This is a genomic window from Algoriphagus vanfongensis DSM 17529, from assembly GCF_000429465.1.
In the GTDB taxonomy this organism is placed as follows: Bacteria; Bacteroidota; Bacteroidia; order Cytophagales; family Cyclobacteriaceae; genus Algoriphagus; species Algoriphagus vanfongensis.
Window position 1 is genome coordinate 1 of record NZ_AUBX01000016.1, and the last position, 57,671, is coordinate 57,671.

General features: G+C 43.7%; 43 protein-coding genes (1 of these 43 running past the window's edge). 27 read left to right on the forward strand and 16 right to left on the reverse strand.

Annotation, left to right across the window (positions count from 1 at the left end; genetic code table 11):
* The 6 genes from G460_RS22710 to G460_RS0115435 form a co-directional block, all read left to right on the forward strand.
* The coding region (locus tag G460_RS22710) for a DUF7507 domain-containing protein (RefSeq protein WP_026956206.1) at positions 1-2,267 on the forward strand (2,267 nt) is incomplete at its 5' end.
* A 355-nt stretch (positions 2,268-2,622) separates the two neighbouring features.
* Positions 2,623-3,204 carry an RNA polymerase sigma factor gene (locus G460_RS0115415; protein ID WP_169817523.1) on the forward strand — a complete coding sequence of 194 codons (582 nt, stop codon included), beginning with the start codon at positions 2,623-2,625 and terminating at the stop codon, positions 3,202-3,204.
* Positions 3,205-3,311: 107 nt separating this feature from the next.
* Positions 3,312-4,322: a FecR family protein gene (locus tag G460_RS0115420; protein WP_026956208.1), complete on the forward strand. Its 1,011-nt coding sequence runs from the start codon at positions 3,312-3,314 to the stop codon at positions 4,320-4,322.
* 147 nt (positions 4,323-4,469) lie between these two features.
* Positions 4,470-8,009, forward strand: a complete 3,540-nt coding sequence (locus G460_RS21970; protein ID WP_084421380.1) for a SusC/RagA family TonB-linked outer membrane protein — start codon at positions 4,470-4,472, stop codon at positions 8,007-8,009.
* Positions 8,010-8,020: 11 nt separating this feature from the next.
* Positions 8,021-9,787 (forward strand): RagB/SusD family nutrient uptake outer membrane protein, encoded by a 1,767-nt coding sequence (locus G460_RS0115430; protein WP_026956209.1) that lies wholly within the window; start codon positions 8,021-8,023, stop codon positions 9,785-9,787.
* Between the two features lie 72 nt (positions 9,788-9,859).
* Positions 9,860-10,705 carry an endonuclease/exonuclease/phosphatase family protein gene (locus tag G460_RS0115435; protein ID WP_026956210.1) on the forward strand — a complete coding sequence of 282 codons (846 nt, stop codon included), beginning with the start codon at positions 9,860-9,862 and terminating at the stop codon, positions 10,703-10,705.
* Positions 10,706-10,896: 191 nt separating this feature from the next.
* On the opposite strand, the gene gldJ is transcribed toward G460_RS0115435, so the two are convergent.
* Both gldJ and mfd read right to left on the reverse strand, forming a co-directional pair.
* Positions 10,897-12,120: a gliding motility lipoprotein GldJ gene (gene gldJ, locus G460_RS0115440; RefSeq protein WP_026956211.1), complete on the reverse strand. Its 1,224-nt coding sequence runs from the start codon at positions 12,118-12,120 to the stop codon at positions 10,897-10,899.
* 177 nt (positions 12,121-12,297) lie between these two features.
* Positions 12,298-15,651 carry a transcription-repair coupling factor gene (gene mfd / locus G460_RS0115445; protein ID WP_026956212.1) on the reverse strand — a complete coding sequence of 1,118 codons (3,354 nt, stop codon included), beginning with the start codon at positions 15,649-15,651 and terminating at the stop codon, positions 12,298-12,300.
* Positions 15,652-15,813: 162 nt separating this feature from the next.
* Between mfd and G460_RS0115450 the strand changes: the two genes are divergently transcribed.
* Positions 15,814-16,254, forward strand: coding sequence for an SRPBCC family protein (locus G460_RS0115450; RefSeq protein ID WP_026956213.1), 441 nt, complete (start codon positions 15,814-15,816; stop codon positions 16,252-16,254).
* Here G460_RS0115450 and G460_RS0115455 read toward each other — a convergent pair.
* Positions 16,251-16,721 carry a Fur family transcriptional regulator gene (locus G460_RS0115455; protein WP_026956214.1) on the reverse strand — a complete coding sequence of 157 codons (471 nt, stop codon included), beginning with the start codon at positions 16,719-16,721 and terminating at the stop codon, positions 16,251-16,253. The two genes, G460_RS0115450 and G460_RS0115455, sit on opposite strands and share 4 nt — an antisense overlap.
* 205 nt (positions 16,722-16,926) lie before the next feature.
* On the opposite strand from G460_RS0115455, the gene G460_RS0115465 reads away from it, so the two are divergent.
* From G460_RS0115465 to moaA, 12 genes are all read left to right on the forward strand, one after another.
* A complete protein-coding gene (locus tag G460_RS0115465) occupies positions 16,927-18,183 on the forward strand; it encodes a retropepsin-like aspartic protease (protein ID WP_035464537.1) in 1,257 nt (418 codons plus the stop codon).
* Positions 18,184-18,284: 101 nt separating this feature from the next.
* A complete protein-coding gene (locus G460_RS0115475) occupies positions 18,285-18,875 on the forward strand; it encodes a LemA family protein (RefSeq protein ID WP_026956216.1) in 591 nt (196 codons plus the stop codon).
* A gap of 4 nt (positions 18,876-18,879) precedes the next feature.
* Positions 18,880-19,317 (forward strand): TPM domain-containing protein, encoded by a 438-nt coding sequence (locus tag G460_RS0115480; RefSeq protein WP_026956217.1) that lies wholly within the window; start codon positions 18,880-18,882, stop codon positions 19,315-19,317.
* Complete coding sequence (locus tag G460_RS0115485; RefSeq protein WP_026956218.1) at positions 19,295-20,104, forward strand: TPM domain-containing protein; 810 nt, start codon at positions 19,295-19,297, stop codon at positions 20,102-20,104. The genes G460_RS0115480 and G460_RS0115485 overlap by 23 nt, the downstream gene beginning before the upstream one ends.
* 202 nt (positions 20,105-20,306) lie before the next feature.
* Positions 20,307-21,479, forward strand: a complete 1,173-nt coding sequence (locus G460_RS0115490; RefSeq protein WP_026956219.1) for a molybdopterin molybdotransferase MoeA — start codon at positions 20,307-20,309, stop codon at positions 21,477-21,479.
* Positions 21,480-21,481: 2 nt separating this feature from the next.
* Positions 21,482-22,066, forward strand: a complete 585-nt coding sequence (locus tag G460_RS0115495) for a molybdenum cofactor guanylyltransferase (protein ID WP_026956220.1) — start codon at positions 21,482-21,484, stop codon at positions 22,064-22,066.
* A 2-nt stretch (positions 22,067-22,068) separates the two neighbouring features.
* Positions 22,069-22,881: a uroporphyrinogen-III C-methyltransferase gene (gene cobA, locus G460_RS0115500; protein WP_026956221.1), complete on the forward strand. Its 813-nt coding sequence runs from the start codon at positions 22,069-22,071 to the stop codon at positions 22,879-22,881.
* A 16-nt stretch (positions 22,882-22,897) separates the two neighbouring features.
* Positions 22,898-23,134 carry a MoaD/ThiS family protein gene (locus G460_RS0115505; protein ID WP_026956222.1) on the forward strand — a complete coding sequence of 79 codons (237 nt, stop codon included), beginning with the start codon at positions 22,898-22,900 and terminating at the stop codon, positions 23,132-23,134.
* On the forward strand, positions 23,135-24,166 hold the full coding sequence (locus tag G460_RS0115510) for a HesA/MoeB/ThiF family protein (RefSeq protein WP_026956223.1): 1,032 nt from the start codon (positions 23,135-23,137) through the stop codon (positions 24,164-24,166).
* Entirely contained in the window at positions 24,147-24,575 is a 429-nt protein-coding gene (locus tag G460_RS0115515) for a molybdenum cofactor biosynthesis protein MoaE (RefSeq protein WP_026956224.1), read from the forward strand. The genes G460_RS0115510 and G460_RS0115515 overlap by 20 nt, the downstream gene beginning before the upstream one ends.
* A 95-nt stretch (positions 24,576-24,670) precedes the next feature.
* Positions 24,671-25,588 carry a bifunctional molybdenum cofactor biosynthesis protein MoaC/MoaB gene (moaCB, locus tag G460_RS0115520; RefSeq protein WP_026956225.1) on the forward strand — a complete coding sequence of 306 codons (918 nt, stop codon included), beginning with the start codon at positions 24,671-24,673 and terminating at the stop codon, positions 25,586-25,588.
* Positions 25,572-26,588, forward strand: coding sequence for a GTP 3',8-cyclase MoaA (gene moaA, locus G460_RS0115525; RefSeq protein WP_026956226.1), 1,017 nt, complete (start codon positions 25,572-25,574; stop codon positions 26,586-26,588). Before moaCB ends, moaA begins: the two co-directional genes overlap by 17 nt.
* 548 nt (positions 26,589-27,136) lie before the next feature.
* Here the strand turns inward: moaA and G460_RS0115535 are convergent.
* The 3 genes from G460_RS0115535 to prmC all read right to left on the reverse strand — a co-directional run bounded on the left by G460_RS0115535 (position 27,137) and on the right by prmC (position 28,667).
* Positions 27,137-27,460, reverse strand: coding sequence for a type II toxin-antitoxin system PemK/MazF family toxin (locus G460_RS0115535; protein ID WP_026956228.1), 324 nt, complete (start codon positions 27,458-27,460; stop codon positions 27,137-27,139).
* Positions 27,451-27,696 carry an AbrB/MazE/SpoVT family DNA-binding domain-containing protein gene (locus tag G460_RS0115540; protein ID WP_026956229.1) on the reverse strand — a complete coding sequence of 82 codons (246 nt, stop codon included), beginning with the start codon at positions 27,694-27,696 and terminating at the stop codon, positions 27,451-27,453. Before G460_RS0115540 ends, G460_RS0115535 begins: the two co-directional genes overlap by 10 nt.
* Positions 27,697-27,812: 116 nt before the next feature.
* Complete coding sequence (gene prmC / locus G460_RS0115545; protein ID WP_035464541.1) at positions 27,813-28,667, reverse strand: peptide chain release factor N(5)-glutamine methyltransferase; 855 nt, start codon at positions 28,665-28,667, stop codon at positions 27,813-27,815.
* A 51-nt stretch (positions 28,668-28,718) separates the two neighbouring features.
* On the opposite strand from prmC, the gene G460_RS0115550 reads away from it, so the two are divergent.
* The 8 genes from G460_RS0115550 (at position 28,719) to G460_RS0115590 (ending at position 41,454) form a co-directional block, all read left to right on the forward strand.
* The gene (locus tag G460_RS0115550; protein ID WP_157366944.1) at positions 28,719-29,540 is read left to right on the forward strand and encodes a hypothetical protein; all 822 of its coding nucleotides are present in this window, start codon (positions 28,719-28,721) and stop codon (positions 29,538-29,540) included.
* 57 nt (positions 29,541-29,597) lie between these two features.
* Positions 29,598-30,788 carry an RsmB/NOP family class I SAM-dependent RNA methyltransferase gene (locus G460_RS0115555; RefSeq protein ID WP_026956232.1) on the forward strand — a complete coding sequence of 397 codons (1,191 nt, stop codon included), beginning with the start codon at positions 29,598-29,600 and terminating at the stop codon, positions 30,786-30,788.
* A 186-nt stretch (positions 30,789-30,974) separates the two neighbouring features.
* Positions 30,975-32,027, forward strand: a complete 1,053-nt coding sequence (locus G460_RS0115560; RefSeq protein ID WP_026956233.1) for a hypothetical protein — start codon at positions 30,975-30,977, stop codon at positions 32,025-32,027.
* A 234-nt stretch (positions 32,028-32,261) separates the two neighbouring features.
* Positions 32,262-35,636, forward strand: a complete 3,375-nt coding sequence (gene ileS / locus G460_RS0115565) for an isoleucine--tRNA ligase (RefSeq protein ID WP_026956234.1) — start codon at positions 32,262-32,264, stop codon at positions 35,634-35,636.
* Positions 35,637-35,653: 17 nt separating this feature from the next.
* Positions 35,654-36,277: a lipoprotein signal peptidase gene (locus tag G460_RS0115570; RefSeq protein WP_026956235.1), complete on the forward strand. Its 624-nt coding sequence runs from the start codon at positions 35,654-35,656 to the stop codon at positions 36,275-36,277.
* A gap of 190 nt (positions 36,278-36,467) precedes the next feature.
* Positions 36,468-39,410, forward strand: a complete 2,943-nt coding sequence (locus G460_RS0115575; protein ID WP_026956236.1) for a DEAD/DEAH box helicase — start codon at positions 36,468-36,470, stop codon at positions 39,408-39,410.
* Positions 39,411-39,603: 193 nt separating this feature from the next.
* Entirely contained in the window at positions 39,604-40,950 is a 1,347-nt protein-coding gene (locus G460_RS0115580; RefSeq protein WP_026956237.1) for a PhoH family protein, read from the forward strand.
* 276 nt (positions 40,951-41,226) lie between these two features.
* A complete protein-coding gene (locus G460_RS0115590; RefSeq protein WP_026956238.1) occupies positions 41,227-41,454 on the forward strand; it encodes a hypothetical protein in 228 nt (75 codons plus the stop codon).
* 116 nt (positions 41,455-41,570) lie between these two features.
* Here G460_RS0115590 and G460_RS0115595 read toward each other — a convergent pair whose 3' ends face one another.
* The 10 genes from G460_RS0115595 to dxs all read right to left on the reverse strand — a co-directional run.
* On the reverse strand, positions 41,571-44,372 hold the full coding sequence (locus G460_RS0115595; protein WP_026956239.1) for a bifunctional aconitate hydratase 2/2-methylisocitrate dehydratase: 2,802 nt from the start codon (positions 44,370-44,372) through the stop codon (positions 41,571-41,573).
* Positions 44,373-44,729: 357 nt separating this feature from the next.
* Positions 44,730-45,485 carry a LytR/AlgR family response regulator transcription factor gene (locus G460_RS0115600; RefSeq protein ID WP_026956240.1) on the reverse strand — a complete coding sequence of 252 codons (756 nt, stop codon included), beginning with the start codon at positions 45,483-45,485 and terminating at the stop codon, positions 44,730-44,732.
* A gap of 124 nt (positions 45,486-45,609) precedes the next feature.
* Positions 45,610-46,344: a LytR/AlgR family response regulator transcription factor gene (locus G460_RS0115605; RefSeq protein ID WP_026956241.1), complete on the reverse strand. Its 735-nt coding sequence runs from the start codon at positions 46,342-46,344 to the stop codon at positions 45,610-45,612.
* 11 nt (positions 46,345-46,355) lie between these two features.
* The gene (locus G460_RS0115610) at positions 46,356-47,414 is read right to left on the reverse strand and encodes a sensor histidine kinase (RefSeq protein WP_026956242.1); all 1,059 of its coding nucleotides are present in this window, start codon (positions 47,412-47,414) and stop codon (positions 46,356-46,358) included.
* An 80-nt stretch (positions 47,415-47,494) separates the two neighbouring features.
* Positions 47,495-50,326, reverse strand: coding sequence for an excinuclease ABC subunit UvrA (gene uvrA / locus G460_RS0115615; RefSeq protein WP_026956243.1), 2,832 nt, complete (start codon positions 50,324-50,326; stop codon positions 47,495-47,497).
* 117 nt (positions 50,327-50,443) lie between these two features.
* Positions 50,444-52,231, reverse strand: coding sequence for a M14 family metallopeptidase (locus G460_RS21975; RefSeq protein ID WP_051316074.1), 1,788 nt, complete (start codon positions 52,229-52,231; stop codon positions 50,444-50,446).
* 87 nt (positions 52,232-52,318) lie between these two features.
* Positions 52,319-53,977, reverse strand: coding sequence for an alpha-glucan family phosphorylase (glgP, locus tag G460_RS0115625; RefSeq protein WP_026956244.1), 1,659 nt, complete (start codon positions 53,975-53,977; stop codon positions 52,319-52,321).
* A gap of 188 nt (positions 53,978-54,165) precedes the next feature.
* Complete coding sequence (locus G460_RS0115630) at positions 54,166-56,697, reverse strand: M14 family metallopeptidase (RefSeq protein ID WP_026956245.1); 2,532 nt, start codon at positions 56,695-56,697, stop codon at positions 54,166-54,168.
* Positions 56,698-56,814: 117 nt separating this feature from the next.
* A complete protein-coding gene (locus G460_RS0115640; RefSeq protein WP_026956246.1) occupies positions 56,815-57,585 on the reverse strand; it encodes an alpha/beta fold hydrolase in 771 nt (256 codons plus the stop codon).
* A 5-nt stretch (positions 57,586-57,590) separates the two neighbouring features.
* Positions 57,591-57,671, reverse strand: partial view of a 1-deoxy-D-xylulose-5-phosphate synthase gene (gene dxs, locus G460_RS0115645; RefSeq protein WP_026956247.1) — the 3' end only. It continues 1,833 nt past the right edge of the window; only the last 81 of its 1,914 coding nucleotides appear in the window; its start codon lies off the right edge, out of view — the gene reads right to left on this strand; it ends in the stop codon at positions 57,591-57,593.

Consider the following 57,671-nt stretch of genomic DNA (forward strand, 5'->3'; position numbering starts at 1 on the left):
TCACCAACATTGCGACAGCGACAGGTACAGATCCAGACGGAGGCGAGACAGGAGGCACAGATACAGTGATCGTACCGGGCATAGATGCTCCGAGCATAGAGCTGATTAAAACAGCAGACGTCTCCACTTACGATCAAGTGGGTGATGTGATCACTTATACCGTTACTGTCACCAATACCGGAAACACAACTTTGACTAATGCATTGGTAACAGATCCACTTACAGGCTTGGTAGAAACATATCCTGTCATGACTCCTGGTGAATCAATCACCTTTACGACGACTTATTCTGTTGTAGAGACTGATATGGAAGCTGGAAGCATTACAAACACAGCTTCAGTGATTGCTCAGGATCCAATGGGCAATGATGTGGAAGACAGCGATTCCGCAGTCGTGGTGACAGATGCTCAACCGGATATCGAGATTGTAAAAACTGCCGATACGGAAATAGCTATAGCCAGTGGTCAGGTGATCACCTATAGCTTAACTGTCACGAATACTGGAAATGTGGATTTGGTAGATGTTCATGTGACAGATCCTTTGACAGGCTTGGATGAGACGATTACCAGCATTTCTCCTCAGGAATCAGTAGAACTGATTACTACCTATACAATCACAGAATCTGATGTAGCAGAGAAAGATTCCATCGTCAATATCGCTTATGTGTCTGCTCCAAATCCAGCGGGACCAGATCCATTGACGGATGAGGATGATGCGGTCACTTTGCTTGAATGTAATGGTGAAACAGTGGTAACGGGTCTGATCTATCACATACTTGGTCAAGAAGGTTTGGCACAAGTGCCAGTGATACTCCTTCCAGGCGAAAATACCCCTGGTGATACCTTGATCAGTGTGACAAATGGCTTTGGTAGATATCAATTCTTTGGAGTCGCGGCCGGAGATTATAGAATTAAGGTAATTGATGAAGGTCTTGAGCTCAACCAAGGGTTGAGAGCCATCGATGGCGATGAAGCCAATATCACCGTAGAGCCTTGTAATTACAATCCTGTTGACTTCAGATACGCCAGAACCGGTTCTGGTCCAGTAGCCAACAATCCTTTCTTGAGAGGTTTTGTCTGGTATGATATAAATGGGGATGGAATAGAAAATGAGTGGTACGATGCCAATGGAGATGGTGAAGTGACACAAAACTATTTGCTCTCAAATCAAGCAATCAGCGTTTACAGTTGGGAATGGCTGGATCTCAATGGAGATGGAAGCTATGAAGGTCCAGGGAACGAAGGAGAGTTGAACAGAGCAGGGTTTGGTAATCCTGCCGGGCAAAATATCTCGATCAAAGGGCCAGACGGCTATGAAGCAATGGCCACCGTAGGCCAGTTAGGTAACTGGAAACATGAATTGACTCAGTTGCTTCCATATGGTGAATATGAGGTGACTTTGGTGACAGATCCAGTATTTGATGCGAATGGGTTGAGGCTAGGCGCTTCTGGTCTCGTCAAAGTACTTCCAGAGGCAGCTGCCCGAATGAATGAGGCAGAAGCATTGGATAGATTGGTGTGTGAGGTGACTACTCCGATCACCCAAACTGGTTCAGTGACTCGAGAAGATCCTACAGCATTCAACTTTGATTATGGATTGAGATGTTTCCTAGTAGATGATGAAGTCAATCTGGCTGTAGTGAAAACCTCCCATGAGGTGGAAATCTACGAAGGCGATGAATTCAGCTACGATGTGACTTTGAGCAATATCGGAGGTACTGATGCGACAGAACTGGTGCTGACTGATGAGCTGCCGCAAAATGTCACGTATCTCAGCTACGAGGTAGTGAGCAATCCTACTGATGCGACAGTAGACGCCTCAGTGACAGGTAGCCGAATCACTTGGACGATACCTTTCTTTACCGCAGATGCCGAGCTTGCGATTCGCATCTTTGTGAAAGCTGGTGATCCGGGCATCATCACCAATGTCGTAGAAGTGTCAGCTAGTGAGACGGATACGGATGAGGATGACAATCAGGATACTGATGTCAATGAGATACTTCCGTTCCATATTCCGAATGTCATCACACCTACTAAAGTAGATGGAGATAATGATACCTTTGTGATTCAGGGTCTAGGTAAGTTTGTAAGCAATGATATCGTCATATTCAATAGATATGGGGATCATGTCTTTGAAACAGAGGACTACCAAAATGACTGGGATGCACCAGGCCAAGTAGCCGGCACATACTTCTATATCCTAAATACAGTCGACAAAGATGGAAACAAACATGAGTTCCAAGGCTGGATTCAGGTGATCAAAGATTGATGATCATTGCAAAGGCTTCCAAATTTGGGAGCCTTTGCTTTTTCTAGTCACTTCCGTTTCTCCAATTCAGCTAGCCAGAGGAAGTGAAGCTGCTATTTCATGGACCTTCATGACTCCTTTCTTAAATTTCTAGTCATCTGGTCTTTCACAGGAGAATTCTCAGCGCAGCACCACTCACTATATAATCTCCATTACTATTCCAAGCATCCGTCAAGGAAGTTTTCTTTAAGTTCCCTTTACCAATTTATTATAGTTGGAAAATCAGCTTTGAAGGGCAATTCCAAATATTTTACTTTGATATGCGCTAATTATTTCAGCTTTGGAAAATTTGGATTCTTTTTCTTTGCAAGAACTCGTGAAAGAAATTTCTCAAGGAAATGAAACCTCTTTTGAGGAGCTTTATCGACTTTTTTCTTCCAAGATTTACCATACATCCAGAAAGATGAAACTGAATCATGAAGAAGCGGAAGAGGTGGTGCAGGAAGTGTTTTTGAATATTTGGAAAAACAGGGCAAAGCTCGACCCTGGCCTTTCCATCAATGCATATATGATTGCGATTATCAGATCTTTAGTGATCAAGAAAAATCAAAAGGAAGCCCGATTTTTTGCTTTCCAACAATATCAAATTCCCTTGTCCGAATCTCTCGCTTCCCAGGCTCCGGATGAAGACCTCATTTACTCCGAATTTCATGAAATCTCCATGGAGATTATTTCTCAATTGCCGGCAGGTCAAAGACAGATTTTTAAGCTGAAGCATTTGGAAAATCGCAGTGTAGAGGAAATTTCAGGGAAGCTGAATCTCTCGGCAAGGACAGTCGAAAATCAAGTTTTTAGAGCTACCAAAACCTTCAAAGACCGCTTGTCTAAACTCGAAATAGTTTCTGTAAGTATTTGGTTTTTAGTGTCAAAATCCATCTTTTTATTCGATGTTATTTGATTGTTAAGAATCTGATTTTGGCTTAACAATTATTTTCCTCTTTTTTTCAAACTCTCCGTGAGTAGTTTTTTTCTCCTGAGGCTATATAAGTCTGTAAATAACCAGGAATGAATTACGATCGCAAAGTCAGAGAATTTTACGAGGGCAAGTTGAGTAAAGAGGAAGCTAGCGAGTTCTTAAAATTTCTCGAAAGTAAAGAGGCCGAAAAACATGTTTCGTCAGAATTGATACGGCTGTGGATATCTCAGCTCAAAGAAGACGAATATGCATGGAATAGGGAGGATCTCTGGCAAAAACTCGACCCAAAGAAACAAACAAAACCTATCACTACCGTCGGAAAGCAAAGATGGTTGCAGGGGTCTGCTTCTGCTTGGCTCAGGGCTGCGGTTGTGATTTTGGTAGTTGGCTTGGGTGCATTATTTGTTCTCGAGACTCAGAGAGCGCCAGACTTTCCTGCATCGGAAACGCTGCAGGAGAATTTCATAACCAAGTCAAATCCAAAAGGACAAAAAACAAAAATCGTATTGGATGATGGATCGGCAGTTTATTTGAACTCGCAAAGTAGCATCACTTTCCCGGCAGATTTTAAAACCAATAGGTCTATCCGACTACAAGGAGAAGCATTTTTTGAAGTAGTCAAAGATCCAAATCATCCTTTTGAAGTGGAGGCCAACGGCATCATCACGACAGCTCTGGGTACATCCTTTAATATTTCGACTTTCCAAAAGGATGAGCAAGTCGCGGTCACCCTAGTGACGGGTAAGGTCAAACTCAACCAACAGGGAAGAAATCAATTCATAGAACTCAATCCAGGAGAGGAATCCTTGCTTTCGCTTCAAGGCGATACGCTGGAGAAATATCAGGTAGCAGTGTCAGATAGGATACTCTGGACTGAGGGTGTTTTGAAATTTGAAGAGACGTCATTTGAAGATATGGTAGCGGTCTTGGAGCGCTGGTACGACGTGTCCATCATGGTATCTGGCAAGCCAAAGCCGCTACGTGCATCGGGTGTTTTTGACAGGCAGGAATCTCTTAGAAATGTCCTAAATGTCATGAGCAAAACCTTGGAATTTGAATTTGAAATAGAAGACCAATCTATCACCATTCACTTTAACTAACGCCTATGGAATAAGGAAGGAGCAAAAAAACAGGGATGTACTACCAATACATCCCTGCGAAATCAAAACTTAATTCTGCCCCTACATCCTCTCAGAATTGCGGTCCGGGAGTCGGGGAAAATGTTTCAATCATTCAATATCAAAATTATGCAAAAAATATTACCGTTAATAGTAATGTCTATCAAACTATTGGCCAGGGGAATTACAGTCTTATGTCTGACGGTGAGCCCTCTTTTCGCAAACTCTTCCAAAGCCCAGATCAAAGGGATAGATGAAGTAGTGGTAGTTCTGGACGGACAGCCGAAAACATTGCTCCAGTTTTTTAGAGCAATTGAGAAAAACTCAGAGTTCAAGTTTTTCTACACGGAAGAGGCATTGAAGTCCGCTGGTGAGATCGAGTTTCTCCACTCTGGAAATACCGTAGAGCAGCATCTATACAAAGTCGCTGAGCAAAGTAATCTTCGCTTTAAGCAGGTGAATAATACCATCAGTGTCATTATTCAAAAAGACGCCCAGCAGCAGCTGGTGACCAAGGAAATGGATTTTCAGAAGATATCCGGGGTAGTCCGAGATGAGTTGGGCGAGCCTATGCCAGGAGTCTCTATCTTGGTCAAAGGGACGACTACAGGTACTGTTACGAATTTGGACGGGTCATATACACTGGATGTGACACCGGGACAGGTCTTGCTTTTTTCTTTCATCGGATACGATAGACAAGAGCAGGTAGTCGGTGCAGCATCCACGATCAATGTCTCCATGTCTCCGGCTGAAAACAGTCTAGATGAAGTGGTGGTCGTGGGCTATGGACAGCAGAAAAAAGCCAACTTGACAGGTGCAGTCGATCAGGTGGAATCCGAGGCCTTCGAAAACCGACCGATATCCAATGTGTCTCAGGGACTCGTAGGAGTGATCCCAAACCTGAATATCAAAATGCTGGATGGAAAGCCGACTCAGTCTCCTTCTTTCAATGTAAGAGGTACCACTTCCATTGGACAGCAAGGCAGTGCATTGGTGCTGATAGATGGTGTAGAAGGCGATCCTAGAATGCTCAATCCTAATGATATTGCCAGCGTCACAGTCTTGAAAGATGCTGCGTCAGCTTCCATTTATGGAGCAAGAGCGGCTTTTGGAGTGGTGCTGATCACAACCAAAGCAGCTACAGAAGGCAAGACTTCCATTACGTATTCGGCTAATTTCTCTTCCAAATCTCCAACCGCTGTTCCGGATAATATTACCGAATCTTATCCTTGGGCAAAAGGATTCAGCGATGCCTGGTCCAACTGGAATGACAACGGTAACACCCCGACTTCCATCAATAAGACCATGGCTTTCTCTCCTGCATACTTGGAGGAAATCAAAAGAAGATGGGAAGACCCATCTCTTCCAAGAGTAGAAGTAGATCCATCCACTGGAGAATACCAATACTACTACAGCACCGACTGGTATCGGGAATTGTATAAGGACAGTTTCTTTGCTCAAGATCACAATCTGACTGTGACTGGCGGAGACCAAAAGACTTCCTACTACGTCAGTGGTAGATACAATGGTCAAGATGGACTTTTCCGATACAATACAGATACGTATTCTATGTATAATCTTCGGGCCAAAGGGACGATCCAGCTGACTCCGTGGCTACAGGTAGAAAACAACACCGACTACTCTCGTATGTCGTATCATCAGCCGCTCAACGTTGGGGAAGGGAGTGGTATCTGGAGAAACATGGCCGATGAGGGACACCCTCTTGCTCCATTGTTGAATCCTGATGGTTCACTTTCATTCCCGGCAGCTTATACGGTTGGGGATTATTACATCGGGAGAAATGCCGTGGACAATGTGCAACGTTTCTTGAAAAACCGTTTTGCAGCTAAAGCTGAATTTTTTGACAAGCAGCTGACCTTGAATGGAAACTTTACATTCCAGACTACTGACAATAGAGCTTTCCAAAAGAGAGTGCAAGTGCCGTATAGTAGATATGAAGGGGTGACTGGCTATACTGGTACCAATACCAACGACCTGCAAGACAGAAGAAACACGACAAACTACTATGCTACAAACCTGTATGCCAATTACTTGAAGTCGTTTAATAATTCTCATAATTTGGGCTTGTTGCTTGGGTTTAACTATGAATCCTCCGTCTATGAGAATCTAACTACAAGACGAAATGGGATAGTCTTCCCAGATGCAGAAGATCTCAATCTTGCTTTGGGACAAAGTATCGTCACGAATGGCGGCTACCAAAAATGGGCAATTGCAGGTACTTTTTTCCGAGTCAACTACGACTATCAGGGAAGATACCTACTCGAGATCAATGGTCGCTATGACGGATCTTCCAAGTTTCCAACGGATCAGCAGTGGGCATATTTTCCGTCTGCCTCAGTCGGTTGGGCAGTGTCGGAAGAGAATTTTTGGGATGTTAATCCGGGTCTCTTGACTAGTCTGAAAGTAAGGGCTTCTTACGGTTCCTTGGGAAATGGAAACATCAGTCCCTATTCCTTCACAGAGAATTTCTCCATTTCTCAAATGGGCAGAATCATAGACGGCCAAAGACCTCAGTCCACCAGCATGCCTGGAGTAGTGCCAGAAGGACTGACTTGGGAGACTTCTACTACCGCTGATATTGGCTTGGACTTCGCGACTCTGAGCAATAGATTGCAGTTCACTGGAGACTGGTATCGTCGCTGGACTACGGATATGTTTACAGTGGGACCGACTTTGCCGGCGATCTATGGGACTACGGTACCAAAAGGGAACTATGCAGATCTGGAAACTACCGGATGGGAAGCAACAATCACCTGGAATGATGATTTTATCATGGCAGATAAGCCTTTCAACTACAGCGTCAGATTGGCTATGTCAGATTACAAAGCTTACATCACCAAGTACAACAACCCGGATAAAAATCTATCAGACTACTACGAAGGTCAGCGAATCGGAGAAATCTGGGGCTATCAGGTAGAAGGGCTATTCCGCTCGGAGGAAGAGATCCTCAATTCCCCTTCCCAGTCCAATATCCCTAATACCAATACTCGAAAGAACTACGTGGGGGATTTGAAATTTAAAAATTTGGATGGAGATGATGTGATCTACCATGGCTCCAACAGGGTTGGTGATTCTGGTGACAAATCTGTCATCGGTAATTCCGAACCGAGATATACCTACGGAATCAACCTCAATGCCGAATGGAATGGATTCTTCATTGGAGCATTCTTCCAAGGAGTACTGAAGCAAGACTGGTACCCATCTGGCGAATCAAGATTCTGGGGACAATACAACCGTCCTTACAACCAGTATCCAAGCTGGCATGAAGACAATATGTTTAGAGAGGAGTTGCAAAACTTCGACGCCTATCTCCCTAGATTGGTTGGCTATGTTGCGTTGAGCAATAGAGTTCTAAGTACTCCGAACGACCGCTATCTTCAAAATGTAGCCTACATCCGCCTGAGAAATCTGCAGGTCGGCTACACACTTCCTCAGCACTTGACCGAAAAAATCAAAGCCAACGATGTGAAGATCTATCTCTCCGCAGAAAATCTTTGGACCTGGTCCTCTTTGTACAAATGGACAAAAGATACAGATGTGACCAGTATCTATGGTTCAGATCGGGACCTCAGCGGAGGCACAAGCGGAGATGGTTACAACTACCCGATGCTCAAGGCGATTTCTGCCGGTCTTACTGTTAACTTCTAATTCGACAAATCATGAAGCTATTTCATTATATATTATCACTCCTGATTCTGGCCGCAGTCACCTCCTGCAATCTGGATGAGTATCCAGTGGATACAGCCAGTAATCAAGCCATATTTGGTTCGGCCAGTGGGCTAGAACTTTACAGCAATTCATTCTATAATATCCTACCAGGTACCGACGTGGGTGTTTTCCAGGGCGATGATGCCTCCGATTTGGTGGCCAGAAATGGCGTGGATAGTTATCTGGCAGTCAATGCGCTCAGTCCGGTGACTAGTGGCGGTTGGTCTTGGTCTAGCTTGAGAAATATTAATTATTTCATCGAAAATGCTGAGACCAGCACCGTAGCCGAAAAGAATCACTACATAGGATTGGCAAGGTTCTTTAGGGCTTTATTTTACTTTGACAAGGTCAAGCGATTCGGAGATGTGCCTTGGATAGATAAAACCATCGAGGTCACTGATAGTGTAACTTTGTATGGACCTAGAGATGATCGTTTTATGGTCATGGAGAAAGTTTTGGAGGATTTGGACTTTGCCATCGAGAATATCACCTTGACTTCCGATGCATCTTCTACGCGAATCACCAAAAATGTAGCAAGGGCTTACAAAACCAGAATCGCGCTCTTTGAAGCTTCCTATAGAAAATATCATACGGAATATGGAATGCAGGATACTGCTAATGAGTGGTATCAGGAGGTAGTCACTACAGCCAATGATATCACTGGTTTTACGCTACACAGAGCAGGTCAGGAGGATAGGTCCTATCGAGAAATGTTTATTACCAAAACTCCCTATGCCGATGAGACGATCTTGGCAGTGGCATTGGATGCCAGCCTGCAGGTCTTCAGTTCTGCGAATAGACGATTTATCAGTCCGACCTATGGAAATAGACCAAGCCTGACAAGAAACTTCGTCAATACCTATCTAAACCTTGACGGAACTCCATTCACCAGCAATCCTGATTATCAGACTACTCCATTTGTGGAAGAAGTGAAAAACAGAGATTTGCGTCTCAAGCAAACTGTTCGCTTGGGAGACTATCACCGGACCGAAAATGGAATCTCAGTAGTAGCTCCTCCTAATTTCAATCAGACCTTTACAGGCTACCAGCCTATCAAATGGTGTTATGACGAGCGTTTCCCCTACGATGACGAAAGCCGAAATGACAATGCTCATATCATTATGCGATATGCAGAAGTATTGCTAAACAAAGCGGAAGCTTTGGCTGAACTGGGAACGATGTCTGCCGGTGATTGGTCAGAGACCATTGGTGCTCTTCGTGCCCGTGCCGGGATCACAGGACCTTCTTTATCTACCCTTCCTACAGAAGCGGATCCCTATTTGGCAAACTATTATCTTGGTAAATTCACCAACCCAGTCCTGCTGGAAGTCATGCGTGAGCGTGCCGTAGAGATGGTCTTTGAGGGGCTCAGACCGGATGATTTGAGAAGATGGCACATCGGAGAGCTATTCGAAGAAGCTCCAATGACAGGGATGTATGTTCCGGCATTGGGAGAGTATGATTTGAATAGCGATGGAGTCATGGATGTGTATTTCTATCAGGGAGAAAAACCAGAATCTTCCAATCCTGCTATCGCTTATGTGGATGTCAGCCCATCAGATGCAGCTGGTAGGATCCAGCTTTCCAACGGTACTTCGGGTGAAGTGATCTGGAATCCAGGTGTGAGAGAATGGTTGGATAAAAAATACCTCTATCCGATTCCGGAAGCTGATCTTATTCGAAATCCTGCTTTGGGACAAAACCCAGGATGGGAATAATCAAACTAAAAATCAACCAGCGTCAGAAGCCTTTCAATTGAGGGGCTTCTGATTGCTTTTTATCTATTTCATATGAAAAAATATCTCATCGTATTCCTCTCGGCTTTCCTTTCTTGGACTGCCTATGGACAGCAGCAAAACCCTAAAATCACAGTTTCCAGTTTCAATCTTCGGATGGATACTCCCAAAGATGGAGAAAATGCCTGGCCGAAACGTGCCGAAAATGTGAAGGCCTTGATCCAATATCATGACTTTGATATCGTCGGAACTCAGGAAGGATTTGTACACCAGTTGAATGATTTGCTTGAAATTCCAGGCTATGCCTATGTGGGGGCTGGTCGTGATGATGGAAAGTCAGCAGGTGAGCATTCGGCTATTTTGTATAAGACCGACTTATTTGAATTGATTGATTCCGGCAATTTCTGGCTGAGTGAAACGCCGGATAAGCCTGGTTTGGGTTGGGATGCTACTTGCTGTAACAGAATCGCTTCTTGGGCTCTGCTGAAGGATAAGCGATCTGCTAGAGAGTTTTATGTGTTCAATGCGCACTTTGACCATCAGGGGGTAGTAGCTCGTCGTGAATCAGGCAAACTGATGATCCAAAAAATGCAAGAAATCGCCAAAGGTAAACCTGTCATCTGTACCGGCGATTTTAATAGTACACCAGATACAGAACAGATACAGAACCTTTCAGAATTTTTAAATGATTCTTATTCGGTGACGAAAATGCCTCCTTACGGTCCAGTGGGAACGACCAATTCCTTTCAGTTTACTGCACCCATGGAAAAGCGGATCGATTATGTTTTTGTCAGCAAGGATTTTGAAGTTGAAAGCTATGCGGTGTTGACTGATGCCAAGTCTCAGCGTTATCCATCTGATCATTTGCCAGTGGTGGCTAAAGTGAAGTTTGCACACTAATCTTGGACACTCATAACAGTAATAAAGCCTGCTTCTGATGAGGCAGGCTTTTGTATATCAGGAAGTTTCGAATCTAGCTAATTTCAGGGAATATGCTCAAGTTTAAATACTCACTGCTGATTCCATTTTTAGCTATAAAAAAGCCCGACCAGTAATGGTCGGGCTTCCTTATAGTTTATTCTAATGCTTATTTATTTCCCCGGCTCTCCGATGGAGATCATTGCGCATCTGAAACCAATATGATTGGTAGCAGAGTCCTGATGCATAAATCTACGGGTACCAGGCGCTAGCCAATACGTGACATCTCTCCAGCTTCCGCCTTTGTAGACTCTCATTTCGTCAGTGATGATGGATACTTCGTAGTTTTCCATGTCATCTCCATAGCCATCTTTTCTGATAGGGTTCAAGTCGTCAGCATCCTGATAGGTCAATGGACGATACACATCATATACCCATTCGTTCATATTTCCAGCCATGTGATATAGTCCAAAATCATTTGGAGCCATGTCGTAAACGTTGGTAGGAAGGATTTCACCGTCATTTCTCTGACCACCGGAGATCCCTCCGTAGTCACCACGACCTCTTTTGAAGTTGGCCAAGAAATCACCCTGCTTTCCTTTTCTCTTCACATTGTAGGGATTTCTGACACCTCTACCATCCCAAGGATAGATTCGGCCATATTCCTGATTTTCGTCCAAGTACTGAGTTCCGATCATAGCTTTGGCAGCATACTCCCATTCAGCTTCACTAGGAAGTCGGTAGTCAGCTAGTGCTACACCTCTTTCGATCAATTGGGACTTGGAGAAAGATGAATCCAAACCTCTATCTTCTCTGATCAGCTCCTGTACATACTCAGTTCTCCATTTAGCATAAGTATTGGCTTGAGACCAAGACACACCTGCTACTGGATAAAAGTTGAACCCGGGGAATCTGAAATAGTAAGACTGATACATGTCATTGAAGGACAAAGCTCCTCCCCAAACGTCTTCAGATGGCTCCAGTTTCAAGAGTGAGTCTGCACTCACTTTCTTTTTCATGTCAAACAAAAACTCACGATAATCATTGTTGGTGATTTCTGTTTCGTCCATGTAGAAGTTCGCCAAGGTGACGGTTCTCTCCAAGTTGTCACGGAATGCCATCACATCTTCTTCCTGCGAACCCAATACCGCTCTACCACCTTGGATAAACTTCAAGTTAGGTCCGGGAATCTGTTCTGCATTTCGTGCTACGAAAAACTGGGTGGTATCATCTTCTTCAAAAGAAAACTCAGCACCAGTTGTGGCACTTTTCTTACCCGGTTTGTTGGCAGTCCTTCTACCATAGCCTGGAGTTTTGTTACAGGATGAGAGCACAGAGCCTCCGACGATCATCAGAGCTGCCACCCACATTCCACAAGATTTGTTACTGAAACGCATATATGCTAGGAGTTTAGATCTATTTGAGATGCTAATATAAAGTCATTCATAGCTACTTCCAATCAATATCAGCTTTGATATTTTTATCGAAAATGAGCTTTTGGGCCGAAATCTAAAGGATTCAGCAAAATTTTTGTGCAAAACTGCAATATTTATGCCAGTTAAATTTTTCAATTTTTAGCTTTCTAGCATGTCTTTCAGCCAGTTTTGAGCCTTCTGGATGCCCGGTACTTCAGTGACCGTAAGTATCAAACGGTTCTTGTGTTCTTTTATTTTGAACTGTCTGGAATTCAGCTGCGCAAATGTCATCAGCTGCTGGAATATCGGAGAGGAATAATAATCGTCTCGGCTCGAAGGCAAAAGGTAGCATTTCATCTGTCCGCTTTTCAAGACGAGTTTTTCGATTCCCAGCTTTTCGGCTTTCCATCTTAGTCTGACTGTCTCCATCAAATCGACTACGGATTCAGGCAAAGGACCAAATCTATCTTCCAGCATTTTGGCAAATTTCTGGAGCTCCTCTTCATCCTTGATCGAATCGAGTTTGGAATAGAGTCCCAACCTTTCCGAAATATTGCTCACATATTCCTCTGGGATCAGAAGTTCCAAATCCGTCTCAATCGTACAATCCTGGACGAGAACTTTGACTTTTTCCTTCAGATCTGTTTCAAAAAGAGCCGCAAATTCATTTTCCTTCAGCTCCTGCACGGCTTCATCCAGGATTTTGTGATACATCTCAAAACCCAAGTCGGTGATAAAACCACTTTGCTCCGCACCCAATAAATTACCGGCTCCACGGATATCCAAATCTTTCATGGCTACTTTGAAACCATCTCCCAAATCAGAGAATTCTTCCAAAGTCTGAAGCCTCTTGCGGGACTCTGGCGTCAGGCCTGACAGGGGCGGTGTTAGCAGATAGCAAAATGCCTTTTTGTTGCTTCTTCCTACTCGGCCACGCATTTGATGCAGATCGCTGAGACCAAACATGTGCGCCCGGTTGATGATAATGGTATTGGCATTGGGGATGTCTAGACCGGATTCAATGATATTGGTGGAGACGAGCACATCGTACTCATGATTGATAAAGTCCACCATGACCTGCTCCAGTTTCTTTCCATCCATCTGGCCATGAGCTCCGACTACCCGTGCATCCGGCACGAGTTTCATGATCAGATTGGCGATGCTGTCGATTTCACCGACACGGTTGTGAACAAAAAACGCCTGTCCCCCTCGTCTCAATTCATAGGCAACCGCATCCCGGATGACTTCTTCTTTGAAAGTCTGAACTTCCGTCGTCACGGGCTGTCTGTTAGGCGGCGGAGTGGCGATCACCGAGAGATCTCTGGCTCCCATCAGTGAAAAATGGAGAGTTCGTGGAATTGGAGTTGCTGTCAGGGTTAGCACATCCACATTGACTCGTAGATTTTTCAATTGATCCTTGACCTTCACGCCAAATTTCTGTTCCTCATCGATGATCAGCAGGCCAAGATCTTTGAACTGGACTTCCTTGTTCACGATTTTGTGAGTCCCGACGAGGATGTCAATTTCTCCCGATTTTACCTTTTCTACGATTTCCCGGACTTGCTTTGCGGTACGAAAACGATTGATGAAATCCACTGTCACAGGAAGATCCCCTAGCCTTTCTTTGAAAGTCTGATAATGCTGCATCGCCAAAATAGTAGTCGGTACCAATACCGCCACTTGCTTTCGGTCATTCACAGCTTTGAATGCTGCTCGGATTGCTACTTCTGTTTTTCCAAAACCCACATCGCCGCAGACCAAGCGATCCATCGGGTAGGATTTTTCCATATCAGATTTCACATCTGCTGTGGCCATTGCCTGATCCGGAGTGTCTTCGTAGATGAATGAACTCTCCAGCTCTACCTGCAAGACGGAGTCGCGCGCAAATGCAAATCCAGGGGCGCCTCTTCGTTTGGCATAAAGCTCGATGAGGTCCTTTGCGATGTCCTTGACTTGTTTTTTGGCTCGTTTTTTCTTGGTTTCCCACTCCGGCGATCCGAGTTTGGACATAGAAGGAGCCTGTCCTTCTTGGCCTGAGTATTTGGAGATTTTATGAAGGGAATGGATATTGACATAGAGGAGATCATCGTCTCGAAAAACCAATCGAACCGCCTCCTGCATCTTGCCGGCTACGTCCACTTTTTCCAATCCAGCGAATCTCCCTACTCCATAATCTATGTGTACGATATAGTCTCCCGGATGCAAAGCTTTGAGTTCTTTGATCGTGAGCGCTTTGGATTTACTCGCTTTATTTCTGGTCTTATAGCGATGGTAGCGCTCAAAAAGCTGATGATCCGTGTAGCAGGCGATTTTGGCTATGCGGTCCTCAAAACCTTCTCGCAGTCCCAAAAGCATGCTTTGGATCTGCATGGTCGGATCCAGCTCTTTGAAAATCCCCAGAAGCCGGTCGATTTGCTTGTCATTTTCTGCGGTGATGATATTGGTGAAGCCTTTCTTTTCATTTTCCGAAAAATTGGCAACCAGCAGGTCAAAATTCTTATTGAAAGACGGCTGGGGCTGAGAGCTCCATTCATGCACCGTAGAATTTTTGAGGTAAAAATGCCTTCCAAATTCTATCCGAGTAAAAGGCTCAGATTGCTGCTTGAAATCTACCCCGGACTCGAAGAGATCTTTCGGTTCCAAAACCGTCTTGGTTTGATTGGTCTTTTCCAAAATCTGCTGAAAAGCCTGCTCAGCTTTGTGAAAACACTCAGTCATCACGTCGGCTGTCAACTGAAAATCTTTGATCCAGATAAAAGCAGATTCAGGCAAAAAACCTAAAAATGACTGCCTGACCTCCTGCAAAAGCTTGGTCTGTGTGTTAGGAATCAGTGAAATCTGAGAAACCTCTGCGATCGATAGTTGACTTTCTGCATCAAAGGTTCGGATACTTTCGATCTCTTTGCCAAAGAGCTCTATCCGATAGGGATGCTCATTTGAGAATGAAAAGACATCCAAAATCCCACCTCGAATGGCAAATTGCCCTGGTTCGTAGACAAAGTCTGAGCGCTCAAAATCATAACTGGTCAAGAGTTCGCTCACAAACTCCATGTCCACTTTCTCCCCGACTTTGGCCACGAAGGTGTTTTCTTGAAGGGATCGCTTGTTGATGACTTTTTCGTAAAGAGCTTCCGGATAGGTGATGATGATGCGATCGTCACCTTTTGCATCCAGCACCTGATTGAGGATCTCAGATCTCAGCAAGACATTGGCATTGTCAACCTCCTCGTATTGGTATGCTTTCTTGAAACTGGAGGGGAAGATCATAAACTCCTCCGTCCGAAGCAGGTTTTGAAGGTCTGAATTGAGGTAGGCGGCTTCTTCTTTGTCCTGAGCGATGATCAGGTGAAAACCTCCTCTTTTTTGAAAATAACTGCTAAAAAGCACCATGTCCAGACTGCCCGAAAGTCCTTTGAGCTGATAGGATTTGCTTGTCTGCTGGCTCAAAGACTCAGATAAGGTCTGAAAAAATGGATCTGATTGGTAGATGGTAAGAAAGGCCTGACTGTCCAATGGAAGCTTGGTTTAGGTTTGTCGACGCAAGTTAGGATTTTTCTTTTTTTGGGATTAATCTGACGCCGAGCTTAGTCTGAAACATTTCCTCAAATCGATTGTTTTCATAGGCGTTGGATTAATCCACCACTTCACCCTTCCGGCTGATCTGCCGCTAATTCTATGAATCTAAAGCTAGAGACTCGCGTAAAAATGGATTTTTTGTCTGTCAAAAGTGGTTTCGATCGCCACCTTTTTGAGCAACTCAATCCTCCCTTTCCCAGAGTGAAATTGCTGCGATTTGATGGTTCAAGAACTGGAGACGTGGTCTCATTACACCTTGATTTTTTGTTTTTTAAGCAGAAATGGACCAGTCTCATCAGTGAGGATAGGACTGATGAAAGTGAGTTTTTCTTCGTTGATCAGGGCAAGGAACTTCCTTTTTTTCTAAAAGAGTGGAAGCACACACATCGCGTAATCCAGCGGGATCAGCAGAGTCTGATTGTGGATGACATCCAATTCAAAACTCCCTTTATCTGGATGGATTACCTACTATATCCTCTGATGTGGATGCAGTTTGCGGCTAGAAAGCCCGTTTACCAAAGGCTATTCGGCAAAGCTTAGATTATCGTCAGGTTTTCGCAGTTTTCGATTTGGCAGTCACCATAGAGCACCAAAGAATGAGAAGTTATAGAGGACTGGAAATTTTGTCCGATTAGATCCTTGATCTCGTTGATTTTTGGATCCGAAAACTCCCTGATTTTACGACATTGATTGCAGACATGATGGTCGTGATGCTTGTAGGTCAGGGCCTGCTCATAAAGTGCCACCTTGTCTTTGAACTGATGCTTGACGGCCAGACCACTCTCTACCAATAGGTCGAGAGTATTGTATATCGTCGCACGACTGATGGTGTAGCCCTTGTTTCTCATGCTAAGAAAAAGCCCCTCTACATCCATATGCTCATCCTCTGGGAGTGAGTAGAGCTCATCAATCACCGAAAAACGCTCAGGAGTCTTTCTGCTTCCCTGTTTGGAAAGGAAGTTTTCGAAAATCTTCTTTGCTTTTTCTATAAGAGCCTTGTCTGCCATTTTGGATTTTGTTCAAAAAATAAAGATGCTTCATTCTGTATTTTTTGTCAAACTAGATGTGGAAATCCAAGCTAATTTGATTTCAATCTAATTAAGTCAAACTCCAAATAAATTTCTGCTTTGCCTGTCAAAGCAAGCTTTGTGTGAAGTGAAAAGATTCTGAAAAAAACTGTATCTTAAAGAACTTCACCCGACCCTGTTGTGCATGTTGAAAAGACATTGGATCAGTATCTTTTTGCTTTTTTGGCTATCTCCGTATTTGGTGGAGGGGCAGGTTCCCGGCTTTTTTATGAAGGAAGAATCCAAAAAAGTGATTCTTCCATTTTATGCTTCTAATAGTCTGATCATCATTCCGGTTTCTATCAATGACAACTATCCGATCAATTTTTTGGTGGACACTGGAGTGCGTTCCAATATTCTTTTTAGCAAAGATCTGGGAGATGCTTTGGGACTGGAGTACACCCGCAAACTTAATCTGATGGGGGCGGATGGATCGGAGGAAATCATGGCTTCGGTCTCCCCTGTCAATCATCTTGATCTCGGCCCGATCGAGGGCATCAATCAAAGCTTGTTGGTATTGGAAGAGGATTTCTTGGAATTGGAGTCGGTAGTCGGAGTGCCTATTTATGGGATTTTGGGGTATGAGTTTTTCAAATTTAACCCTGTCAAAATCAACTACGATGAGGAACGAATCGAATTTTACAGACCTGATGCGTTGAAGTGGAGGCCTCCGTTTTACAAAAAACTCGAGATGACCATCGACCAAAACAAACCCTACATCCGGGCCAAAGTCAGGCAGAAGGATGGTTCCACGCTCGACTCCAAATTGCTCATCGACACGGGAGCCAATCATGGACTTCTGCTCAATCGTGAGACGAGTGAGGAGATCAAGATGCCTCCCCGATTTATAGAGGCCGAACTTGGGCAAAGTCTGGGAGGGATCCTTTATGGCTATATCGGTCGGGTCAAATGGATGAAAATTGGTGGATTGAAACTGGATGAAGTTCTCACATCCTATCCAGAAGAGACGGCATTTTCTTACATCATCAAGGAGTCCGGGCGTATGGGAAGCCTGGGTGCGGAGGTCTTGGGCAAAACCCGTTTGATTCTCGATTACCCCAGAGGTCGGGCGATGATCCGGAAGGGAGATGGCTTTTACACTCCTTTCGAATACGACATGAGCGGGCTGAATCTGCGGAAAATCCCAACCGAGGATAAGCGGTTTTATGTGGCTAGTATCCGCAAGGGTTCACCAGCTGCCTTTGTGGGCATCCAGCAGTACGATGAGGTCTTGAGTATCAACAAAATTCCTATTTTGATCTGGGAGCTTTCAGATATAGCCAAACTATTCCGTTCAGAAGAAGGTACAGTCGTCGAGCTGGAGGTGAGGAGGTATTTCGATGAGGAATTGACTCAATACGAAGACTTTACTTATCGGATTCTTCTCGAAAAGCAAATTTGACCGGGCTTCTTAAAAAATGCCTATTTTTGAATTTCAAATGTCCGGAAAACTATTTCAGTTGCCTTTCGTCCATTATCCTTTAGAAAACCAATTTTAATACAATGAAAAAATTCTTAATCCCGATTTTGATTTTAGCCGTAGTGGGTATTTTTATTTATACCAAAGCGGTCGGCACTTACAATACTTTTGTGCAGTCTGAAGAGCAAGTCAACGGGCAGTGGGCCGAGGTGGAAACCCAGTATCAGCGAAGAGCAGACTTGATCCCCAATTTGGTAAACACCGTGAAGGGATATGCCGATTTTGAGCAAGAGACTTTGACTGGGGTGATTGAGGCAAGATCCAAAGCTACTTCGATGAGCATTGATCCTACGAATTTGACACCGGAAAATATCGAGCAGTTTCAGCAGGCACAAGATCAATTGTCAGGAGCCTTGAGCCGACTTTTGGTGACTGTAGAGAGATATCCTGATCTCAAAGCCAACCAAAACTTCCTCGATCTTCAAGCTCAATTAGAAGGTACCGAAAACAGAATCGCTGTGGCAAGACGAAATTTCAATCAGGAGGTAGTAGCCTACAATACCCAATTGCGAACTTTCCCAAATAATCTGTTTGCAGGTTGGTATGGCTTCGAAACCAAAGGTACTTTCCAAGCTTCTGAAGGAGCTGAAAATGCCCCTTCAGTCCAATTCTAAAACTATGGCTGAGAAATTATTCACTTCGGCAGAAAAAGGTCAAATCGTCGATGCGATCAAGACTGCCGAAGTCACTACTTCTGGCGAAATCCAGGTACATATCGAAAATCACTGCAAAGGCGAGGTATTGGATCGAGCTGCAGAGGTTTTTGAAACTCTAAAAATGTACCAGACCAAAGACCGAAACGGAGTCTTGTTTTATCTGGCAGTCCAAGATCACAAGTTTGCCATTTTGGGAGATGCGGGGATCAATCGGGTGGTGCCTGAGGATTTCTGGGAAAAAATCAAAAACCACATGACTTCCCTTTTCAAAGAGGGAAAATTCACCCAAGGTCTGATTGATGGAATACATCAAGCCGGAGAGGCCCTTTCCACACATTTTCCCTATCAGGGAGAAGCAGACGAAAATGAGTTACCAGATGAAATTTCATTCGGATCATAAGATCCTTTCCTTAATTGTATTCCTTTTTCTAGTAAGCAGTCAGCTGCTTGCGCAGGATTTTCCGCCAGCACCCAATCCACCCCGATTGGTCAATGACTTTACACAGTCTCTAAGCAGTGATGAAGTAGCTAGGCTGGAGCAAAAATTGGTAGCCTACAATGATAGCACATCTACGCAAATCGCTGTGGTGCTGATCCGCTCCATCGGTCAATATGATATCTCTGACTATGCTTTTCGCCTAGGAGATCTTTGGGGTATCGGAGGCGGAGAGAATGACAACGGAATACTGATCCTAGCAGCGATGGAAGACCGGAAGGTATTTATCGCGACAGGCTATGGGATGGAAGGGGCAGTTCCGGATGCTCTGGCAAATCGGATCGTGGACAATTTGATCGTGCCCAGCTTCAAAATGGAAGCCTACTATCAAGGTCTGGATCAGGCGACTGATATGATCATCAAGCTGGCTTCTGGCGAATACAAGGCAGAAGATATCGAGTCCAAAGGAAACAGCGGAGGAGCTATCTTTATTTTCCTTTTGTTTATCTTCTTGTTTGTCATCTTGCCTTTGTTGAAAAACCGAAACGACAATGACAACCACATGGGAGGACGTGGTGGAGGTGTTGACCTTTTGACCACCATTATGCTGGCCAATTTGCTGGGAGGCGGTGGCCGAGGCAAGTTTGGCGACTTTTCCAGTGGAGGAGGATCCTTCGGAGGTGGCGGCGGAGGTTTCGGCGGCTTTGGAGGCGGTAGCTTCGGAGGCGGTGGAGCCGGAGGAAGTTGGTAAAAGTTAAATTCTGAAAGCTTAAGTATAAAAGCTGAAAATAGTGAAAGCCTGAATTCCGTAAGATTTCAGGTTTTTTTATGCTTAACTTTTGAGTCTGACTATACAATGCCCGATGGAAGTCAACTCAAAAATGAAAAAATACTTATTTAACTAAGTATAAATACTTAAAAATATCTAATTTAGAATTTCAATAAATCTTGATATGATTTCTGTTTTCGAAGCCCTTTCCATCATCGATCAGCACAGCGAACCACTGGGTTCAGTTCTGGTGCCTTTGCGGGAAAGTGTCGGAATGGTCCTCGCAGAAGACATTGAAGCGCCGATTTCCTTGCCTCCTTTTCGTCAGTCGGCAATGGATGGCTATGCTTTTCGTCATGGATTCGGGGAAAGCCTACATGTGATCGGAGAAAGTAAAGCAGGAGATAATGTAGATTTTCCTCTCAAAGAAACAGACGCTATCCGAATTTTCACCGGGTCCAGAGTACCTGACCAGGCGGATACGGTGATCATGCAGGAACATGTCGAGAGACAGGGAGATCAAATTAAATTAGTGAAAATACCCAATCCAGGCACGAATGTCCGACCAATCGGGGAGCAGATCAAGCAGGGAGACATGGTGCTACAGAAAGGTACCCTGATCAATGCCGCAGTGATTGGCTTTTTGGCTGGGCTTGGATTGGCAGAGGTTTTAGTCATTCGTAAACCCAAAATTGCCATTCTAGTTACCGGGAATGAGCTTCAGGAGCCCGGAACGCTTCTGAAGCCCGGTGCTGTGTATGAAAGCAACCGAAGTATGTTACAGGCTGCTTTGGGAAGTGAAAACGTAGCGTTGGTATTTGATGCCCATGTCAGAGATGACCGAGAATCTACCTTTGAGGCGATTAGAGAAGGGCTTCAATCAGATGTGTTGCTGATATCCGGCGGGATTTCCGTTGGGGATTACGACTTTGTCAAAGAATCCTTAGAAAAAAACGGCGTAGAAGAGAAGTTTTACAAAGTCAACCAGAAACCCGGAAAGCCACTTTGGTTTGGGAAAAAAGGGGAAACATTGGTCTTTGCTCTGCCGGGAAATCCGGCTTCTTCCTTGACCTGTTTTCTGATTTATGCTTTGGCAGCCATTCGTAAAATGAACGGCACTTCTCAAATAGAGATCGGTCTCAAAAAAGGAAAACTCAAGGGAGACTACAGCAATGTCTTTGAGAAATCCCTATTCCTTCAGTGCAAAGAATCAGGTGGTGTACTCGAAATTTATCCAAAGCAAGCCTCCAGCATGTTAGTGTCATTTACTATGAGCAATGCCTTCCTATTTGTGCCCAATGATGTGAAGGAGATACGAGATGGAGACGAGGTAATGTATATTCCTTTCAGTTTATAGAAATGAGACTCAAGTCCGAAATAGCGGCCTATATCCTCTGTGGAGGGAAAAGTTCCAGAATGGGACAGGAGAAAGGATTGGTTGCATGGAAAGGAAAAAGCTTTCTGACTTGGATTTTGGAAGCGATTGCACCGGTAACCGGGGAGATCTTTTTGGTCACCCAAAATGAAAAATATCAAAGCTTTCAGCTGCCGATGGTAGCGGATAGTTATGAGAATAAGGGACCGGTTTCCGGAATTTATTCAGCCTTGCATCATTCCAAAAGCGAATGGAATCTGATTTTAAGTTGTGATATTCCAGCTATTCAAAGCAGTTTTCTACTGGATCTGATAGCAGCTGCAAAAGAAAATGAAAGTCCCATTGTGCTTTATTCAGATGGGATTCATGATTATCCCTTGATAGCGATTTACCATAAAAGTCTGGAAACAGAATTTGAAAAAGCAGTTCTAAAAAATCGCTTGAAATTGTGCGATGTAGTGAATTCCTTTTTCCCAAAAAAACTGAGGATTGACCCCGAAAATCAAAACTATCTCGCCAATGTCAATTCATTAAAAGAATTGGAAAAACTGACCTTACAAACCTATTAGCCATGAAAACATTAAAAACAAAAAGCCCAAAGGTGACTTTGGTGGGGGCAGGTCCGGGAGATCCCGAATTGCTCACTCTGAAAGCTGTCAAAGCCATCCGAAGCGCAGATGTGATCTTGTATGATGCTTTGTCCAACGATACGATTTTGGACTACGCCCCACTTGCCGAGAAAATCTTTGTGGGCAAGCGAAAAGGAACGCATTATCTTTCTCAAGAGCAGATCAATGAGTTGATAGTATCTAAAGCATTCAAATCTGGCCATGTGGTACGTTTGAAAGGAGGAGATCCTTTTGTTTTTGGAAGAGGAAAAGAAGAACAGCAGTATATCGAAAGCTTCGGAATCGAAACAGAAGTAATTCCCGGAATCTCATCTAGCATTGCCGTTCCGGCTTCCATCGGTATCCCGGTCACTTCCAGAGGAGTTTCAGAGAGTTTTTGGGTGATCACGGGGACGACTTCAGCAGGCGAACTTTCCAATGATATTGCTTTGGCGGCTCAAAGCACTGCCACGGTAGTGATTTTGATGGGATTGGGGAAGATAGCTGAGATTACCAAAATTTACCGTGATCTGGGAAGAGAAGAATTGGCGATAGCAGTGATTCAGAATGGTACTTTGGAAACGCAGCAGGAAATCGTGGGAACTATAAGCAATATCGAGGAATTGATAAGAAAGAATGGAATTGGCGCTCCTGCCATCCTAGTGATAGGAGATGTAGTTCACTTGGCTTCCAAAAAAATCAGGGAAGGTTTGGACTTCAATTTGGAGGATGAGTTTATTTTCCAAAATCTCAATACTATTCCTTTCGTAAATTGAGTAAAAATCAGAAATCATGATTCAGGTTAAATATTTTGGAATGATTGCCGAAGCTACCTCCAAAGAGGCAGAGGAAGTAGCTTTGACCGAAAAGCCATTTTCAGAAATCTTGAGTGAAATTTCATCCAAATACAAGCTTGGGGACCTCTCCTATCAGATAGCTGTGAATAAAAAACTGGTTAGCAATCCTGCTGACCTACAATTGAAAGAAGGTGATGAGATTGCCTTTTTGCCACCTTTTTCCGGAGGATAAATGGAGCGATACCTACGACAAATCACCCTTCCGCAAGTTGGGAATGCGGGGCAGGAAAAGCTCCTAACAAGCAAAGTGCTGGTCATAGGTGCCGGTGGTTTGGGTTGTGCAGTTTTGCCTTATTTGGTGGCTGCGGGAATCGGTGAAGTCGGTATTGTCGATGGGGATTGGATTGAGGAGAGTAATCTGCATAGACAGGTTCTATATGCTTCAGACAAGATAGGAAATAGTAAGGCCAAAGAGTCGGCAGCCATCCTTCAACAAAACAATCCGAACATTAAAATCCAGGTTTTTGAGGAGTATTTGACTCAGAAAAATGCGTCTGAAATCATCTCAGGCTATGATTTGATCATCGACGCCACGGACAATTTCTTTGTACGCTATACCATCAATGATACCTGTGTGGCTCTGGACAAACCATTTATCTATGGTTCGATTTATCAGTTCCAAGGACAAGTTTCTGTTTTCAATTATCAAGGAGGTCCGACCTATCGGGATATTTTCCCGGAGAATGACCAAAAAGTCCCGAACTGTGAGGAAGCGGGAGTGATGGGTACGACTGTTGGTTTGATCGGGATGATTCAAGCTAATGAGGCCATCAAAATTTTGTTAGAAATAGGCGAAGTACTTTCTGGCAAACTGCTTTTGTATGATTTGCTTCGAAATGAGCAGCAAGTATTTGAATTTAGTAAGGTGGAAGCTCCCAAAAAGCCTGAAATTGAACCTGATTTTGAATTGCTGACTGCTGAGGAAGTGCTTCAAAGTCAGAAAATACTGCTAGATGTAAGAGAATTTGGAGAGGCGCCAGAAATCATACACGAAAACTATATTCAGATTCCTCTTTCAAAGCTAGACCAAAACTGGGAGAGCTTAGAGCCCGGACAATCCATCTTGGTTTTTTGTCAATCAGGAATGAGAGCCAGAAGAGCTGCAAAATTGCTTTTCGAAAAAGGTTTTCAGAACTTAAGCTTGATGAGTGGAGGAGCCAAGGATTTAGAATATTTACAAAATCATGAAGAAAATCTTTCTTGAAGGAGCGATTCCTTCTGAATTTATAGCTGATTCGATTGCCAAACATCAATCTAAGCATAGCATTGGAGCCCATAATATTTTCTTGGGCCAGGTGCGAGCGGATGAGGTCGATGGAAAAAAAGTTAGCGCGATAGAATTCACAGCTTATGAGGAAATGGCGCTTGAAAAAGCCCATGAAATCCGTGAAGCTGCTTTCGAAAAGTTTGATTTGACCTGTCTGCATATTTACCACAGCTTGGGAAATGTAGCAGTGGGTGGTGTTTGCATTTTTGTCTTCGTTTCTGCGCCCAGAAGGAAGCAAGTTTATGAGGCTACCGAGTGGCTTGTCAATCAGGTAAAAACTGAAGTTCCCATTTTTGGAAAGGAGATTTTCGAAAATGAAGAAAGTCAGTGGAAGGTAAATAGTTAACAGTGATCAGTCGCAGTGATCAGTGAGGAAATTAGAAGTATGAAGTGAGAAAGCTGAAAGAGGAGAGATTGGAGAAAAGGTGTTAAGAATTTGAAATGGTAGATATTACGCATAAAATAACGACTCTTCGAGTTGCAAAGGCAAAGGCAATTGTTCAGGTCAGTAAGCCTGAAACCATCACTGCTGTGGTCGAAAATCAGGTTCCCAAAGGGAATGTTTTCGAGATGGCAAAAGTGGCGGGGCTTTTTGCAGTGAAAAACACTCATATTACCATTCCGGATTGCCATCCACTTCCTATCGAATACACCGCTGTAGAATATGATATCCAAGGTTTGGAGATCCATATTTTCATTACGGTTAAGACTGTTTACAAAACTGGTGTCGAGGTAGAAGCCATGCATGGAGCATCCGTGATTGCTTTGACCATGTATGATATGCTTAAGCCGATTGATAAAGGAATTGTCATCCGTGAAGTGGGTTTGGTGGAGAAAAAAGGAGGAAAGAGCAGTTTCAAAAATCAAAACCCAAAAAGCATTCAAGCCGCTGTGGTGGTTTGCTCGGACTCTGTTTCCAAAGGAATCAAAGAAGATACAGCAGGGAAGGCGATTGTGGACAAGTTGAAATCCATGGATGTGGAGGTTTCTTCTTATGAGATTATTCCAGATGAATTGGATCTTATTCGCCAAAAGGCCTTGGGACTGATCGATTCCAATCAGCTGGTGATTTTCACTGGCGGGACGGGTCTATCTATGCGGGATGTGACTCCAGAGGCTTTGGAGCCTTTGCTGGAAAGAAGAATACCAGGAATCGAAGAAGCGATCCGAAGCTATGGTCAAAAAATCATGCCTTATGCCATGCTTTCAAGATCTGTCGCAGGCACTATCGGAGACAGCCTGATTTTGGCATTGCCAGGCTCAACGAACGGAGCCAAAGAATCCATGGATGCGGTATTCCCGAATTTGCTGCATGTATTTAGAATCTTAAAAGGAGCCCAGCATGAAGCAACAGACTGAAAATCATCAGGTGCTCAAAGATCAATTTGGGAGGAAACACGACTATCTCAGGATATCTCTGATTGAGAAATGCAATCTGCGTTGCCAGTATTGCATGCCGGAAGAGGGGATTCCCTTGACTCCTTCCAAGTTTTTGATGAGTGCGGATGAGATTGGAAGTTTGGCTCAGACCTTCGTGGATATGGGGGTAAAGAAAATCCGATTGACGGGAGGAGAACCACTATTACGAAAGGATTTTGAGGATATTTTAGCGAATCTTTCCGGCTTGGGTGTGGATTTGTCTATCACTACTAATGGGGTTTTGGCAGATCGATTCCTTCCGATTTTTCAAAAATATGGATTGAAGAAAGTCAATTTCAGCCTAGATACTTTGAAAGAAGAGCGATTTAAGGAAATTACTAGAAGATCAGGGTATCAGAAAACCATGGATAATCTGGATCTCTTTATCCAAGCTGGATTTGATGTCAAATTGAATATCGTCTTGATGAAAGGAGTCAACCATGATGAGATCGTGGATTTTGTTGACTTTACGAAGGATCTTCCTATTTCAGCTCGCTTTATTGAGTTTATGCCATTTGACGGGAACAGGTGGGATAGATCCAAGCTGGTTTCTGAGAAAGAGATCCTGGGAGCGGTGGGTTCAGAGTATGGCTCAGAGAACTTAATTTCCCTTCCGGATGAGGATAATCTGACTGCCCGCAAATTTAAAATCAAAGGCTTTCATGGAGACTTTGGGATTATTTCTTCCGTGACCAATCCCTTCTGTGGAACCTGTAATAGAATCCGCTTGACTGCCAATGGTCGAATCAAAAACTGTCTATTCTCCAATCAGGAAACAGATTTGTTGACTGCTTTAAGAGCAGGAGAAGATGTGGAAAAGCTGATTTTGGAATCTATTTTTAAGAAAAAGGCCGTTCGTGCCGGTATGGATAACTTGGAAAAACTTTCCGACCCCAATCTTCATTCCGATAATCGAAGTATGATTGCTATTGGGGGGTGAATAGGGGTAGCATTCAAGGCTCTTCGAGATTTGCAATCTCGAAGTTTGATCTTAAGATTTTTAGTTTACATTCCTAAGCCCGGAATTCAAATCCTGAATAGCTGAATTTTTAATCTCTAGTAATAAACAATCAAATTAAAAATCTTGAACAGCTAGTACAATCAATATCACTGAAAATATTAATACAAGTATTGAAAAGATTAAAAGTTCGGGTTTATGGAATTGGCTTTCGATGCCAATTTGTTTTGTGAATTTTCCATAAATAAGAACTCCAATAGAACACATAAATAATGTCAAACCAGTCAGTATTAAAGAATATTTCAGTAACAAAATACTGCCAATAATTATAAAACATATGGCCCCCACATATCCCTTAAATTTTGTGGTGTCTGAGGTGCTAGATTGTTGCTCCACAACAGATATGAACAAAATGGTTCCGATAGTTACAAAAATGAATGCTGAAATTGGGTGTTCTAACAATTAAAATTTTTTTATACCAAACGTGCTCTTAAGCTTGATTTAAAATGCATGCTAAAAGTTTGAAAATTTCAATCCACAAAAGTTTCCTTGATCACGGCTTTACAAGCATCGATTTGGGGGGGAGATAAGGTTTCAAAAATTTTAATGATTCTACTTTTGTCCACAGTCCTGATTTGATCCATAGCGACCATCCCTCTTTTCCCGTTGTGATTTACGGGAACTCTAGTTGGATATTTCCTTAGGTTAGTAGTCATGGGAGCGAGCACAATAGCATTCAGATATTTATTCATTTCATTGGGTGAAATGATTACACAAGGTCTGGTCTTTTTGATTTCACTTCCTATCGTGGGATCAAGGTTCACAAGGACAATGGAGTATTGTTTTAATTCCATTCTTCCAGATTTTCATCCTCAAACACATCATCTATCATCAATTGATCATCCCCTTTTTCATTCATTTTCTTAAACTCCTTTTCCCAATTTTGCCTTGGTTTAGTGATGGGTTTGAGAATGATTTGCTCCTCTTCGAGAATAAGTTCAATCTTGTCCTGAATGTTGTATTTCTCCAAAATGGTCTTGCTTAAACGAAGTCCCTTTGAATTTCCTATTTTAATGATAGTTGTTTCCATGATCTCTTAGAATGTAATTACAAAGTACGTACTTTTGACTTAGATTTCAAATTCGGAGATATAAGTTCAGGATTTCAAATCCTGAATACCTAAAGTCCCACATTTTCAATAAAAAATCATCTGCTCTTTGGTTCATTTTTTTGAACCCCTTTTACCATCCGATCTTTACCATTAAGGTCTTGGATTAGCTGAGTTTGGGAGTAGCCGAGTTGCTGAAGCAGGGCCAAAACTTGATGTCCATATTCTTCATGGATCTCAAAATAGATTTTTCCATTTTCCTTTAATGCTTGGAGGCCTTTTTGGGCGATCTCTCTATAAAATATAAGCGGGTCTTCATCCGGAACAAAAAGTGCCAATCCGGGCTCGAAATCCACAACATTGTGATGCATCAGAGCTTTGCCTTTTTCTGGAATGTACGGTGGATTGCTCACCAAAATATCCAAATCGAGGACCGGAATCGAATTAGTTAAGATATCACACTCGAGCCATTTCACCCGAGCTTGATGAATAGTTGCATTGTGCTGGGCGACTTCCAAAGCTTGGGTCGAGATGTCTATGCCATACACTTCCGCACGATCCATTTCCAGAAAAAGTGAAATTGGAATACATCCCGTACCTGTGCCGACATCGAGAATCCTTAGCTGGCTTTGAGAGTTTTCTTTGATGATCAAGTGTACTAGCTCCTCGGTTTCATTTCTTGGGATCAGCGTACTGGGATTGACCACAAATTCGCGACCGTAAAAAGGGCCTTTTCCCAATACATATTGGATAGGTTCACCCGTCTTAAGCTTCTCAAAATCTGAAAACAACTGTGGCGGAAGGTTCTGCTCATCCACGAGATTGATCCTTTCCATCGGTTTCAGTCCCAAATGATGTTCAAACAGCCATGAAACTATATGTTGAGCTTCTTGAAACTCATAGATTTTCAGCTCTGTAGCCCACTGCTGAAGCAAAGAATTGTAATTGATCATGTGTAGCGAAATGAGGGATAGGGACGTAAAAGTAAAACCAAAGCAAGCACTATGAAAAAATCACTTTTACTTTTGTTCTTTTTGACCCTGCCCTTGTTGCTTTTTTCTCAGGAAAAAGGGAAGCTCTGGATAGAGTTGGATGGAACCTACTGGGAAAAATCTCTTGACAATACTGGAAACCTTACTGCTGAAAAAGAAAGATTTGGAAGCATCAGGCCCTATTTGGGGCTAGGAATCGGAAAAGGATGGAGTCTAGGGCTGATGGGAAATTATCAATCTTATGACTTGCAGCAAGAGGAATTGATCGGCTTGAGAGCCATTTATTCCGACACTCCTGATGATTCGGGGTTTTACCCTGTAGTCGACTACACGCAGGTGCAGTATCCTATTGGCATGACGAATGAGTTTTTTGGATTTGGCGCTTTTGTGCAGAAAAGCCTGGCATTGGGCAAGAAAACGTCCTTAAATTTCAACTTTTACGGACTCAGGGAAAAGTCGGAGAATGGAAACTTTGAAGTTTATCCCAATTATTCTAGTTCCTGGTACTACCCCTGTCTGAATTGCCTTTCCTATTATCCCGGACCCTATCGCTTTGGCTTTGAGGAAAGCAATTGGCGATTTGGGCTTGATTTGGCTTTTGCCTATGAGTTGAAGTCTTGGATGAAGCTAGGAGTCAGAGCTAATTTTCTTGAGTTTAGAAAACAAAGCGTCCTTTTTGACGATGAGTACATCATGGGAGCTACTGATGCCTATCTCCCGTATCCAAACTATGAGTACATGGCTATCAGCAATTATTATGGAGATCGCTATGATTTTGGCTCGGCAGTCACGCGAGAAGGAGTCAGAATTTCCTTGCTTTTTCTACCCTTTTAGCCTTGCAAATCAAAAGACTCGGAAAGAAAAACTACCTTTGTGCAGAATTTCTTTCGGATGAAACTACACAACAATACCATACGGGGCGTACACGCTGCCTTGGAAGCGATCTTTCAGGAAGGTCAATATGCCGACAAAGTCATCGAGCGCACGCTCAAGTCCAATCCTAAATGGGGAGCACGAGATCGCTCTTTCATCGCTGAGACCACCTATGAAATGGTGCGCTGGTGGAGGCTGATCAATCATTTGAGCCCTTCGGAAAGCTACTGGGATTTGTTTGGTACCTATTGGCTGATGCAGGGAAATGTCTTGCCCCCTTGGGAGGAATTTTCAGGAATCAATCCGGAAAGGATCAAGGCCAAATACGAAAAACTGGATAATCCGGCCCTTTTGGAATCCATCCCCGACTGGCTGCATGAGATGGGCAAGAAGGAACTGGGAGACAAGTGGGAGCAAGAGATTCATAGCCTGAATGAGGAAGCTGAAGTTGTTTTGCGTGTCAATACATTGAAAACCACTCGGGAGCGATTACGCAATCAATTGGCTGAAGATGGAATCAAAACCTACATTGTTAAAGGTTATCCTGATGCATTGATCTTGGAAGAAAGACAAAATGTATTCAGAAACGCAGCCTTCAAAGAAGGGCTTTTTGAAGTGCAGGATGCATCCTCTCAATTGGTAGCGGCAGCTTTGGCAGTAGAGCCGGGGATGCGCGTGATCGATGCTTGTGCCGGAGCAGGAGGTAAATCTCTTCACTTGGCAGCATTGATGGAGAATAAAGGAAAGATTCTTTCCATGGATGTAGAGGAGTGGAAGCTTCAGCAGACTAAGTTGAGAGCCAGAAGAGACGGTGTCTCTATCATCGAGCGAAAAGTCATCGAAGGTTCCAAAACGATTAAAAGATTGAAAGAATCTGCGGATAGATTACTTCTGGACGTGCCTTGTTCCGGTTTGGGAGTTTTGAGAAGGAATCCCGATACGAAGTGGAAGCTAAGTCCTGAGTCTATCGCCGACGTGCAAAAAACACAGCAGGAAATCATCCAGTCCTACTCTTCTATGGTGAAAAAAGGAGGTCAGATGGTCTATGCTACTTGTAGTATTCTTCCTTCGGAGAATCAAAATCAAGTTGAGAAATTTTTGGCTTCCGAAGTAGGTCAAGATTTCGAGCTGATAGAAGATCAGAAAGTTCTGGCTCAAGAGAGCGGATTTGATGGGTTTTACATTGCAAGACTACAGCGGAAGCCTTGAAATAAAAAATAACGACGGCCGGAGAAGAAGACTCTCCGGCTTTTTTTTGGACTATTGCGTCAGTTTGTTTTGTAATCGGCTGTTTTGGTAAGCGATTTCCTGAGATTAGGATCAAAATACGACAAATGCCTCATTTTTTAGGAGTGGGATTCCCGCCAATTTTGGGAACCTAACCATTCTAAAATTATGAAAAGTCTACTGTTAATTTTCCTCCTTGTGTTTGTAGAGGTCATGCCAGGTACGGTTCTCACAGAAAAAGACATAAAGGTCACCAGCTACAACAAGAAAAATCAGCATTCCAAAGCTCCGAAGAAAGTTTTTGTAAAGAGTTTCAAAGCACTTTTTGAGGTTTATGAAGAAGCCTCTGCTTCAGTTTCCGGATCTAAAAAAGAAAGAGCCGATAGAACCACTTTCACCTCTGGTACTTCTACAAGTTTAGGAGTTCAAATTTCAGGCGTCGATGTAGATGATTTCCAAAAAATGATCAATGATGCTTATGCTGATTTTGTAAGCCAGCTGACCAGTCAGGGTTTTGAGATTATTACAGCGGGAGATGTACAAAAATTTGAGTATTTCTCTGATTGGACATTGGTAAATGGAGGAGCCTCATCCGATGCACAGGCACAGGGATTTGTAATGGTCACCCCGGAGGGCTTTGATTACTTGGTGAAAAAGGTCTCTAACAGTGGGAAAGAGAAGTTCGGATTTAACTTGACAGACCCTACTCCAAAAATGTCCAAAGCTATAGAGAATGTCTATGTTGCCGATGTCAATTTTGTGTTTCCTTTCGTCAATTTGGATGCGGACGCTTCCCAATGGACCAAAACCACTTCTGTAAAAGCTAAAATTGACTATAGAATTGATCCAATTGTAGATCCTAGTGAGAACAATAGATCCATTGGTGGTGGAGGAGCTAATTTGCTTTCTCAGGTAAGATTTGTTTCTGGATTGGATATCGGAAGTAATCCTTTGTTCCATGCTAAAGTTGAGCCAAAAAAGGCAGTTTCTTTTGAAGGCGTTTTTGCAGACAAAAAAATCAAAGAAGTGACACAAGCTCAGTCTGAAATGTTTTCCAAAACCGGCTATACGCAATTGGTAATGACATCAGGGGATCAGAAAAAAGTAGCTTCCCACTTTGCTGAATGTGATCATGATGCCTATGTCAATGCCGCTTCAGGATCTATGAAGGATTTGATTGATACCGGGATTAAGAATTTCGTAGAGATGACAAGTAAATAAGTTTGTCCAAGATTCCATTTTTTCACGGGGCTACTCTCTAGAGGGGTAGCCCTTTTTATTTTAGAAAAATCACGGCGACAAATTGGATGTCTGAGCCGGAATTTCGGATTAACCAGAAGGCATTTGTTTTTTCTTTCCCCCAAAGCGCATTTCTTCTATCTTTGTGGCTTGTTTTGAGCGGGATGGCATTTGGCCTTTCGCATTCTTCACCTTATCTCCACAAGAAAGGAAATTGTGAAAACGTATCAGGAATTTAAGCAGGTGGACTATCCTCACATCGGGGAGTCTATTCTTCAGTATTGGAAAGAAAATCAGATTTTCGAAAAGTCAATTGCAAACCGTGATGGTGCAGAGACCTTTACCTTTTTCGAGGGCCCTCCTTCGGCAAATGGTACTCCGGGTATCCACCACGTGATGGCTCGTACTCTGAAGGATATTTTTTGTCGATATAAGACTCTTAAAGGTTTCCAAGTGAAGCGAAAAGGAGGCTGGGATACTCATGGTCTTCCCGTTGAGCTTCAAGTGGAAAAAGAACTGGGAATCACCAAAGAGGATATCGGTACCAAAATCACCGTAGAAGAATACAACAAGAAGTGCCGCGAAACCGTCATGCGCTTCAAAAACGAATGGGATGACCTGACCGAGAAAATCGGTTATTGGGTGGATTTGGACGATCCTTACATCACCTTCGATAGCAAGTACATTGAAACCTTGTGGAATTTGCTGCAGAAGCTGTACGACAAGGACCTCCTTTATAAAGGCTACACGATCCAACCGTATTCTCCAGCTGCAGGTACTGGTTTGTCTTCTCACGAACTGAACCAACCAGGCACTTACAAGGATGTGAAGGATACTTCCATCACTGCTCAGTTCAAACTGAAAGGAGAAGACAACACTTACATCTTAGCCTGGACGACAACTCCTTGGACTTTGCCATCTAACTCCGCTTTGGCGATAGGTGAAAACTTGGACTATGTGAAAGTGAAAACTTTCAATCCATATACTCATGAGCCTGAATTCGTGATTTTGGCAAAAGCCAGAATGGCTGCCTATCTGAATCCAAAGGCGAAAGACCACAAGGTGGAAGATTACAAGGCGGGAGATAAGCTGATCCCTTACGAGGTGATTTCCGAATTCAAAGGGAAGGATATGCTTGGCTGGGAATACGAGCAATTGTTTCCGATTGATGCTTTAGCACTTCCTAATCCTGCTTTTACTGTCGTTTCTGGAGATTATGTGACTACAGAAGATGGTACTGGTATCGTTCACTTAGCGAAGGCTTTTGGTGCGGATGACTTTAGAACTTTGGTTCAAAACAACGTGCCAGGTGTATTTGTCAAAGATGATTTGGGTAATGATATTCCTGTTGTCGATAAGCAAGGTAGATTCTTACCTGTAGTCGGTGAGTATTTGGCTGCAAAAATGAAAGAACATGGAATCACAGCTCATAAAGAATATGGTGCTTCTGATTTCTATGTGAAAAATTATACCGAGGATGATGAGAATGCTCCGGATTACAAAAACACGGATGTGATCATTTCTATCATCTTGAAAAATGAAAATAAAGCCTTCAAAGTAGAGAAATACGAGCACAGTTATCCACACTGCTGGAGAACTGACAAGCCGGTACTTTACTATCCTTTGGAAAGCTGGTTTATCAAAACCACTGCTTACAAAGACAGATTGGTGGAATTGAACAAAACCATCAACTGGAAGCCAGAAGCAACCGGTACTGGTCGTTTCGGAAACTGGTTGGAAAACTTGGTGGACTGGAACTTGAGCCGTTCAAGATTCTGGGGAACCCCACTTCCTATCTGGAGAACAAGTGATGGAACTGAAGAGAAATGTATCGGTTCGATCGCTGAATTGAACGCTGAAATCGAAAAATCCATCGCTGCTGGATTTATGGAGAAATCTCCATACGAAGGCAAAGAGTTGGATTTGCATAGACCCTATGTGGATGACGTCGTTTTGATTTCCGACAAAGGAGAGAAGATGTTCCGTGAGCCAGACTTGATTGACGTTTGGTTTGATTCCGGTGCCATGCCGTACGCACAATGGCATTATCCATTCGAGAACGAAGATGTATTCAAGGCGAACTATCCTGCTGATTACATCGCTGAAGGGGTAGATCAGACACGTGGTTGGTTCTTTACTCTTCATGCTATCGCAGGGATGCTTTTTGATAGTGTAGCTTTCAAGAACGTGATCGCGAATGGCCTTGTTTTGGACAAAAACGGCAACAAAATGTCCAAGCGATTAGGCAATGCGGTGGATCCTTTCAAGACTTTGAAAGAATATGGTCCAGATGCCTTGAGATGGTACATGCTTAGCAATGCAAATCCTTGGGATAATTTGAAATTCAACCTGGATGGCGTGACAGAGGTGCAGAGACGCTTCTTTGGCACCCTTCAGAATACTTATAACTTCTTTGCGCTTTATGCAAATCTGGATGCTTTTGTCTATGACAAGTCTAAGGCAGTTCCAGTGGCGCAAAGAGCAGAATTGGATCAGTGGATCATCTCCAAACTTCAGTCTTTGATCTCTGAGGTGGAGGAAGCCATGGATAATTATGATGCGACTCGAGCTACTCGTGCCATCATGAACTTTACCGTGGATCAATTGTCCAATTGGTATGTGAGATTGGCCAGAAAGAGATTCTGGAGAGGTGATATGAACGCTGACAAGCAGGCCGCTTACGAGACTTTATATGAATGCTTGTTGACCCTGACACAATTGATGTCATCTTTTGCTCCATTCTATTCCGATTGGTTGTACAAAAACTTGACAGAGACCGGTGCTGGAGGAGAAGAGTCCGTTCACTTGACGGATTGGGTTGTTGCTGATCAAGCATTGATCAATAGCGATCTGGAAGCAAGTATGGATTTGGCACAGACGATTTCTTCTTTGGTTCACTCCTTGAGAAAGAAAGAAAAGTTGAAAGTTCGCCAGCCGCTTCAAAGAATCCTGATTCCTGTCTTGAGCAAGAAGGTTCAGGCTCAGATTGAGCATGTTGAGGACTTGATCAAGACCGAGGTGAATATCAAAGCCATCGAATATATCGATGATGCTTCTGGGATTTTGGTAAAAGATGTAAAACCTAATCTTCCTGTTTTGGGTAAAAAACTAGGACCGAAGATGAGATTTGTCGTAGCTGCTATCAAATCTTGGGGCCAGGATGAAATCGCCCAAATCGAAAGAGAAGGCAAATTCCCCGTGGATGTAGAGGGAGAAACGATTGAACTGCTACTAGAAGAGGTATTGATCTCTTCTCAGGACATTCCGGGTTGGTCAGTAGCTTCAGATGCAGGAGTGACTGTGGCCCTGGATGTGACTTTGACGGATGAGTTGAAGCAGGAAGGTGTGGCTCGTGATTTGGTCAATAGAATCCAGAACCTTAGAAAAGACATGGGGCTGGAAGTGCAGGATAAGATCAGGATCCAAGTAGCGGAAGGGAATGTATTGGTGACTAATGCGATCCAGTCTTTTGGAGACTATATTCAGTCTGAAACGCAGGCCCTGAGCTTGGAGCTTTCCGCAGATGCCGCCAGTGGGACAGTTCTGGACATGGATGATTTTGAGATTGCAGTCGTGGTGGACAAAGCCTGATTGCAGAATAGATAACAATGAATAAATACCTAAAATATTTCGGGATTGCGATATTGGTAATTGCAATTGACCAGGCAGTCAAAATGTTGGTTCACTTTCAGATGGACTTTGGGACGCCGGGTCAGATTCCGATTTTCGGTGATTGGTTTAAACTCCATTACACCACCAATCCCGGGATGGCTTTTGGGATGGAATTGGGCTCGGAATATGGGAAATTGATTCTGACTACCTTTCGCTTGGTGGCGATGGTAGGGATCGGTTATTATCTCTATTATATCATTCAAAAGAAAAATCATCCACTCTATGTAGTGTGTATTGCGATGATCCTGGGAGGGGCGATAGGCAATTTGATAGATTCTATATTTTATGGAGTCTGGCTGAACAATGCGCCTTATGATGCATCGACTCCATGGTTCCATGGCCAGGTCGTAGATATGTTCTATTTTGATATCTGGGAAGGTTATTTGCCGGAATGGCTTCCATTGTGGGGCGGTCAATACACTGCACTTTGGCCGATTTTTAATATTGCGGATGCAGCCATCTTCGTTGGCGTAGCGATCATCTTGATTTTTCAGGGAAGGTTTTTTCCTGAGAAATCAGAGGAACCTGAAATCAAGGAAAAGGTAGAATTAGAGAAGTGATATTTGACCCTGTATTTATCCTAAAATACAGGGTTTTTTATGTCATTTTTATAAAAAATGCGGGTTGTTCGCTGTCCCACTTGGTATTTTTCTTAATTTACGGGCTATATATTTATAAAAATCACAATTTCGTACCGGTTTTGCTTCCTCCAATCACCCTTTGGAAGAAGCAATTTGAGCATTTGGAAATATGATTGTAGACGCGGAAAAACCCTATCAGATTGTTTATTCGATTTTTAATCATGAGTATCTAGGTTTACTATTCGAGTCCTTCGTAGTACAGTTGGATGATAAAGGAAGGCTTTCGTATGCTTTCCAGAATATCAGTTCTGCCAATGCCAAGGAATTTGATGCAGGGCTGGATACAGGCGATTATCAATTGATCAAACTGATGGATGCGATGCAGCCAGAGGAGGTGATCAAATCATTTATACCTAAAAAGAAAAACATCCGTCCCAAGGATTTTCTTCAAAAGATCTTTGATCCGAAGACAGAGGATAAATCAATCCAAACGCTGCTCGAGGCGAGACTTGAAATTCAGCGTTCTAAGATTTTGCCCTTGCTTGTCGGCAAGCGGCTTTTTGAAATGGGAAGTGACGGCAATCCTACTTGGAGGGAGATCACTATCAATGCGACCAAAGCAACTGTTCTTTTCCATTTTCATAAAAACCCAGAAAACACCCACTATTGGCCTACTATAAAGTTTGAAGGGGAAAAACTGGAATGGCAATACAAAGGTGGCTACCTGATCTGTAAGGATCCTGCGTGGTTGATTGTCAATGAGCAATTATTTCATTTCGAAGGGGAATTGGACGGTAAAAAGCTGGTGCCATTCCTGAATAAGAAATTCATAGTCATCGATAAGAAAATGGAGCCGACTTACTTTAGGAAGTTTATGGCTCCACTGCTTACTCAATATGATGTGGATGCGAGAGGATTTGAAATCAGTGTGGACCGGGGAAGACCGGAAGTGCTACTCAAAATCCATGAGCTTCCAGGAAATCAAGGCAATGATTTATTTGGCAAGGAAGGCGAACAGCTGGAAGAGGATAAGATCGTTTTCGAGCTCAGGTTTCAGTATGGAGACTCAGATTTTCCGGTAGAAAAAGGCAATGATAGCTCTGCGGGCAATTCAGTGTCGCTGGTGGAGCGTGGAGGGGAATTTGTGTTCAAAAAAACCATTCGCAGCCTGCAAAAGGAAAAGTCGTTTGGGAAATTACTCAATGACTTGGGGCTAGCTGTCAGAGACGGCAAGGTAAGTCTTCCCAAAACGAGAGCATTTGAGTGGATCGGAGAAAATGAGGAGATCTTAGAGGAGAAGAAAATCAAGATCATCCAGCAAAAAAATACCGCAGGGAAACTGTATCATATAGGTCGTGCTCAGATCGAGATTGAGGTCAATGAAAATATTGACTGGTTTGATGTCAAAGCACAGATCAAATTTGGAATTTACCTAGTCCCATTTGCCAAGATCAGAAGAATGATCATGAAAGGGAAGACAGAATTCGAGCTTCCCAATGGAGAAATTGCGGTGATTCCAGCTTCATGGTTTGTCAATTATTCGGAGTTGTTTTCATTTATGGAAGAGGGGAGCACACAGGACTCCATCATCATGCGGAAGCATCATCTGGCTTTGGCAAAACAACTGGAAGAAGGCAATCTGGTGCAATTGACACTGAGCAGAAAGCTTGAAAAACTCCGGGATTTTGAATCGATTGATGATTACGAATTGCCGGAATATTTTGACGGCACTTTGAGACCGTACCAAAAAGCAGGTTACAACTGGCTTCGATTTCTCAATGAATTCAGATTTGGGGGCTGTCTGGCCGATGACATGGGTCTCGGTAAGACGGTGCAGACATTGGCTCTTTTGGCACATGAAAAGCAGGAAAATCCAGGTTTCTGCTCACTTCTCGTCATGCCTACTTCCCTCATTTACAATTGGGAACTCGAGGCGAGGAAATTTACCCCTGAGCTAAAAATCTTGGTCTATACAGGCACCCAACGGATCAAAGATCCATGGAAGTTCAGAGACTATGACTTGGTTTTGACTTCCTATGGGATCACTCGTCTGGATGTGAATATTTTGAAGGATTTTTATTTCAATTACATCATCCTAGATGAATCTCAGGCTATCAAAAACCCCGGCTCTAATATCGCCAGTGCAGTCAATAAATTAAAAAGTAAGCAAAAGCTGATCTTGACAGGTACTCCTGTGGAGAATGGAACGATGGATCTTTGGTCTCAGATGAACTTTGTCAATCCGGGGCTTCTGGGAGGTCAAAATTCGTTCAAATCGCAATTTCTTCAGCCGATCGAAAAACAGAATGACAAGGATAAAGCTGCAAAGCTGCATTCGATGATCAAGCCATTTATCCTACGTCGCCTCAAGTCGCAAGTGGCTACAGATCTCCCGGAAAAAATCACCAATGTGAAGTATTCTGCTATGACTCCAGAGCAGGAAAAGGTATACGAAGAAGTGAAGAGCTACTATCGGGAAAAGATTATTGGAGACAATCCTTTCGGTGGCAGAGGTTCCCAGCAGTTTACTTTGCTACGGGGCTTGACGCAACTCCGACAGATCGCCAATCACCCCAAGCTAGTCAAGGAAGATTATCAAGGAGAGTCTGGCAAACTCGAGGACATCACCTATATGTTGCAGTCCACGATTTCTGAGGGGCACAAGGTCTTGGTATTTAGTCAGTTTGTGCGGCATTTGGCTATTGTCAAAGAATACCTGGACAACCAGGACATTCCTTATTCCTATTTAGATGGAGCTACCAAAGATCGTCAGGGGCAAGTGGAAAAATTCCAGGAGCAGGACGATGTGAAAGTCTTTTTGATTTCCCTCAAAGCAGGCGGAGTAGGCCTCAATCTGACCAAGGCGGAATATGTATTCCTATTGGATCCTTGGTGGAATCCTGCTGTCGAAGCTCAGGCAATAGACCGGGCTCACCGAATCGGACAAGAGAATAAAGTCATCATTTATAAATTCATCAGCCGAGGCTCGGTGGAAGAAAAGATCATGGCTCTTCAAAATCGCAAGTTGGCTTTGGCGGGAGAATTGATCTCGACAGAAGAGAGCTTTATGAAGAGTCTGGATCAGCAGGATATAGCTGCTTTGCTTGATTAAAAGTTTGAAGATTGAAAGATTGGACAAATCACCAGTTCCGATTTTTCAATCTTAAAATTTAAAAAATTGAAAGTCAATGCTCTAGGGTTGGGTTTGCGTTTCTTAACCATAATTTTTTATTCATTCGTGATTTTCTGGAGGATATTTTTCTAACTTATATCCTAACCTATTACCACTAATATCCCTCCTGCACATGCCTAGAGCGAAAGCCGATAAAGATCGGAAAATCTTTGTGCTGGACACATCCGTGATCCTTTACGCACACAATTCCATTATGAATTTTGCCGAACACGATGTAGTCATTCCGATCACAGTGTTGGAAGAACTCGATCAGTTCAAAAAAGGCAATGACACCAAAAACTTCGAAGCCCGGGAATTTATCCGGCTCCTGGACAAGCTTTCCAAAGATCACATGATCCACGAGTGGACACCGCTCAATGGGAAGACCAAGGGGAATTTTCGGGTGCTGATGAACCCCGAAAATAAGCTGAATGCGAACGTGATTTTTGGGGAAGAGAAGAATGATCACAAAATCCTCAATGCGGCACTCTATCTCAAGGAGAATGAGAAGAACCGCAAGGTGATTCTGGTTTCCAAAGACATCAATTTGCGGCTGAAGGCCAAATCTCTGGATATTTTGGCAGAAGACTACGAAACCGGAAAGATCAAGAACATCACCGAGCTCGAAAATACGGGCAAATATGTGATGGAAGATGTGGACCCGGAAGCGATCAATAAGCTCTATGAGCAAGGGTATATTGAGGCAAAAGCTGTGTTGGGTACCCGAAAGCGCAAAGCGAACGCCTACTATATTCTCAAGAGTGATAAAAACTCTGTGCTCTCCTACTACAATCCTGAAGCAAACACGATGGAGCGGGTGGATAAAAGGCTGGCCTATAATATCAAGCCAAAGAATGCGGAGCAGACCTTTGCTCTCCATGCCATCACCAACCCGAATATCAGACTGGTATCTATCCAAGGCGTAGCAGGTACTGGTAAGACGCTTTTGGCTTTGGCTGGAGCTCTGGAGCAACGAAGGGACTACAAGCAGATCTTCCTGGCACGTCCGATTGTACCGCTGTCCAATAAGGACATCGGATACCTACCCGGAGATATCAAGTCCAAGCTCAATCCTTACATGGAGCCGCTTTGGGACAATTTGAAATTTATCCAAAACCAATACAAAGAAACAGACAAGGAATTTCAGAAGATCACCGAACTCGTCAATCAGGAAAAATTGGTGATTCAACCCTTGGCATATATCAGAGGTCGATCTCTTTCCAATATTTTCTTTATCGTGGATGAGGCTCAAAACCTCACTCCTCATGAGATCAAGACGATTATCTCGAGGGCTGGAGAAAATACCAAAATCGTATTTACCGGTGATGTGCATCAGATCGATACGCCTTATTTGGATTCTCAGTCAAATGGCCTGTCTTATTTGATCGATCGGGTCAAAGACCATCCACTTTATGCTCATATCAAGCTTGAAAAAGGAGAACGCTCAGAATTGGCCAATTTGGCAAATGAGCTTTTGTAAAAAACGCCGATAGGATTAAGAATAATTGAGGGGGATCTATGATTCCCCTTCTTTTTTGCCTTTTCCATTGGGAATGAAAATTTTTTCAGGCTTTCTGTAACCTTCACGCAACCAAATATTGTTCGGTTTTTTGTCCGCAGTTGGTTTAGAGGTGTACGATGACGTACAGTGAAAAATTGGCAAAAGCCTCAAAACGAACAGAAAAGGCACTTTTTCAAAATTGGGTCACTTTTGGCATATAGGTAAATACGAAAACAAACCAACTTCGTATTTGCCATGAACACTGCAATCTTCACACAAAAAAACATCTGTGCGGCACTGGGATTAGCCATGGCTTTCACCATTGTCCTCAAAGCTAAAGCTGAATCCAACTTGGTTCAGCAAACTGCCCGATTTGAAAATTCTAAACCAACTCCACAAATCGGAACGAATACTGATACAAATCCTGAGACTCTTCAGGTAAACATTTACAAAATTCAGGAGCAGGATTCTTCTGCCTCCTAAAGACAACTCGTAAGGGTTAATTTGGTTGATTGTTTGGTTAATAAAAAAGGTGGATTTTGTCCACCTTTTTTTTATTTCAGCCTGATTGGCTTACGATTCTATGAATTTACCAAACCTTAGTAGGAAAGTAAATGACCCGCTTTGGTGGTCATATTTCCGATTGGAGGTGCAAACTGTGTCAGCTTGATTCCTTTCACAGCGCTCTTGTATTCTTCTACCGTAGGAGTACGGCCAAGGATGGCAGATAGCACCACTACCGGAGTAGAAGCCAAGAGAGATTCTCCTTTTTTGCGATCAGAATCAGCTACTACTCGACCTTGGAATAGACGGGTGGAAGTAGCCATGACAGTGTCTCCTTTTTCCGCTTTTTCCTGGTTACCCATACAAAGGTTACAGCCTGGACGCTCTAGATAAAGGATGTTTTCGTATTGAGTTCTTGCGACCGTCTTAGGAGCTGCATCGTCAAATTCAAATCCGGAATACTTTTGCAAGATTTCCCAATCACCTTCTTCCTTGAGCTCTTCGATGATATTATAGGTAGGAGCTGCTACCACAAGAGGAGCTTTGAATTCCACTTCTCCATGAATCTCCTCCAGATTTTTGAGCATTTTCGCTACGATCTTGATATCTCCCTTGTGAACCATACAAGATCCCACAAAGCCTAGGTCAATTGCTTTATCACCACCGTAGTAGGAAAGTTCACGGATAGTGTCGTGCGTATAGCGCTTGGAAACGTCCTCATTGTTTACATCGGGATCAGCGATCATTGGAGCGTCAATGATGCTCAAGTCTACCTCAAATTCAGCGTAGTATTTAGCGTTTTCATCTGGAGCCAAAGGAGGTTTTTCGCCAGATTGAATCTCGGCAATTCTCTTATTGGCTTTGTCGATCAGGCTTTGAAGCACTTGCTTTTCATTGTCCATGCCTTTATCAATCATGATTTTGATTCGGCTTTTGGCAATCTCCAAAGATTGGATCAAGGTATCTGGCTGAGAAATACAGATAGAGGCTTTCGCTTTCATCTCTGCAGTCCAGTCGGTAAAGGTAAATGCCTGGTCGGCCAGTAGCGTCCCAATATGTACTTCGATAACTCGCCCTTGGAATACGTTTTCACCTTTGAAATGCTTCAGCATCTGAGCCTGAGTAGCATGAACTACATCACGGAAATCCATGTGGTCTGCCATCTTTCCTTTGAAAGTAACTTTAACAGACTCAGGAATCGCCATGGAAGCTTCACCGGTAGCCAAGGCAAGAGCCACAGTGCCTGAATCGGCACCGAAAGCAACTCCTTTGGACATTCTGGTATGAGAGTCACCTCCAATGATAATCGCCCAATCATCAATTGTGATGTCATTAAGGACTTTATGGATTACATCCGTCAGTGGATGATAGACATTTTTAGGATCTCTGCCGGTAATCAGACCAAATTCATTCATGAATTTCATCAACTTCGGCGTATTGGCTTGTGCTTTGGTATCCCAAACTGCAGCTGTGTGACAGCCAGATTGGTAAGCAGCATCAACGATAGGTGAAATCACCGTGGCAGCCATGGATTCCAGTTCCTGAGAGGTCATCAGACCAGTAGTATCTTGGGAACCGACAATATTTACATTAGCTCTCACATAAGAACCTGCGTGCAATACGGCTCCGGAAGTACCCACTGCATTTTTATTGAAGATCTTTTCAACAGCGGTCAGACCTTGACCTTTGTGAGAGATCTCTTTGGAAGCAGCATAAACAGGCGGTACCTCTACTCCTAGAGTTTCTGCAGCAAATGTTTGAAGTTTTTTACCAAAAACAACAGCGTAGGAGCCTTGAGCTCTGATAAACTCCATTTTTTGAGGAGTAAGGGCAGAAGAAATATCAATCAATTCCTTGCCTTCGCTATCGTAAAGTTTCTTGGTTTTGGTATTGATGGTCAGGACTGTTCCTGTTTTTACAGAATAAGCTTCCTTCAAAATTGGCTCGCCGTCTTGATCTACTATCAGATTTCCGTTCTCATCAAATTGCTTTACCCAATTTTTCAAATCCAAGCCAATCCCACCAGTCACTCCTACAGTCGTCAAGAAAATGGGTGAAATGCCATTGGTACCAGCTACGATAGGTGCAATGTTGATAAAAGGAACAAATGGGCTTGCTTGCTTCCCGATCCAAAGAGCCACGTTGTTGACCCCGGACATTCTAGAGGAGCCTACACCCATGGTGCCTTTCTCAGCCAAAAGCATCACTCTTTTGTCAGGGTGCGCCGCTTTCAACTCTCTCAAAGCATGTTGCTTTTCCATGTCAAACTCGAACATACACTGACCGTGCAATTCTCTGTCTGCTCTGGAGTGGGCTTCTTTACCCGGAGAAAGCAAATCCGTAGAGATATCGCCAACTCCTGCTACAAAAGTTACAATTTCAATTTCCTCCTCTACTTCTGGAAGTTGAGTGAAAAACTCAGCTTTGGCGTAGCTTTCCAAAATATCTTTAGCGATCGGGCTTCCTTTGGTATAGGCTTGCTCCAAGCGCTCCATATCTGCTTCATAGAGAAATACCTGCGTTTTTAGAGTCTTGGCAGCTTCCTGAGCGATCGCTTGATCATCTCCCAAGGCCAAATCCAAGAGCACTTCAATAGAAGGTCCACCTTTCATATGGGACAGTTGCTCGAATGCAAAAGCCGATGTGATTTCTTCTATTTTGGCAGTGCCGAGAATAATATCCTTCAAAAATTTCGCTTTGACTCCTGCAGCACTTGTGGTGCCAGGGAGGACATTGTAGATGAAGAAGTTGAGAGAATCCTTTCTGTGAATGTGATTCTCATCTTTGATTTGCTCAATGATCTCACTAAGCAGCTCTGCATTATCAATTGGAAGAGGGTGCAGGCCATGCATTTCTCTTTCACTGATTTGCTCTAAATATTCGGTATATAGACTCATGTTTTGAACGTATCTTTCAGTTGCGTTTTAGATAAAAATCTGAAGCAAAATTAAAAAAAACTCCCCTTAAGAAAAAATGAATGTGTAGACACAAAAAGGGGTTTGTAATTGCTTGTTTTACAGATTTTTAAAGGGTTGTACATCGGTTTTTAATTGTGTTTAGAAATTTCCGTTTGGAATTATTTCCACAAATCTCTCTGGGTCTTTCCAAACCAGTTTATCGTAAAAATTTCTAATGGGATAACCGTCCTTTCTGTGCAATCGTTCACACACTCACATTTTTCGAGTGCGAGCAAGCATAAAAAAATCCTGCACCGATGAGATGCAGGATTGAAATCTAGTGCTGGGAAAATGAGTTTAACTTTCTGTAATGGTATTGAGCTTGGCCAAAAAGCTATTGTAATACTGCCTACCTACCTGTACGACAGATCCTTGCTTGAGTGTGATCTCTTTAGTGTTGAAACTTTCGATTTGGCCGAGGGACAGGATATAGGATTTTTGAACCCTCAGGAAGAGATGAGATGGTAGAATCTCCTCTATTTCTTTCATGGATTTTCGGATACTATATTCCCGGTTTTTGGTGAAAATAGTTACCATGTTGCCATTGGCCTCCACATAATAGATATCTTCATAAGGGACTCTTTCGAAGGCATTGTCCGCTTTGATAAAGACAGAATCTGTCACCAAATAAGGACTTTCGCTGGAGACCTTCGCTGGAGCAGATTCGGTAGTTGGCTTGGATCGTTTGTTGTACAGCACGATCTCTACAATGGCATGAATATCATTGGTATTGAATGGCTTCACGATAAATCCCGCAGGAGCGATTCGCTTGGCCCGCTCAATGATAGTCGGATCTGAGTAAGAAGTGACAAATACCAGCGGCGCATCGACCATCTGCTTGACGATCTCACCCAGTTCGATTCCATCCTTGTCCCCTTTGAGTTTGATATCCATAAATATCAAATCTGGGCGGTACTTCTTGATGACTTTGATACATTGATTGGCCGAGTTGGCGATATCAATATTGACATATCCGAGGAGTTCGAGAATCTCCTGGATGTTTTCAGCTATACTTGGATCGTCCTCGACGATCAAAATCCGCTCTTCTTTCATGAGTTTGGCAGATAGTGCTATTAGGTGGATAGGAATGGTTGACAATCGGGTCAAAAACCCAATCTTTCACTAATTACAAAATTTTCTTTTGGAAATCAAATGCTTTTTTTTGTCTATGAAATATTTAAAGGCTCATCATTTCCTTGAATCTTGCTGCTTGTCTGCGACTTACCTCGATTCTGTCGCCTCCTCTGAGTGTCACCACTAAGCCGCCATTAAACCAAGGTTCGATCGCCTCTACCCAACCCAAGTTGATAATATGCTTGCGGCTGGCTCTGAAAAAAGATTTTTCGTCCAATCTCTCATCCAAGGCATTCAGGGATTTGTGGATCATAGGCTTGAAGTTGTCAAAGTACACTTTGATGTAGTTGCCGTCTGATTCGAAAAGTCGGACATTGGAAAGTCGGACAAACCAGCATCTGTCTCCGTCTTTGACAAACACCTGATCATCCAAGGTCAGTTTTTTATTGTTGTTGCTTACCGGTTCATCGTCCTGTTTGCTTTGGGTATCGATTTTACCAGAAAGTTTCTGAATGGCTTCTTCCAATCTTTTTGGCTCTATCGGCTTGAGCAGATAGTCAAGAGCATTGACCTGAAAAGCCTTGAGCGCATACTCATCATAGGCCGTCGTAAAGATGACATGGGGCACATTGTCCAACTCTTCCAATAGGTCGAAACCGGTTTTTTCAGGCATTTGGATGTCCAAGAAAATCACATCTGGGCTCAGCTGATCTATTTTTTCTTTGGCATCTTCTACATTGACTGCTTCTCCGACTACTTCGACAGATTCCAGCTGATTGAGTAGGGTGATCAGCTCTTTTCTGGCCAATCTTTCGTCATCAATTACTATGGCTCGCATTATATTTCGGTTTATGATTCGAATGTAACTTTTTGTTTCGGGATTTTTATCTCAGTGATTACGAACTGATTTCCGGAGTTGAATATACGGAAGCTGGCTCGATCTCCATAGATCAACTTGAGTCGCTGGACGGTATTGCTCAGGCCATGTCCGCCATCCGCTTTGGCTTTGAGACTGGGGGGTGTGTCCAGATGTCCGCTATTTTTGACCTGAATATACAAATCATCTTCCAGACCTTCCCGGCACTTGATCTCGATGATGCCTCCTTTGACCAGATTGGATATCCCATGCTTGATCGCATTTTCTACTATAGTCTGCAGCATCATGGGTGGGATTTTGTAATTGTAGGCTTCATCCTCAATGTTGTACTCGACCTGTAGTCTTTCCTCAAATCGGATGGATTCTAAAGTCAGATAATCCCTGACCGTGTTCAGTTCGTCTTCAAACTCGATTGTTTGCTTTTTGTCCATCATCAGGGAAAACCTCAAGATGTTGGATATTCTTGTAATAGCACTTTTGGCTTTATCAGGGTCTTCATCTACCAATGCCCTCACTGAGTTGAGCGCATTAAAGATAAAGTGAGGATTCAGTTGGCTTTTGAGATGATTGAGGCGGATTTGGTTGATTTTAGCTTCATATTTCAAGGTGGTGTTGTAATTGTCCAGAAAGTGGAAAACAAAGTAAAGCAAAAACCAGACAGCATAGAAAAGGAAGGCCATCAGAAGATTGGACAAAATGACCACTACCTTGAAGTCTTCCTCGGGATTTAATATTCCCAATGCATCATTGATCAGAAACTGAGCCACAATATTGGCAAAACTAAGTGCCAGCATAGCCAATACGGACTGAAACAAAAGCTGAGAAATACTCAGTTTAAACCAATCGTATCGCTTGAAAATATACCTCAGAAAATGAGTCGAGAGGAGATAGCAAAAGGCAATGATAATGAATCCCCACATCTGCACTGAGCTGATCTCATCGGCAGTGAGCGTGGCAAGAGAGATTTGTATAATAGCGATACTTCCCCAGCCGAGGATCTGAAGTAGCCAATATAAACTGATGCGATTCATAGGACCCCAAAGATAGGAATGCTGGAGAAAGGAAAATTTGGATTGTGATAAAAGGAATATAGCACTGATTTTCCCCTGTATCAGCTATTTAATTCCATTTTGAGAAATCTTCCCGTGTGACTTTTTGGGTGTACCGCAACTTCCTCCGGTGTGCCGCTGATCAGAATATTTCCTCCTTTATTGCCTCCCTCAGGTCCCAGATCTACGACATAGTCCGCTACTTTGATTACATCCAGGTTGTGTTCGATGATCAGAACTGTATTTCCCTTGTCGACAAGTTTTTGCAAAACAGACATCAAGAGGGCAATATCCTGAAAATGGAGACCCGTAGTAGGTTCATCTAAGATGTAGAATGTTTTTCCTGTATCTTTTTTCGAAAGCTCTGTGGCCAATTTGACCCGCTGGGCCTCTCCTCCAGAGAGTGTCGTGGCATGCTGACCTAAGGTGATATAGCCCAATCCTACGTCATGTAGAGTTTTGATCTTTCTGAGGATTTTAGGTTGGTTTTGGAAAAACTCTACTGCTTGCTCGACTGTCATATCCAGTACATCTGAGATGGATTTTCCCTTGAATCTCACTTCCAAAGTCTCCCGGTTGTAGCGCTTTCCTTTGCAGGTTTCGCATGGGATATGCACATCTGGAAGAAAATCCATCTCAATCAGTTTCATGCCTGCACCTTCGCAGTCCTCACATCTTCCACCCTTCACATTGAAAGAGAATCTTCCCGGTTTATATCCTCTGATTTTGGCCTCTGGAAGTTCTGTGAAAAGAGTTCGGATATCAGAGAATACCCCTGTGTAAGTAGCAGGATTAGATCTTGGGGTTCTGCCGATCGGAGACTGGTCCACCTCGATTACTTTATCCAGATAGTCCAAGCCTGTAAAGCTCTTGTATGGCATCGGGTCCTTCTTAGAATGATAAAAATGCTGCCGAAGGATAGGGTACAATGTCTCGTGGATAAGTGTACTTTTTCCACTTCCCGATACCCCGGTGATCAAAGTAAGAGTGCCTAGTGGGATCTCCAGATCCACATTTTTCAGATTATTGCCAGTGGCTCCCTGAAGGATCAAGCTATTGCCTTTGCCTTTTTTACGTTCTGTAGGAATTGGAAGGCCGATTTTCCCTTTGAGATAATCAGCGGTGACACCGCCTTGATTGAGAAATTCTTTGGGTGAGCCAGATGCCACCACATGTCCTCCATGTCGACCAGCTCCCGGCCCCATGTCCAAGATAAAGTCGGATTCCAGCATCATGTCTTTGTCATGCTCTACGACCAAGACAGAATTGCCCAAGTCCCGAAGGCTCTGAAGTGCCTGAATTAATTTGACATTGTCCCGCTGATGCAATCCAATGCTCGGTTCGTCGAGAATGTAGAGCACACCGACCAGCTGGGTACCGATCTGCGTGGCCAATCTGATTCGCTGGGCTTCTCCTCCTGATAGAGTTCGGATCGGTCGATTGAGAGTCAGGTAGTCCAAGCCAATATCGAGTAGAAACCCAATTCTTTTGCGGATTTCCTTAAGCACTTCCTGTGCTATGATCTGCTGTTTTTCGCTGAGTCGCTCTTCTACATTTTCAAACCATGCTCCGAGGTTTTGGATATCCATCACTGCCAGCTCACCGATATGATGCGCTGCTATCTTGAAATGCAGCGCTTCTTTTTTCAGGCGATAGCCGTGGCAGTCTGGGCAAGTCTGGGTGACTGTAAATTCTGACACCCACTCTTGAATCTTTTCAGAGCTTCCTTCTTGATATTTTTGGAGAAAATTGACAATTCCTTCGAATGTCGTATGCCATTTGGTGCCGGGATGCTTGACTGAGTCTACTGCCACTTCCACTTTGTCACCGTAAAGGAGCACGTCAATGACATTGGCAGGAAGCTTTTCGATCGGCGTACTCATGCTGCACTTGTAGTGCTTCAGGATGGCTTCTATTTTCTTAAAGATCCAAATATCCCGATACTCGCCTAGAGGAGCGATGCCTCCCCGCGTAATGCTCAATTTCGGGTCTGGGATGATGCTTTCTTTGGTAATTTCCTCAGTGATGCCCAGGCCATTGCAGGTGGGGCATGCGCCATAGGGACTATTGAAAGAAAAGGTGTTGGGGGCAGGTTCGTCGTAGGACAAGCCTGTCTCTGGATCCATCAGGTATTTCGAAAAATGGTGGATTTCACCAGATTCTTCTCGGGTCATCATGACGCCTTTGCCATGCTGTAAGGCAGACTTGAGTGATTGAGTGATTCTAAATCGATCTTCTTCATCAGCGATGATCCGATCTATCACAATCTCAATATCATGGATTTTGTAACGGTCCACTTGCATCTTGGGGACCATCTCCATGACTACTCCGTCTACACGGACTTTTGAAAAGCCCATTTTTCGGATTTGCTCAAAAAGCTCCCGATAGTGCCCTTTTCTACCTTTGACGACCGGTGCCAATAGGTATAGTTTTTTACCTGCAAATTTCGCAAAAAGCTGTTCGATGATCTGATCTTCGGTCTGCCGGATCATTTTTTTGCCTGTCTCATAAGAATAGGCCTCCCCAGCTCTGGCAAAGAGCAATCGCATGAAATCGTAGATTTCCGTCACTGTACCTACTGTGGAGCGGGGATTTTTGGATGTGGTTTTTTGCTCAATAGCGATGACTGGTGAGAGTCCATTGATCTTATCCACGTCAGGTCTTTCCATGCCTCCCAAAAAGGATCGCGCATAGGCAGAAAAGCTTTCCAAATACCTCCTCTGACCCTCCGAATAAATCGTGTCAAATGCAAGAGAGCTTTTGCCACTACCGCTAAGGCCCGTGACTACCACAAGTTGGTTGCGGGGAATCCGAATGTCCAGGTTTTTTAAGTTGTGCTCACGAGCACCAAAAATCTCAATAAATTCTTCCTGTGTAGCAGGGGATTGACTCATCATTGACGGGAAAGATTTAAACGGCGAAGGTACTGATAAATCAGGGGATCTACCAGACTAATTCCAATAACCCAGTGAGGGCGGTCTTGGTTTCTATTGGAGGTTCAATTTTTGATTTTACCACTCCCGACCCACTGGGATGACTTTCCAGTTTTGGTCGAAATAAGGAGTCTGCTCATAGAACCAGCGATAGATCCTTCTCGGATTGCTGGCAAATTCAGCATCTTTGGCCTTCTCAGCTTCCAGACTAGCCTTCAAAGCTGGGTTTTGCTCCAGCATCTGGATCATCATAGGCTCCATGATGTATGTTTCCATGTATTCTGTTTGGGAGAAAATACTGTTGAAAAAGCCCCATTGGAAAAAGCTGTCCACAGACTCAGGTTCTAGCAATATCACGATCAATTCTTTCAGCTTTTGCTGGGTAGGAATCCGTACGGAGCCTGGGAGAAATGATTGTTTGCGTGTGATAGTTTCTGTGGCGAAAGATTGGATACGCATTTGTCCCTCGTAAGGCTGAGTCCCCATTTTGTACTCGGTGACTTTGGAATAGTCCAGTTCGTGTTCCTGCATTTCATCCAAAAATTCCATTTCCACTCCATGTTTTTGGAGCTTTTCGATAAGATCGGTCCATTCAGAGGATATCCAATATGCGGTGGGAATTTGTACAGATTGCACGGGAACGTCCATCAAAAGACTGGGGACTTTTTGCTCAAGGGCTTTCCCCTCCCAGACGACATATTCAGCTCCAGTGAGGGTGGATTTTTCTTTGTGTGATGCGATGGCCTTGAAGTCCATTGTGTCTGCAGGGTTTTCGCGGAAAGCAAACTTTACAGGAAGGCTATTCTCTTTTTGATTTTGATCTTCAGCTATCGCTTCTTGGATGGTGGTATAGTGCGTAGCGATGCTTTTGATCGCTTGCTCCAGAAACACATAAGTCCCCAACACTCGCTGACGAAAAGGCTTCAATGAATGGTTTTCTATCAAAATGGATGGAATGTGGCGAATGTCTCCATATGTATGAGAAAATCTCGGGCTGAAGGAGAATGCGACATTTCCTTCTGAGAAGTCATCTCCATTTGCTGCGAAAAGCAAAGGCCCAGGAATATGTCCTGCCTCACTTAGGGCTTGATCGATTTCCGGCTGGAGATCTTCTGCCAAAAACTTGCTGATTGCAGGAGAGTAGCCTCCGGTTTTGACATAGCCGTAGGTGACATCATATTGATAATCGGCTCCATCTGTGACATGGACATCTACGTAGAGGTCGGGCTGATAGGTGGTGAGGACATCGATGACTGCATCGATCCCGGCAGTTTCTATTTTGGTGTAATCTCGATTGAGATTAAGATTACGGGCATTGGTTCGCCATCCCATTTCTCTGGGACCTCGCTGATTGACTCGCCCAAAGGCGCTTCTTCTCTCATGACCATCTACGTTGAGAATGGGGATGAAAAGAATGTTTGCCTGATCCAAAAGTGCTCCTTTGCTACCATGAGCTATGTCCCGAAAGAGCATCATGCCAGCATCTTTTCCGTCGATTTCACCGGCGTGAATTCCTCCATGAAAAAATAAGAGAGGTTTGTCTTCCGCTCCGATATTTTCTGAATCGACTTGTTGGTTTTTCGAGGCGATAAGCATCCAAATAGGTCTTCCCTGCTCGCTTTTTCCAATTGATTTAAGTGAAATATAAGGGCTGGAATCTGCTAATTTTTTGATCCATTGGTAGGTGTCTTCATAGGTTGGAGACTCTGTGAGGTCACTAAGTTCTCCGGGAGTCACCCAAGGATGGTCTTTAGCTACTATCAGGCTTTCTGAGCTGCCCGTCCAAGGCATGAGTGGAGGCATGACATCCTGTGCCAAGGTAGTGAGGCTGCTTAGAAGAAAAGCCAGTAGAAGTGATTTTTTCATAGGGTTCAATTTGGGCCTAAAATAAAAGCTCTCATCGAATATTCCGATGAGAGCTATGGTAAGTGACAGAGATCGTCTAAGAACGGACTATTCCTTATACATCAGCTCATAGTATTCTCTGGCCATGCGGTTGCTTTCAAAAAAACCGACAACGTCTTTCATTCCCTTTTGAACGATTTGTCTCCAGCGATTTTTGTCCTCATAGTAGGTGGGCAAGATTTCATTTTCCAAAATTTCATACAGTTTGTTGAGATCATATTCATCTTGCTCTTGTACATTCATGGATGCATAGTCGGGAGATGGAACGATAAAGCTGTTTTCACCATGTTGGGCAAACTCACAGATCCAACCATCATAGGTGGAAAAGTTGACGCTGCCGTTCATCGCCGCAGTCATACCAGAAGTGCCTGATGCCTCTCGTGGTACACGGGGATTATTCAGCCAGATGTCAGATGCTTGCTTGAGTTGCTTGCTAAGAGTGAGTTCGTACCCTACACAGACAGCCATATTCGGATAGTTTTTGCTGAGATGTACCAGTTGATTAAATACCGATACTGCTCCATAGTCTAGCGGGTAGGGCTTGCCGGCCCAAATGATCTGGATCGGCCGCTCCTTGTTTTTCATCAATTGATCAAACCTTTTCAAATCCCGTGTGATGAGTTCGGCACGCTTGTAGGCAGCAAAACGTCGTGCCCAGACGATAGTGAGAATGTCTGGATCAAGTAATTGCCCTGTCTGATCAGCGACGATTTCGAAGGCTCTTTTTTTCAAGAATCTTTTCCTGTCATCGAAGGCTTCCTGATCTGCTGTCTCCTCATGTCGGTAGAGCTGCTTGTCCGCCCAGTATTGATAGTTTTGGGAATTGGTGATGTGGGTGATTTCGGGGATGTCAGCTTGGTTTTTCCACATTTCCCTACTCACTTGACCATGGAGTCTAGAGACTCCGTTTGCCTTGCGAGCAAAACGCAGGGCTGCCAAGCTATGATTGAAATTGTCTCCATTCATGCCTGTCAGGCTTTTGACCTCCTCTATAGAATAGCCATTGAAAAAGCTCATTTTATTGAGCAAGTAATAGTCATGGTTTTCATTGCCTGCTTCTTCAGGTGTATGAGTGGTGAAAACCAGTCGCTTTTTGACTTCTTCCTTGGATCCGAATTTGCGAAGCAAATGAAAAACGGCACTCACTCCATGGGCTTCATTGAGATGATAGATATCAGGGTTGAAATTGAGTTCATCCAAGAGTTTGGCACCTCCCAGACCGAGCACCTGACATTGGGCGATTTTGGCGGCTGTATCTGCATCATACAGCTTGTGCGTAATCGTCTGGCTGAGGTAGTCGTTTTCTGGGACATCTGTACTGAGCAAAAATAGGGGCGCACTGTCAAATGTCTCTGGTGCAAGATAGTATGCTTTGATCCAAACGGGGACATCGTGAACGGTAATTTGGAATTTGAGGCCGGTGTCGATAAGAAAGCTATAAATTTTCTCATACCATTCGGGCTTGAGTGTCTGATCCTGATTGCGGCCTTGATCATAGTAGCCGTATTTCCAAAGGATGCCGATTCCGATTAGGTTTTGGCGGAGCTCATAGGCGCTCCTCAGGTGTGAGCCGGATAGGAAGCCTAATCCTCCTGAGTAGATCTTGAGAGGCTGATGGATGGCAAATTCCATTGAGAAATAGGCCGTTTTGCTGGAATATTCAGGAGCTACCTCATAGGGCACCTGAAAATTTTTGAAATCTGTCATGAATTGGAGTGGTTAGAGAGTTGGTAAAAACAGAAAAGTATCTTTCTCCAATGTATCGAAAAATGCCGGTTTAAAGAACTTCAGAAAATGAAGATTTCTTTAAGTGTCCAAGACAAATCTAGAGGCTTGACATAAAAAAACCGACTCCTGATTGCAGAAGTCGGTCTTGATCTAAAAAGGATGAGATTTTACTGCCCTACCATAAAGATGGCGTTGCTTAGTACTAGCTTACCGGATTCCCAGAAACCTCTGAAAATAGGATTGTCCACAAAGTAAACGATAGTTCCCCGACCTTGTCTTTCGGCACCGATAGCAAGAGATTCTCCCATTTTTGACTTGATTTTGTAACCAATGTAGCCTGTTCTGTAGGAGTCATTGGACAAGATCTTCCCTGCATTGACGCCATTGTCCATGTAGGCGTAGTGGTTTGAGTTATTTTTTAGCGTATAGTATTTGCCTCCAGTGCCATAGCCTAAAGGATGCGTCATATCCATATCCACCTGATAGATGGATCCTGCAGTTCCCCCCGAGATAGCGAGTCTCTCGCTTTCTAGGTAAGGCTCCAATCTTTCGCTTTTGGCGATCTCGCCAGATTCCTTTTCAGCAGCTTTCTTGGCATCGTCTGTATCAAAGGTTTTCAATGCAAATCCTTCTTTGTTGGCAAATAAATTGACTGCGCCATCGATGGCGATCAGCTTACCTCCAGCCTTGACCCAGTCCATCATTTTGTCCATGGCTGGCTTGGCCATTCCTCCTCCCCACATCGAAGGCAGGATGATCACATCATATTTGCTGAGATCATAGCGCGTCAAATTATCCATTTCCAGATTGGAAAGCGGGTAGTTCAATTCTTTTTCGAAGAAATGCCATACTTCTCCATATCCCAAAGAGGACGTTCCTTGTCCACCGATCAAGGCGACTTTTGGAGCTTCGATTTCGCGGATATTGGGCGAGCCAAAGTCTTTGCCTTCTTCCATATAGCCAGTCATGGTAGTGGCCAGCTCGATACCAAATTCATTGGCGGTGTCTGTCACTTTTTTGTCAAAATCAGCGACGTATTTGTTGTCTCCCTTTGTGATTAAGAGTGAGCCTGCAGAGAAGCTCTTGCCCTCTACGGTAAATGGGAATTCAGGGTATTTCACTCGGATTCCCTGATTGAAGAGGCTGGTCAAAAATGCTGCAGCTCGGGTACCTTGCCAATTGGCTATGTAGGCGACAGGTGTTTTTCCAGGGGTATTGGTGCTGAATTCTGGCTTTTCGTAAGCGGCGCTCGGATCCATACGGCTTTCCAAAGCGTAAGCTTCTAGGCCATAAGCATAGGGCATAGCCCAGCTGGTGATGTCATACGTGATGCTGTCGTTCAGTTGAGGGTTTGGTTCAAAGAAAACCTGAGCCAAAACAGATTTAGGCTGGTAGGCAGAGATCACAATATCCTCCTCAGACGTGGAGAAAGACTCAGATTTGCCTGTTTGATAAGCAAAGCCTTTCAGTCCTGATTTGCTTCCAGCTTTTCCGTATCTAATTCCATTTTTATCCAGTAATTCCAGCAGTTTAGCCAGCTGGGCAGGGTTGCTCTCCCCTTTGATGACAAAGCTTTTGTATTGTCCTTTTGGGTTGGATGAATTTTCTTCGTAGTAGTTGGCAAACTCCTCCAGCAACTTATCAGAGTGAGCACTGGTCATTTCTGCAGCAGACATAGCGGCAGTGTAGTGACCTTCGATCCGATAGCTCAAAGTCACAGTATCTCCGACGGCATTGAAGCCTCCGATACCGGCCTGGCCGCCGCCGCCCTGCTCAATAGTCATCCCAATCGCACCATTGTACATGGGGTAGGTGTCTCCATAAGAAGGGTACAGCAAGTCAAATCTTTCTTTGGTGAAATAAAAACGACCCATTTCATCAAAGTATTTGGCGGTGTTTTTACCAAAAATATCTTGGAACTCATGTTGCCATTCAGTCAATTGCTCGTGCAGAGGCTCCGCTGCTGGGGCCATGTAGAAGGGATTATTGATCCCCTGCTCGTGAAAGTCCAAGTGCAACTGCGGCATCCACTCTTGGTAGACCTTGAGTCTAGCCTGAGACTCCACCTGTACCTGCCAGGCCCAGTCTCTGTTGAGATCAAAAAGATAATGGTTGGCTCTACCTCCAGGCCAAGGCTCATTGTGCTCAACGGATTGGAGGTCCGGTTGCAGCGTCGTATTCATTTTTTGATTGTACCAGTTGGCATATCGATCTCTTCCGTCTGGGTTGATTGCCGGATCGATGATGATGATCTGATTTTTGAGCCATTCCTGAGAAGTAGCATTATTGGGGTCAGCAAGTGTGTGAAATGAAGAAATAGCTGCTTCCATTCCGACAGATTCATTGCCATGTACATTGAAAGACATCCAGTTGATAGGAATGGAAGTGCTGGGTGATCCGTCCATCAAGCCGGCTCTTTTCAAGTTGTCAGTACGGATTTGCTCCAGGTTTGCCATGTTTTCGGCACTGGAAAGGATGGCGATGATCAGTGGCCGCTTTTCATTCGTCTCGCCATATTGGATGAGTTTTACATTGGGGTTGTTGGCTGCGACATGCTCAAAATAATCCACCATGCGGTGATGGGGAGTGAATCGATCGCCGGGTTTGTAGCCGAGAAACTGCTCAGGTGTCTGGATTTGCGCTTGCGCAAAGCTGATTCCCAAGCAGAGTAAAAGGGAAAGGAGTAAGGTTTTTTTCATAGCTGTTGATTCGTTCGATGCCGAATTTAACTGGAAAATGGAAAGTGAGAAAACCAAAGGTGGAAAAGACACCCTCTTGGCAGTAATTCCTGAGAATAAGAGAGAAAGCAGGTGCTTTTAAAGCGAAGCTTTGAGGCAAAAGTCGCGGATCATCCAGAGCGTTTCAGCTTTTCGCTCATACATGCCCATGTGTCCCGTCTCTCCCAATTCAAAATAATCGGAAAAAGCATGTTTTTGTGCGCGGCTAGCCTCGATTTTGACAGAGCCATCCTGCGTACCTGCGATGAGAAGCTTTGGGCCAGCAAAATTTTTCAAAATATCCAGACGGTCTTTTCTGTCTCTCATTGCTTCGGTAAAAGCGATCAAACCATCCAAAGTAGATTCCTTGGCTTGTTCGACTGCTGTCTCCAGGGCTGTAGCCAATTCTTTTCTGCGATTTTCCGGGAAAAGCTGGGGTACGAAAGAAGTAGCGAATTTTTCAGCCCCGTTTTTTTTCAGAAAGGAAATTGCGCGATTGCGCATTTGTTTTTTGTCAGGGTCGTCGGCAAAGGCAGTACTATGAAAAAGGCCCACAGCTTTGATTTTGCTTTGCATCAGTTCTAGTAGTGCCAAGGCTACATAGCCGCCGAGGGAATGGCCGATGATGATGGGGTTTTCTATGTCATTTTCATCCATCCATTCTTCCAAGAGCACGGCTATTTCTTCCAGAGAAAAATGGTTTTGGAAAATGGGGCTTTGCCCAAAGCCAGGCAAATCAGGACAGATGACGCGAAAGTCTCTGGAAAGCTGCTCGGCAAAATCGGTCCACATGGCGCCAATTTCACAGAATCCATGGATCAAAATCAATACTTGGCCTTCGCCTTTTTCAAAAAAATGTATGGAAGACATCGGGGTTAGCTAAGCTTTTCCACTGTCGCCATACTACGTACAGCGCTGGCTATTCCTCGAGGATCAAATCCACAAGCCTCTTGTAG

Bases quoted from the DNA above. Each gene is read 5' to 3' on its own strand.
- G460_RS0115420 (WP_026956208.1), top strand. From the start codon at position 3,312: ATGAATTACGATCGCAAAGTCAGAGAATTTTACGAGGGCAAGTTGAGT.
- G460_RS21970 (WP_084421380.1), top strand. From the start codon at position 4,470: ATGCAAAAAATATTACCGTTAATAGTAATGTCTATCAAACTATTGGCC.
- G460_RS0115430 (WP_026956209.1), top strand. From the start codon at position 8,021: ATGAAGCTATTTCATTATATATTATCACTCCTGATTCTGGCCGCAGTC.
- G460_RS0115435 (WP_026956210.1), top strand. From the start codon at position 9,860: ATGAAAAAATATCTCATCGTATTCCTCTCGGCTTTCCTTTCTTGGACT.
- gldJ (WP_026956211.1), bottom strand. From the start codon at position 12,120: ATGCGTTTCAGTAACAAATCTTGTGGAATGTGGGTGGCAGCTCTGATG.
- G460_RS0115450 (WP_026956213.1), top strand. From the start codon at position 15,814: ATGAATCTAAAGCTAGAGACTCGCGTAAAAATGGATTTTTTGTCTGTC.
- G460_RS0115455 (WP_026956214.1), bottom strand. From the start codon at position 16,721: ATGGCAGACAAGGCTCTTATAGAAAAAGCAAAGAAGATTTTCGAAAAC.
- G460_RS0115465 (WP_035464537.1), top strand. From the start codon at position 16,927: ATGTTGAAAAGACATTGGATCAGTATCTTTTTGCTTTTTTGGCTATCT.
- G460_RS0115475 (WP_026956216.1), top strand. From the start codon at position 18,285: ATGAAAAAATTCTTAATCCCGATTTTGATTTTAGCCGTAGTGGGTATT.
- G460_RS0115480 (WP_026956217.1), top strand. From the start codon at position 18,880: ATGGCTGAGAAATTATTCACTTCGGCAGAAAAAGGTCAAATCGTCGAT.
- G460_RS0115485 (WP_026956218.1), top strand. From the start codon at position 19,295: ATGAAATTTCATTCGGATCATAAGATCCTTTCCTTAATTGTATTCCTT.
- G460_RS0115490 (WP_026956219.1), top strand. From the start codon at position 20,307: ATGATTTCTGTTTTCGAAGCCCTTTCCATCATCGATCAGCACAGCGAA.
- G460_RS0115495 (WP_026956220.1), top strand. From the start codon at position 21,482: ATGAGACTCAAGTCCGAAATAGCGGCCTATATCCTCTGTGGAGGGAAA.
- cobA (WP_026956221.1), top strand. From the start codon at position 22,069: ATGAAAACATTAAAAACAAAAAGCCCAAAGGTGACTTTGGTGGGGGCA.
- G460_RS0115505 (WP_026956222.1), top strand. From the start codon at position 22,898: ATGATTCAGGTTAAATATTTTGGAATGATTGCCGAAGCTACCTCCAAA.
- G460_RS0115510 (WP_026956223.1), top strand. From the start codon at position 23,135: ATGGAGCGATACCTACGACAAATCACCCTTCCGCAAGTTGGGAATGCG.
- G460_RS0115515 (WP_026956224.1), top strand. From the start codon at position 24,147: ATGAAGAAAATCTTTCTTGAAGGAGCGATTCCTTCTGAATTTATAGCT.
- moaCB (WP_026956225.1), top strand. From the start codon at position 24,671: ATGGTAGATATTACGCATAAAATAACGACTCTTCGAGTTGCAAAGGCA.
- moaA (WP_026956226.1), top strand. From the start codon at position 25,572: ATGAAGCAACAGACTGAAAATCATCAGGTGCTCAAAGATCAATTTGGG.
- G460_RS0115535 (WP_026956228.1), bottom strand. From the start codon at position 27,460: ATGGAATTAAAACAATACTCCATTGTCCTTGTGAACCTTGATCCCACG.
- G460_RS0115540 (WP_026956229.1), bottom strand. From the start codon at position 27,696: ATGGAAACAACTATCATTAAAATAGGAAATTCAAAGGGACTTCGTTTA.
- prmC (WP_035464541.1), bottom strand. From the start codon at position 28,667: ATGATCAATTACAATTCTTTGCTTCAGCAGTGGGCTACAGAGCTGAAA.
- G460_RS0115550 (WP_157366944.1), top strand. From the start codon at position 28,719: ATGAAAAAATCACTTTTACTTTTGTTCTTTTTGACCCTGCCCTTGTTG.
- G460_RS0115555 (WP_026956232.1), top strand. From the start codon at position 29,598: ATGAAACTACACAACAATACCATACGGGGCGTACACGCTGCCTTGGAA.
- G460_RS0115560 (WP_026956233.1), top strand. From the start codon at position 30,975: ATGAAAAGTCTACTGTTAATTTTCCTCCTTGTGTTTGTAGAGGTCATG.
- G460_RS0115570 (WP_026956235.1), top strand. From the start codon at position 35,654: ATGAATAAATACCTAAAATATTTCGGGATTGCGATATTGGTAATTGCA.
- G460_RS0115575 (WP_026956236.1), top strand. From the start codon at position 36,468: ATGATTGTAGACGCGGAAAAACCCTATCAGATTGTTTATTCGATTTTT.
- G460_RS0115580 (WP_026956237.1), top strand. From the start codon at position 39,604: ATGCCTAGAGCGAAAGCCGATAAAGATCGGAAAATCTTTGTGCTGGAC.
- G460_RS0115590 (WP_026956238.1), top strand. From the start codon at position 41,227: ATGAACACTGCAATCTTCACACAAAAAAACATCTGTGCGGCACTGGGA.
- G460_RS0115595 (WP_026956239.1), bottom strand. From the start codon at position 44,372: ATGAGTCTATATACCGAATATTTAGAGCAAATCAGTGAAAGAGAAATG.
- G460_RS0115600 (WP_026956240.1), bottom strand. From the start codon at position 45,485: ATGAAAGAAGAGCGGATTTTGATCGTCGAGGACGATCCAAGTATAGCT.
- G460_RS0115605 (WP_026956241.1), bottom strand. From the start codon at position 46,344: ATGCGAGCCATAGTAATTGATGACGAAAGATTGGCCAGAAAAGAGCTG.
- G460_RS0115610 (WP_026956242.1), bottom strand. From the start codon at position 47,414: ATGAATCGCATCAGTTTATATTGGCTACTTCAGATCCTCGGCTGGGGA.
- uvrA (WP_026956243.1), bottom strand. From the start codon at position 50,326: ATGAGTCAATCCCCTGCTACACAGGAAGAATTTATTGAGATTTTTGGT.
- G460_RS21975 (WP_051316074.1), bottom strand. From the start codon at position 52,231: ATGAAAAAATCACTTCTACTGGCTTTTCTTCTAAGCAGCCTCACTACC.
- glgP (WP_026956244.1), bottom strand. From the start codon at position 53,977: ATGACAGATTTCAAAAATTTTCAGGTGCCCTATGAGGTAGCTCCTGAA.
- G460_RS0115630 (WP_026956245.1), bottom strand. From the start codon at position 56,697: ATGAAAAAAACCTTACTCCTTTCCCTTTTACTCTGCTTGGGAATCAGC.
- G460_RS0115640 (WP_026956246.1), bottom strand. From the start codon at position 57,585: ATGTCTTCCATACATTTTTTTGAAAAAGGCGAAGGCCAAGTATTGATT.